Source organism: Pseudomonas sp. FP2294 (assembly GCF_030687625.1).
In the GTDB taxonomy this organism is placed as follows: Bacteria; Pseudomonadota; Gammaproteobacteria; order Pseudomonadales; family Pseudomonadaceae; genus Aquipseudomonas; species Aquipseudomonas shahriarae.
This window is the reverse complement of record NZ_CP117441.1, coordinates 3207059-3263473: the sequence shown is the minus strand read 5'-3', so window position 1 is coordinate 3263473 and position 56415 is coordinate 3207059. Positions and strand designations below refer to the sequence as shown.

At 60.0% G+C, this 56415-nt stretch carries 52 protein-coding genes and 1 pseudogene (2 of these 53 only partly in view); 24 read left to right on the top strand and 29 right to left on the bottom strand.

Features of this window, described 5'->3' with window-relative positions:
- The 3 genes from dctM to PSH73_RS14385 all read right to left on the bottom strand — a co-directional run.
- A protein-coding gene (gene dctM / locus PSH73_RS14395) for a C4-dicarboxylate TRAP transporter large permease protein DctM (RefSeq protein ID WP_057959263.1) crosses the window boundary here: on the bottom strand, nt 1-313 show its 5' portion. Its footprint begins 971 nt before the window's first position; 313 of the gene's 1284 nt are visible here — the first part of the coding sequence; the start codon lies at nt 311-313; its stop codon lies off the left edge, out of view.
- The gene (locus PSH73_RS14390; protein WP_057959264.1) at nt 310-942 is read right to left on the bottom strand and encodes a TRAP transporter small permease; all 633 of its coding nucleotides are present in this window, start codon (nt 940-942) and stop codon (nt 310-312) included. The genes dctM and PSH73_RS14390 overlap by 4 nt, the downstream gene beginning before the upstream one ends.
- Nucleotides 943-1007: 65 nt before the next feature.
- The gene (locus PSH73_RS14385; protein ID WP_057959265.1) at nt 1008-2003 is read right to left on the bottom strand and encodes a TRAP transporter substrate-binding protein; all 996 of its coding nucleotides are present in this window, start codon (nt 2001-2003) and stop codon (nt 1008-1010) included.
- 775 nt (nt 2004-2778) lie between these two features.
- Here PSH73_RS14385 and PSH73_RS14380 point away from each other — a divergent pair.
- Nucleotides 2779-4659: a DUF294 nucleotidyltransferase-like domain-containing protein gene (locus PSH73_RS14380; protein ID WP_057959266.1), complete on the top strand. Its 1881-nt coding sequence runs from the start codon at nt 2779-2781 to the stop codon at nt 4657-4659.
- On the top strand, nt 4656-5378 hold the full coding sequence (locus PSH73_RS14375; RefSeq protein WP_128592946.1) for a 3'-5' exonuclease: 723 nt from the start codon (nt 4656-4658) through the stop codon (nt 5376-5378). Before PSH73_RS14380 ends, PSH73_RS14375 begins: the two co-directional genes overlap by 4 nt.
- 226 nt (nt 5379-5604) lie before the next feature.
- On the opposite strand, the gene PSH73_RS14370 is transcribed toward PSH73_RS14375, so the two are convergent.
- Nucleotides 5605-7272, bottom strand: coding sequence for a BCCT family transporter (locus PSH73_RS14370; RefSeq protein WP_057959268.1), 1668 nt, complete (start codon nt 7270-7272; stop codon nt 5605-5607).
- Between the two features lie 410 nt (nt 7273-7682).
- Nucleotides 7683-8600 (bottom strand): LysR family transcriptional regulator, encoded by a 918-nt coding sequence (locus PSH73_RS14365; protein WP_057440882.1) that lies wholly within the window; start codon nt 8598-8600, stop codon nt 7683-7685.
- A gap of 126 nt (nt 8601-8726) precedes the next feature.
- On the opposite strand from PSH73_RS14365, the gene PSH73_RS14360 reads away from it, so the two are divergent.
- From PSH73_RS14360 to PSH73_RS14335, 6 genes are all read left to right on the top strand, one after another.
- Entirely contained in the window at nt 8727-9485 is a 759-nt protein-coding gene (locus PSH73_RS14360; protein WP_198817471.1) for a 5-oxoprolinase subunit PxpA, read from the top strand.
- 95 nt (nt 9486-9580) lie between these two features.
- Nucleotides 9581-9826, top strand: coding sequence for an acetyl-CoA carboxylase (locus PSH73_RS14355; RefSeq protein WP_120733393.1), 246 nt, complete (start codon nt 9581-9583; stop codon nt 9824-9826).
- A gap of 10 nt (nt 9827-9836) precedes the next feature.
- Complete coding sequence (locus tag PSH73_RS14350; RefSeq protein WP_305460786.1) at nt 9837-11210, top strand: acetyl-CoA carboxylase biotin carboxylase subunit; 1374 nt, start codon at nt 9837-9839, stop codon at nt 11208-11210.
- Entirely contained in the window at nt 11207-12079 is an 873-nt protein-coding gene (locus PSH73_RS14345; RefSeq protein WP_057440888.1) for an allophanate hydrolase subunit 1, read from the top strand. Before PSH73_RS14350 ends, PSH73_RS14345 begins: the two co-directional genes overlap by 4 nt.
- Entirely contained in the window at nt 12076-13050 is a 975-nt protein-coding gene (locus PSH73_RS14340; protein WP_057959271.1) for a biotin-dependent carboxyltransferase family protein, read from the top strand. Before PSH73_RS14345 ends, PSH73_RS14340 begins: the two co-directional genes overlap by 4 nt.
- A gap of 231 nt (nt 13051-13281) precedes the next feature.
- Complete coding sequence (locus tag PSH73_RS14335; RefSeq protein WP_370694586.1) at nt 13282-14484, top strand: cytosine permease; 1203 nt, start codon at nt 13282-13284, stop codon at nt 14482-14484.
- 287 nt (nt 14485-14771) lie between these two features.
- Here PSH73_RS14335 and PSH73_RS14330 read toward each other — a convergent pair whose 3' ends face one another.
- Nucleotides 14772-14999, bottom strand: coding sequence for a helix-turn-helix transcriptional regulator (locus PSH73_RS14330; RefSeq protein ID WP_081044215.1), 228 nt, complete (start codon nt 14997-14999; stop codon nt 14772-14774).
- Nucleotides 15000-15009: 10 nt separating this feature from the next.
- Nucleotides 15010-15570, bottom strand: a complete 561-nt coding sequence (locus PSH73_RS14325) for a DUF2975 domain-containing protein (protein WP_057440893.1) — start codon at nt 15568-15570, stop codon at nt 15010-15012.
- 208 nt (nt 15571-15778) lie between these two features.
- On the opposite strand from PSH73_RS14325, the pseudogene PSH73_RS14320 reads away from it, so the two are divergent.
- Nucleotides 15779-16014: pseudogene (locus tag PSH73_RS14320) on the top strand (IS3 family transposase); the annotation flags it as partial.
- Nucleotides 16015-16356: 342 nt separating this feature from the next.
- On the top strand, nt 16357-17868 hold the full coding sequence (locus tag PSH73_RS14315) for a serine protease (RefSeq protein WP_305460781.1): 1512 nt from the start codon (nt 16357-16359) through the stop codon (nt 17866-17868).
- A gap of 76 nt (nt 17869-17944) precedes the next feature.
- Here the strand turns inward: PSH73_RS14315 and PSH73_RS14310 are convergent, their stop codons facing one another.
- On the bottom strand, nt 17945-18463 hold the full coding sequence (locus tag PSH73_RS14310) for a GNAT family N-acetyltransferase (protein WP_057959275.1): 519 nt from the start codon (nt 18461-18463) through the stop codon (nt 17945-17947).
- Between the two features lie 311 nt (nt 18464-18774).
- Here PSH73_RS14310 and PSH73_RS14305 point away from each other — a divergent pair, with 311 nt between their 5' ends.
- The 6 genes from PSH73_RS14305 (at nt 18775) to PSH73_RS14280 (ending at nt 27938) form a co-directional block, all read left to right on the top strand.
- The gene (locus PSH73_RS14305) at nt 18775-21348 is read left to right on the top strand and encodes a heavy metal translocating P-type ATPase (protein ID WP_305460779.1); all 2574 of its coding nucleotides are present in this window, start codon (nt 18775-18777) and stop codon (nt 21346-21348) included.
- Between the two features lie 165 nt (nt 21349-21513).
- A complete protein-coding gene (cueR, locus tag PSH73_RS14300) occupies nt 21514-22014 on the top strand; it encodes a Cu(I)-responsive transcriptional regulator (RefSeq protein ID WP_120734437.1) in 501 nt (166 codons plus the stop codon).
- Nucleotides 22015-22064: 50 nt separating this feature from the next.
- Nucleotides 22065-22280 (top strand): heavy-metal-associated domain-containing protein, encoded by a 216-nt coding sequence (locus PSH73_RS14295; protein ID WP_057959277.1) that lies wholly within the window; start codon nt 22065-22067, stop codon nt 22278-22280.
- Nucleotides 22281-22641: 361 nt separating this feature from the next.
- Nucleotides 22642-24360: a hydrogenase maturation protein gene (locus PSH73_RS14290; RefSeq protein WP_305460777.1), complete on the top strand. Its 1719-nt coding sequence runs from the start codon at nt 22642-22644 to the stop codon at nt 24358-24360.
- 147 nt (nt 24361-24507) lie between these two features.
- Nucleotides 24508-26880, top strand: coding sequence for a DUF3772 domain-containing protein (locus PSH73_RS14285; protein WP_370694603.1), 2373 nt, complete (start codon nt 24508-24510; stop codon nt 26878-26880).
- Nucleotides 26881-26891: 11 nt separating this feature from the next.
- Complete coding sequence (locus PSH73_RS14280; RefSeq protein ID WP_305460775.1) at nt 26892-27938, top strand: DUF2931 family protein; 1047 nt, start codon at nt 26892-26894, stop codon at nt 27936-27938.
- Nucleotides 27939-27974: 36 nt separating this feature from the next.
- Here PSH73_RS14280 and PSH73_RS14275 read toward each other — a convergent pair whose 3' ends face one another.
- The 3 genes from PSH73_RS14275 to PSH73_RS14265 all read right to left on the bottom strand — a co-directional run bounded on the left by PSH73_RS14275 (nt 27975) and on the right by PSH73_RS14265 (nt 31429).
- The gene (locus tag PSH73_RS14275) at nt 27975-29201 is read right to left on the bottom strand and encodes an MFS transporter (RefSeq protein ID WP_057444027.1); all 1227 of its coding nucleotides are present in this window, start codon (nt 29199-29201) and stop codon (nt 27975-27977) included.
- A 281-nt stretch (nt 29202-29482) separates the two neighbouring features.
- Entirely contained in the window at nt 29483-30406 is a 924-nt protein-coding gene (locus PSH73_RS14270; RefSeq protein WP_057959282.1) for a LysR family transcriptional regulator, read from the bottom strand.
- Between the two features lie 87 nt (nt 30407-30493).
- The gene (locus tag PSH73_RS14265; protein WP_305460773.1) at nt 30494-31429 is read right to left on the bottom strand and encodes a LysR substrate-binding domain-containing protein; all 936 of its coding nucleotides are present in this window, start codon (nt 31427-31429) and stop codon (nt 30494-30496) included.
- Between the two features lie 104 nt (nt 31430-31533).
- Between PSH73_RS14265 and PSH73_RS14260 the strand changes: the two genes are divergently transcribed.
- The 3 genes from PSH73_RS14260 (at nt 31534) to PSH73_RS14250 (ending at nt 34995) form a co-directional block, all read left to right on the top strand.
- A complete protein-coding gene (locus PSH73_RS14260; RefSeq protein ID WP_198831398.1) occupies nt 31534-32763 on the top strand; it encodes a CaiB/BaiF CoA-transferase family protein in 1230 nt (409 codons plus the stop codon).
- A complete protein-coding gene (gene scpB / locus PSH73_RS14255) occupies nt 32760-33554 on the top strand; it encodes a methylmalonyl-CoA decarboxylase (RefSeq protein WP_057959285.1) in 795 nt (264 codons plus the stop codon). The genes PSH73_RS14260 and scpB overlap by 4 nt, the downstream gene beginning before the upstream one ends.
- Before the next feature lie 88 nt (nt 33555-33642).
- On the top strand, nt 33643-34995 hold the full coding sequence (locus PSH73_RS14250; RefSeq protein ID WP_305460770.1) for an SLC13 family permease: 1353 nt from the start codon (nt 33643-33645) through the stop codon (nt 34993-34995).
- Nucleotides 34996-34998: 3 nt separating this feature from the next.
- Here PSH73_RS14250 and PSH73_RS14245 read toward each other — a convergent pair whose 3' ends face one another.
- Entirely contained in the window at nt 34999-35619 is a 621-nt protein-coding gene (locus PSH73_RS14245; RefSeq protein ID WP_198799335.1) for an FMN-dependent NADH-azoreductase, read from the bottom strand.
- Nucleotides 35616-36062 carry a GNAT family N-acetyltransferase gene (locus PSH73_RS14240; RefSeq protein ID WP_057440916.1) on the bottom strand — a complete coding sequence of 149 codons (447 nt, stop codon included), beginning with the start codon at nt 36060-36062 and terminating at the stop codon, nt 35616-35618. The genes PSH73_RS14245 and PSH73_RS14240 overlap by 4 nt, the downstream gene beginning before the upstream one ends.
- Before the next feature lie 87 nt (nt 36063-36149).
- Between PSH73_RS14240 and PSH73_RS14235 the strand changes: the two genes are divergently transcribed.
- Together PSH73_RS14235 and PSH73_RS14230 are read left to right on the top strand one after the other, a co-directional pair.
- On the top strand, nt 36150-37553 hold the full coding sequence (locus PSH73_RS14235; protein ID WP_198799334.1) for a PLP-dependent aminotransferase family protein: 1404 nt from the start codon (nt 36150-36152) through the stop codon (nt 37551-37553).
- A 112-nt stretch (nt 37554-37665) separates the two neighbouring features.
- Nucleotides 37666-38160: a DUF2165 family protein gene (locus PSH73_RS14230; RefSeq protein WP_120733360.1), complete on the top strand. Its 495-nt coding sequence runs from the start codon at nt 37666-37668 to the stop codon at nt 38158-38160.
- Nucleotides 38161-38308: 148 nt separating this feature from the next.
- Here the strand turns inward: PSH73_RS14230 and PSH73_RS14220 are convergent, their stop codons facing one another.
- Nucleotides 38309-38833, bottom strand: coding sequence for a ClbS/DfsB family four-helix bundle protein (locus PSH73_RS14220; RefSeq protein ID WP_198799333.1), 525 nt, complete (start codon nt 38831-38833; stop codon nt 38309-38311).
- Between the two features lie 344 nt (nt 38834-39177).
- Between PSH73_RS14220 and PSH73_RS14215 the strand changes: the two genes are divergently transcribed.
- Nucleotides 39178-40035 (top strand): SDR family oxidoreductase, encoded by an 858-nt coding sequence (locus PSH73_RS14215; protein WP_057959291.1) that lies wholly within the window; start codon nt 39178-39180, stop codon nt 40033-40035.
- Nucleotides 40036-40189: 154 nt separating this feature from the next.
- Here the strand turns inward: PSH73_RS14215 and PSH73_RS14210 are convergent, their stop codons facing one another.
- Together PSH73_RS14210 and PSH73_RS14205 are read right to left on the bottom strand one after the other, a co-directional pair.
- Complete coding sequence (locus PSH73_RS14210; RefSeq protein ID WP_198799332.1) at nt 40190-40444, bottom strand: hypothetical protein; 255 nt, start codon at nt 40442-40444, stop codon at nt 40190-40192.
- Between the two features lie 178 nt (nt 40445-40622).
- Nucleotides 40623-41564 (bottom strand): LysR substrate-binding domain-containing protein, encoded by a 942-nt coding sequence (locus PSH73_RS14205; protein ID WP_057959292.1) that lies wholly within the window; start codon nt 41562-41564, stop codon nt 40623-40625.
- 249 nt (nt 41565-41813) lie between these two features.
- Here PSH73_RS14205 and ycaC point away from each other — a divergent pair, with 249 nt between their 5' ends.
- Nucleotides 41814-42440 carry an isochorismate family cysteine hydrolase YcaC gene (gene ycaC, locus PSH73_RS14200; RefSeq protein ID WP_032861405.1) on the top strand — a complete coding sequence of 209 codons (627 nt, stop codon included), beginning with the start codon at nt 41814-41816 and terminating at the stop codon, nt 42438-42440.
- Between the two features lie 198 nt (nt 42441-42638).
- On the opposite strand, the gene PSH73_RS14195 is transcribed toward ycaC, so the two are convergent.
- From PSH73_RS14195 to tatA, 12 genes are all read right to left on the bottom strand, one after another.
- Nucleotides 42639-43976: a cation:proton antiporter gene (locus PSH73_RS14195; protein WP_057440923.1), complete on the bottom strand. Its 1338-nt coding sequence runs from the start codon at nt 43974-43976 to the stop codon at nt 42639-42641.
- 24 nt (nt 43977-44000) lie between these two features.
- A complete protein-coding gene (locus PSH73_RS14190) occupies nt 44001-45473 on the bottom strand; it encodes an amidase (protein WP_233096734.1) in 1473 nt (490 codons plus the stop codon).
- A gap of 5 nt (nt 45474-45478) precedes the next feature.
- Nucleotides 45479-47149, bottom strand: a complete 1671-nt coding sequence (locus tag PSH73_RS14185; protein ID WP_057959293.1) for an NAD(P)/FAD-dependent oxidoreductase — start codon at nt 47147-47149, stop codon at nt 45479-45481.
- Between the two features lie 63 nt (nt 47150-47212).
- Nucleotides 47213-47854, bottom strand: coding sequence for a peroxiredoxin-like family protein (locus PSH73_RS14180; RefSeq protein ID WP_057959294.1), 642 nt, complete (start codon nt 47852-47854; stop codon nt 47213-47215).
- Between the two features lie 19 nt (nt 47855-47873).
- Entirely contained in the window at nt 47874-48638 is a 765-nt protein-coding gene (locus PSH73_RS14175; protein ID WP_057440929.1) for a hypothetical protein, read from the bottom strand.
- An 11-nt stretch (nt 48639-48649) separates the two neighbouring features.
- Nucleotides 48650-50272: an FAD-binding oxidoreductase gene (locus PSH73_RS14170; RefSeq protein ID WP_198831397.1), complete on the bottom strand. Its 1623-nt coding sequence runs from the start codon at nt 50270-50272 to the stop codon at nt 48650-48652.
- Nucleotides 50262-51128 (bottom strand): class I SAM-dependent methyltransferase, encoded by an 867-nt coding sequence (locus PSH73_RS14165; RefSeq protein WP_057440933.1) that lies wholly within the window; start codon nt 51126-51128, stop codon nt 50262-50264. The genes PSH73_RS14170 and PSH73_RS14165 overlap by 11 nt, the downstream gene beginning before the upstream one ends.
- 34 nt (nt 51129-51162) lie before the next feature.
- Nucleotides 51163-52092, bottom strand: coding sequence for a GNAT family N-acetyltransferase (locus PSH73_RS14160; RefSeq protein WP_057959296.1), 930 nt, complete (start codon nt 52090-52092; stop codon nt 51163-51165).
- A gap of 50 nt (nt 52093-52142) precedes the next feature.
- Nucleotides 52143-52655 carry a MarR family winged helix-turn-helix transcriptional regulator gene (locus PSH73_RS14155; protein ID WP_057440936.1) on the bottom strand — a complete coding sequence of 171 codons (513 nt, stop codon included), beginning with the start codon at nt 52653-52655 and terminating at the stop codon, nt 52143-52145.
- Nucleotides 52656-52747: 92 nt separating this feature from the next.
- The gene (gene tatC, locus PSH73_RS14150) at nt 52748-53512 is read right to left on the bottom strand and encodes a twin-arginine translocase subunit TatC (RefSeq protein WP_057440938.1); all 765 of its coding nucleotides are present in this window, start codon (nt 53510-53512) and stop codon (nt 52748-52750) included.
- Nucleotides 53509-53802 carry a Sec-independent protein translocase protein TatB gene (tatB, locus tag PSH73_RS14145; RefSeq protein WP_057440939.1) on the bottom strand — a complete coding sequence of 98 codons (294 nt, stop codon included), beginning with the start codon at nt 53800-53802 and terminating at the stop codon, nt 53509-53511. Before tatB ends, tatC begins: the two co-directional genes overlap by 4 nt.
- Nucleotides 53802-54017, bottom strand: coding sequence for a twin-arginine translocase TatA/TatE family subunit (tatA, locus tag PSH73_RS14140; RefSeq protein ID WP_115128392.1), 216 nt, complete (start codon nt 54015-54017; stop codon nt 53802-53804). Before tatA ends, tatB begins: the two co-directional genes overlap by 1 nt.
- Nucleotides 54018-54178: 161 nt before the next feature.
- Between tatA and gspK the strand changes: the two genes are divergently transcribed.
- Nucleotides 54179-55144: a type II secretion system minor pseudopilin GspK gene (gspK, locus tag PSH73_RS14135; protein WP_220172281.1), complete on the top strand. Its 966-nt coding sequence runs from the start codon at nt 54179-54181 to the stop codon at nt 55142-55144.
- 459 nt (nt 55145-55603) lie between these two features.
- Here gspK and PSH73_RS14130 read toward each other — a convergent pair whose 3' ends face one another.
- Nucleotides 55604-56415: the 3' end of a PhoX family phosphatase gene (locus PSH73_RS14130; protein ID WP_186625214.1), read on the bottom strand. Its footprint extends 1219 nt past the window's final position; 812 of the gene's 2031 nt are visible here — the last part of the coding sequence; its start codon lies beyond the right edge, outside the window — the gene reads right to left on this strand; its stop codon occupies nt 55604-55606.

Genomic DNA, 56415 nt, shown 5'->3' with positions numbered 1-56415 from the left:
CAAACAGCATGCAGGCCAATACGGCGGCGATGGCCAGCCCCCCACGAATATGGCCGACGCAGGCGTTGGCAAAGTCGATCAGTCGGCGTGCGACGCCGCCGGTGGTCATGAAGGCGCCTGCAAGCAAGAAAAACGGAATCGCCAGCAGGGTGTAGTGCTCCGACGTTTCAAACAACTTTATTGCAAGGGAACGTACTGAGTCTGGGCTGAAAAATACAAGGGTCAGCGAGCCCGCCAAGCCCAAGGAAATGGCAATGGGCACACCAATGAACATCAATGCGAAGAGTGCCGTGAACAGGAAGGCAATGGTCATGGTTTATTGTCCTCGTGCTCGGTCAGTTTCATCACGTCAGCGGCTTCATCGGCCAGGCCGAGACCGGTTTGGCGGTGCAGCAGGATGCGCACGAAAATTTCAGCGAAACGGATGAAAACCAATGCAAAACCCACGGGGACAATCAGCCCTATGTGCCACTGCATGATCCCGAAATGGCCAAGGTCCTCGGCGCCTATTCCCGCCGACATCAAGGTATGAATCCACTCGAAGCTGGCCGTACTGAACAGGCCGGCATAGAGCAGGCAGCAAAGACAGGCCAAGATTCCAATGAGCCGCTGGACGGGTTTACTCGCCAGCTTTACCAGCGCGTCAACGCCAATATGCCCGGCGGTGCGCACGCCATAGGACAGGCCGAAGAAGATCAGCCAGCCGAACAGCGCCTTGGTGAGTGCGGTGCTCCAGGTCATGGCTTGAGCCATGCTCATGACGCCATCACCCATGGCAAACAATACGTTACTGGCGCCTTCCCAGTTGTCGGCAAGACGGTAGAAAAGCGTATAGAGATTGTTGAGAATGACATAGACGAACGTTACCAATGTCATGGCGGCCAGAAGGAAGACAATGAAGCCTTCCTCGAAGTGTTCCCAGATGCGCCGAAAGGCCTGCATGGATGGCATCTCCCGTATCGTAATGACTGGCAGGTGCTACCACGTCGGTAACACCTGCCTCCCGGTCATTGAGCCGTGTTGGCGGCTTGCGCAGCGGTGATCAGCTCAGGGCCAATATCAGCTTCGAATTTTTTCCAGACGGGTTTCATCGCGGCTCGCCATTGCTCGCGTTGCTCAGGAGTCAAGGTAATGATTTCGGTGGTTTTGGCGGCAATGATGCTTTGCTTGGCGTCCTGATTGAGCTGTTCGGCCTCTTTGTTAACTTGCGCGGTAACCTGCACGATGATCTTGTCCAGTTCACTGCGAATATCCGGCGGCAGACCGTCCCAGAACTTGGTGTTAGTGATCAGCATGTAGTCCAGCACACCATGGTTGGATTCGGTGATGTATTTCTGTACCTCATGCATTTTCTGGCTGTAGATGTTCGAGTAAGGGTTTTCTGCACCGTTGACTACACCGGTCTGCAAACCCTGATACACCTCGGCAAAGCTCATTTTGCGCGGGTTGGCGCGCAAGGCCTTGAACTGCTCCTCAAGCACGGCGGAAGCCTGCACCCGAAACTTCAGGCCTCGGGCATCCCCAGGAACACGCAGCGGTTTGTTGGCCGACAACTGCTTCATCCCATTGTGCCAATAGGCCAGGCCGGTGATGTTTTTACTCTCCATGGACTTAAGCAGTCCCTGGCCCTGCGGGCTCATCTGGAAGCGGTCAACTGCAGCGATGTCATCAAACAGAAAGGGCAGGTCGTACAGCTGGAGGGTCTTTGTGTATTGTTCGAACTTGGCCAATGACGGCGCAATTAACTGCACATCCCCCAACAACAGGGCTTCCATCTCTTTGCCATCACCAAACAACGATGAGTTGGAATAAACCTCGACCTTGACCTTACCGGGTAAGCGTTCCTCTACCAGCTTCTTGAACATCAGTGCGCCCTGGCCCTTGGGCGTATGGTCGGCGACGACGTGTGAGAACTTGATGATGACTGGATCAGCTGCCATGACTGCACTCATGCTCCCTAGAGCAAGCGTGCAGGCGAGTGCCTTACAGATGGATTTGAACATTTTGGGGGAATCCTCTTATTTTTGTATTTTTTGGCCAACGCTCTGACGCGCATTCGGTTATACGGCCAAGACTCCAGTCTAGGCAAAAACATCACTTGGTGCAGGAGCGCAAGCGTGGCAATGGAAAGCGCCACTGAGCAGTTTCCGAATCTTCTGCCCCTGTGCGACACCCGCGGTGTCAGATTGGGCCAGGTCCTGGGGGGCGGCCTCCTAGTATTCGCCCAGTTATACCGCCCGATATTGCTTCTAGGTAGTTTCCGAGACTATTCAATAGCCTGCACAGGTCGCTAACTTGGGGGTATGCCGTACTGGAGTAGAGCGCACTTTTAGACAGGCGTTGCCCGGCCGCTAAACTTGCGTGTCTCGCACCGTGTTCAGGGTCCCGAAAAATAAGGTTACTGAATATGTCGGAGACGCCTACCCCCAATAGAACCCTTTATCCGCTCTGAAGGCCTCATCCTGGCAGGTGGCGCAGCGGTCGCGCAATCGCTCATCTCCTGCGCAATCATCGCCGGCAGGATGCCCATAAATATTTGTAACTTATGTGCTTTGGCGACAGCACCTGCGCTATGCATTCAGCGAATGCCGCTCCTGCCGGTATTGCCAATATGACGGCCAGCCGTTGCGCAGCAGTTATTGCAACTCTTGGCGTAGATTAGACGTGGCGCTTGATCCTTGTATCGGGATGTGATGTGGTGGGCCACACAGAAAGACGACTGTCCTTTGTCATTTGGGGCGCTCGCAACTTTAGTTCTTTTGAGCATTTCGAGGTTTCATGCAAATCGAGTTACAGGAGATTAGCGACCACCTCTATCGTTTCGCTCCATTTGATACGCTACCAAAGGAAACGGTAGACGCCATCGCCCGGCGGGTAGAAGTGAGTTATTTCAAGGCCGGCAGTGACATCCTTGAAGCGGGCGCAATCATTCATGACTTGCACTATGTCCGTAGCGGTGCGGTGGAGATTTACCGGCGCAATGGCGAACTCTATAACCGACTTGTCGAAGGCGACCTCTTCGGTCAGGCCGGTTTGTTGCGCAGTAACAAGGTGCGTTTTCCCGCCAGAGCCTTGGAAGATAGCCTGATCTATTACATACCCGCCAATATCTTCGCTGAACTGTGCGCACAGCATGATGCTTTCGCCGACTTCGTTGAAGCTGAGGGGCACTCCAGGCTCAAGACTGCCGTAGAGGCGCAGGGGCGGGCGAGTGAGCTTATTCAGCTCAAATGCCGAGGCCTTATCTCTCGGCCCTTGGTGTGGGTCACGTCGGATACCTGTGTCGGCGACGCGGCAAAAATCATGACAGAGCAAAGTGTTTCTTGCGTTCTGGTGATGTCATCAGCGGGCTTGCAGGCGGCTGAAATCCAAGGGATTGTGACCGATCGGGACCTTCGCACACGCGTTGTCGCTGAAGGCCGAAACGCTGACGAAACGTCTGCCCGAGACATCATGACGGCCGAGCCGGTAGCGATAGGCGCAGACGACTCAGTGTTTGAAGCGATGCTGGTGATGTTGCGCCGTAATATTCACCATCTGCCGGTGGTCCATCTTGGCCATCCGATCGGGCTGATCAACCTGTCGGATATCATCCGCTACGAGTCACACAGCAGTTTGTACCTGGTAAACAGAATCTCTAACCAGACGTCGGTCGACGGTTTGAAATCGCTTTTGCGTGACCTGCGCGGAACCTACATCCGCATGGTGCGTGATGGCGCGACGGCGCACATGATTGGCAGCGCGATTTCTGGTATTGGCCGAGCCTTTACCCAACGTTTGCTGGAGCTCGCAGAGAAAAAGCTGGGGCCGCCTCCGGTGCCTTACTGCTTTATGGTGCTGGGCTCCATGGCACGTGATGAGCAGCTATTGGTGACGGACCAGGACAACGCCCTGGTGCTCGACGACCGCTTCGATCCGATCCAGCACGATGCATACTTCCGCGCGTTGGCGACGTTTGTGAGTGATGGCCTGGCCGCGTGCGGTTACAGCTATTGCAAAGGCGGGATCATGGCGACGAACGATCAGTGGCGTCAGCCGCTGAAGGTATGGCGAAGTTATTTTGATCAGTGGATCGAAAAGCCTAATCCGACGACGTTGCTCAATAGTTGTATTTTTTTCGATCTGGATGGTGTGTTTGGCGAACTCGAGCTTGTTCAGGAACTTAAGGTTCTGTGTGCTCGAAAATCCAGCGCACATCCTGTTTTTCTAAGTGCCATGGCTCGAATTGCCCTTAACCGGACACCGCCATTGGGCTTTTTCCGGACGTTTGTGGTTGAGACAGATGGGCAGCATAAACGGATTATCAACCTCAAGGGGCGAGGCACTGCACCGCTGACTGATCTGATCCGTATCCACGCGCTCGCGTGTGGCAGTACCGCGCAGAATTCATTTGATCGCATGGATGCCATCGCGAACAGCAACGTCATTCCGCCTGAAGCATTAAAGCAACTCCGATACGCGCTGGAGTTCCTGTCGATGGTGCGAATTCGACATCAGGTTGACGCACTGGAGCAGGGAGCTGCGCTTAATAATTACATTGAGCCTGAGCGCTTTTCCAATAGTGAGCGGCATAACCTCAAAGAGGCGTTTCAAGTCTTGAGTAATGGCCAGAATTTCTTGCGCTTCCGTTATCCCTCCAAGGGTCGCCTGTCCTCATGAACCACGTGAAAGCGCAGCCCAATCATAAAATGCTGGAGTGGTCCGCGCGGTTTGAGACGCTGGCAGGCGAGGCCGTTAACAGCCGCTTGCGACAGTTCTATCAAGCCGGCGCGGTCTCGGCACAGGCATCCATTGAAAGCGTGCAATTGCTGGCCTTGGACGTAGAAACCACCGGCCTTGATGCACAGGCTGACAGTATTGTGAGCATCGGCGTCATGCCGTTCACGCTGCAGCGCATTTATTGTGGGAGTTCGCTTTATTGGGTGATAAAGCCAGCGTCCGAGCTGAAGGAAAAGTCAGTGACGTTTCATCACATAACCCATGCTGAAATTTCAGATGCTCCTACCTTTGAGCAGGTGCTGGCGCCATTGCTGGAGGCCATGGCAGGTAAGGTGATGGTCGTCCATTATCGGAATATTGAGCGGGCCTTTCTGGATCAGGCAGTGCGTAGCCATTTAGGGGAGGGGTTTGAGTTTCCGGTCATCGATACGATGCAGTTAGAAGCTCGTCTACACCGGCGAAAACGCGGGTGGTTCGCCCGACTTATGGGGCGCTCACAACCGTCCATAAGGCTGGCGGATAGCCGAGCGCGCCTTGGCCTTCCGGCTTATCACGCTCACCATGCATTAACCGATGCCCTGGCGACGGCAGAACTGTTGCAGGCGCAAGTAGCGACTCATTACTCAACGTCCACGCCTGTTGGCGAGTTATGGAACTGAGTCGCCGCTTGAAAGTGAAACGCTTGCGGCTGTCTGACGGACCTTCCTGAGGCCTCCGCTTGGACCGATGGATCTCGCTTTGAGATGCATTCGGGTGTTGGGCCTGCCGTCATTATCCGCCTTGAGCAAATGGGCATTGACTCGCTAGCGGTACTCAGGGTGACGCCATCTGCGCAGACGATGGCGTCACGGGGGGGGCTGCGCGCTGACAGCGGCAGCCTATTTGCTAGCGAGGCTCAGACATCAGTCCTTTCACGAGGGATATGCACCCCAGCATTAATACGATTGCGAAAGGCAACCCTGTAGACACTGCCATTGCCTGCAATGCCACGAGACCGCCGCCCAGCAGGAGAGCAATAGCAATCACGCCCTCGATCACTGCCCAGAACACACGTTGAGGCACCGGCGCATCCACCTTGCCGCCGGCGGTGATTGTGTCGATTACCAAGGAGCCTGAGTCCGAGGAGGTAATAAAGAACACAATGACCAGAACGATGCCCAGGAATGAGGTGATCTCTTTAAGCGGCAACTCCCCCAGCATGGCAAACAACTTCAGTTCCAGCACAGCGTCCTTGACGCCCATCAGGCCCTGTAAGGTCGTTTGGTCAATGGCCGTTCCACCGAACGTTGTCATCCACAGCACAGACACCACTGAGGGGACGAGCAAGACCGAAATCAGAAACTCTCTGACCGTTCGACCACGACTGACGCGGGCGATAAACATCCCTACAAATGGCGACCAACTGATCCACCACGCCCAGTAGAAGGCCGTCCAGCCTTGGGTGAATTGAGTGTCAGTGCGGCCGAATGGATTTGACAGCGCCGGCAGGTATTCAACATACGTCACCAGGTTACTGAAGAACCCGGTGAAGATGGCCAGGGTCGGCCCCACTACGATGATAAATACCAGTAAGAGAAACGCGAGTCCCATATTGATCTGGGAAAGCATTTTGACGCCCTTGTCCAAACCGGAAAGGACTGACCACAGCGCGATCAAGGTGATGCCAACGATCAGGACAACTTTGCTGAGATTTGTCGATTGTATCCCGAAGAGATATTCAATCCCCGCAGCAGCCTGTTCTGCGCCAATGCCCAGAGAGGTCGCCAACCCAAATAGTGTGGCGAATACCGCGAGAATATCGATGAGATGCCCCGGCCATCCCCAAACGCGCTCACCCAGTAACGGATAGAAAATTGAGCGTATCGACAGCGGTAAGCCCTTGTTGTAAGAAAACAATGCCAGGGACAACGCCACAATTGCATAGATCGCCCAGGGATGAAGTCCCCAGTGAAAGATCGTAGCGGCCATGGCCAAGTCGGCGGATGCTTTCATATCGCCCGCTGCACCGCCCAACGGTGCCCAGTCCGTACGCACTCCGCTCGCATCGACGGTCACGCCTCCCATGGATGCCGCGTAATGCGACATGGGTTCGGCTACGCCATAAAACATCAACCCAATGCCCATGCCCGCGGCAAACAGCATTGAAAACCATCCGACGTAGGAGTGGTCTGGTTTGGCATCTCTGCCGCCCAAACGCACCTTTCCCAGCGGGGAGAAAATCAGCGCAATGCACAGCACCACAAAAACATTCGCAATGCTCATGAAGAGCCAGGCGAGGTGGCTGGTTAACCAGTTCCGGATGGCGCTGAAGAGGGGCTCTACTTCATTTTGCAGTGCCAATGTCAAAATCACGAACAGTAAAATTGTGGCAGCTGAAATGATGAATACTTTGCCGTGGATATCGAGCGAGAATGAAAACTCTCCCTTGATATTGTCTTGACCGATGACGTAGTCAGTGTCGATCAGATTGGCAGCCCCACTAGGCGCAGGAATACCGTCCTCACTGGGGACGTTTGGGGTGTTCGGTCGATCGTCCGTAGGCTTTTCAACCATAAGAATCTCCTTGTTGTTGGCACGTCTTAACGTGTAGTTGTGATTATCCCCGCTGTTCCTATGGTAAAACGAGATGTAAGCGCGTTTATCCTAACAAGCTTTGAGAATAAAACCGGCAAAACTTGCCTATTGCACAGCCCTTCGATCGAATAGTTCACAACCACATGACTTGATTTTGGGCTTCAATCTGTTCGATTGAGTGCAATGAACAGGTTTGCGCGGGCCAGATTAATGCCCCATCAGCTTATGTATCCCGTCCGGTTTGGCGTGAGCGCCAAAGCGTTCCACGATCGTGAAAGTTGCCCGCTTCATACCGATGAGGTTTACGTGAAGTCCTTCGCGACGCCGCTTCAGTACGGGGAGCCCACCGTGCGTGGCTCCCGGTCATCCTTGATTAAAATCGCAAGCTTTCAGCGTCGTGCGAAATGCTGTTGGGGCGTTAGAAATGTGTGGTGGAAATAATTTCGAAATGCGTGCATCGCCGAGCTGAATTCACGTTCGCGATGCCACGCCAGGCCGACGCTCATGGGGGTCACCTGATCGGAGATGGTCAGGGTTTCAATGCGCTTTCCTTCCAGCGACCAAGGGCGGTGTACCAGGTCTGAGAGGATCGCAACGCCGTTACCATTGGCTACCATGCTGCGCACCGCCTCGACGGAACTGGTGCGCACTTTGACGTCCGGCTGAAAGTTTGCGAGTTCCCAGTAACGCATTGCACTTTGTTCGGCTTCGTCGACGGTCAGGAGAATGTAGGGCTCTTGCGCCACATCGGCGAGGCTCACGGCCGAGCGCTCGCAAAGGGCATGGCCGCTGGGCAGCCATAGCCGGCGCTCGGAGTTGAAGAGCGTCTCCGAGACGATGTCCGGGTGGGTCAGGTTCGCGGTGAGCACCACTGCCATGTCGAATCGACCTTCCAACAGACCCTGCTCGATGGCCGTGCGTTCTTGTTCGTGCACTTCGATGGCCACGTCCGGATGCCAATGCTCAAGCCGTTGCAGGTGGTGCGGCAAGAAGTAACCGATCACCGTGTAGCTTGCCGCCAAGCGCAATACACCACTGGCGCGGATGTCCGGCAACGGGCTGTTCAAAGCATCATCGACGCTGCGCAAAATCACGTAGGCCCGATTCAAAAAGTGCCGCCCGGCGTCGGTCAGACTCATGCCCTGGGCCGAGCGCTGGAACAACAGTGTACCGAGGATGCCTTCCAGCTCCTTGATCGCCGTGGTCACGGCCGATTGGGAAATATTTAACTGAATCGCCGCTTGAGAAATTTGCCCGATCTCGGCGGTGGCGACGAAATAGCGAATCTGGCGCAGGGTCAGTGACATAGGCTCTCCTGGTGAGCGCGTATCTGTTTTTCAGAAGACAGCCTATCTGATAATAGATCTTCCCAAGGGGGAGAGGAGGAATCTAACGTGGCCTGCAAGAAGTCACAAGCGTTGGGAGCAAGCGTCATGCAGGCAGTAGATTTCAACTCGGACATGGGCGAAGGGTTTGGCCCTTGGACCATCGGCGATGGCGTCGACAATGAGCTGATGGGCTTTATCAGTTCGGCCAACATCGCCACCGGTTTTCATGCTGGCGACCCCAGTACCATGCGACGTACCGTCGAGCATGCCAAGCGTTTGGGTGTGGCTATCGGCGCGCATCCGGGGTTTCGCGACCTGGTTGGTTTTGGCCGTCGGCACATCAATGCGCCGGCCCAGGAACTGGTCGATGACATGCTCTATCAGTTAGGCGCCTTGCGTGAGCTAGCCAGGGTTCAGGGCGTAGCCTTGCAACACATCAAGCCCCACGGCGCGCTCTACATGCACCTGGCCCGGGACGAAGAGGCTGCGCTTTTGCTGGTGGAGAACCTCCAGCGTCTGGAGCCGGAGTTGCTGCTGTATTGCATGCCCGGTTCCGTGATCTGGCGGATTGCCACGGACCTTGGCCAACCGGTGATTCGCGAGTTCTACGCCGACCGCGAATACGACCTCAGCGGCTCCATCGTCTTCACCCGCAACGTGCGGGCTTACGACCCGATCCAGGTCGCCGAGCGAGTGCTGCGTGCTTGCCAACTGGGCGTGGTGCGCACCGTCGAGGGCGAGGACCTGGTGATTGAATTCGATTCCATCTGTTTGCACAGCGATACGCCGGGCGCCCTGGCGTTGGTCGAAGCAACGCGTCGTGCCCTCGATGACGCGTGTATAGAGGTCCGATCACCGCGCTGAGACCGAATAAAAATACTTGGCACACACACGTCTGGGTTTGCCCACCCAGGTACTTTTTTGCCTGCCTTTCTACAACTATTCCAAGAGGAACAGACATGGCCAAACACAGTGTAATCACCCCGTTGCCGGGGACCTTCTACCGCAAAGCGACTCCGGAATCGGCGAACTACGTCGAAGTGGGCGCTCAGGTCAGCGCCGATACGGTGATTGGCCTGATTGAGGTCATGAAGCAGTTCTCCGAACTGACCGCCGGGACGGCTGGTCGTCTCAGCGCATTCCTGGTAGAAGACGGTGATCCGGTGGAGCCGGGTCAAGTCATCGCAACACTCGACGTCGAGTGAGGGCGCGATCATGACCCAAGGTATTCATAAATTACTGATCGCCAACCGTGGCGAGATCGCGGTGCGGATTATTCGTGCCGCCAAGGCGCTCGGGATTCCCACCGTGGCGGCGTGCAGCGAGGCGGACGTCGACTCCCTGGCGGCGCGCATGGCCGATGAAGTGCACATTCTCGGCCCGGCCCGTGCTGACAAAAGTTACCTGAACGTAGAAGCCTTGCTCGGTGCCTTGAAATCCACGGGCGCCAACGCAGTGCATCCCGGTTATGGCTTTCTGTCAGAGAACGCCGATTTCGCTGAAGCAGTCGTGTCTGCCGGTGCCATTTTCGTCGGCCCGAGCGCGGAGACGATCCGGCGCATGGGCGATAAAGCTGAGGCTCGGCGCACGGCGCAAGCCGCTGGCGTACCGGTGGTGCCGGGTTCGCCGGGTGAACTGTTCGACGTTGAATCGGCGCTCAAGGCTGCCGAATCCGTTGGTTTCCCGCTGCTGATCAAAGCTTCGGCCGGTGGCGGCGGGCGCGGTATTCGGCTGGCGGAAAATGCCGAGCAATTGAGTGAAGAGTTCCCCCGTTCCCAGCGCGAAGCCCAAGCGGCGTTTGGCAATGGAGCGGTGTACCTGGAGCGGTTTATCAGTAGGGCCCGGCATATTGAAGTGCAGGTACTGGGCGACGGTCATCACGCCGTGCATTTGTTCGAGCGCGAATGCTCGTTGCAACGGCGCCGGCAGAAAATCTTTGAGGAGGCGCCGTCGCCAGCCCTCAGCCAGCAGCAACGAGAGACCCTCTGCGAAAGCGCCGTGCGTCTGACCGAATCTTTGGGCTACAAGGGCGCCGGTACTCTGGAGTACCTGTATGACGACGCCACTGGGGAGTTCTTCTTTATCGAGATGAACACGCGGATTCAAGTGGAGCACCCGGTCAGTGAACTGATCACCGGCATCGATTTGGTCCAGGCCATGTTACGCATCGCAGGCGGCGAGCCGCTCGGCTTCAAGCAGAGCGACATCCGACTCAACGGCGCGGCCTTGCAAATGCGCCTGAACGCCGAAGACCCGGCGCGGGATTTCTTCCCGAGTCCAGGCCTGGTCGAGGAGCTGATCTGGCCGAACGGCGAGGGCATTCGCGTCGATACGCATCTGTATCCAGGCTATCGCGTGCCGCCGTACTACGACTCGCTGCTGGCCAAACTGATTGTTCACGGCGCGGATCGCGCTGAAGCCCTAGGCCGAGCGCGAGTCGCGGTGGCAAACACCACGCTTACCGGCATGGCCAACACCTTGGCGTTGCACGGCGAATTGCTGGAACAACCCTGGTTGCACAACGCCGACTTTCACACGGGCACGCTGGAAACCTGGTTGGCCGAGCGCGGCAATGGAGGCGAATCATGAGTACTCCCGTCCGCTACAGCTTTGGCGCTGATGAACATTTGTTTGCCGAAGTCAGTGACAGCATGTCCTTGGACGCCTTCTTCAAAGGACTGGCCATCACCCGCGCCGTGGAACGGTTGGCTCTGGATGGTGTGCTCGATATCTGCCTGGCTAACGCATCATTCCAGATTCGTTTCGACCCGGATCGCATCGCCCCTCACACCTTGCTCGAAGCGGTACAAATCGCCGAGACCGGGGCCGTCGCGGAGCGCACGTTGCAGACGCGGATCATCGAGATCCCCGTGCTCTACAACGATCCCTGGACCCACGAAACCCTGATGCGTTTTCGCGACCGCCATCAAGACCCGAGCGCCACGGACCTGGAATACGCCGCACGCATCAACGGCCTGGCCGACGTCGATGCATTCATCGCGGCCCACAGTGGCGCACCGTGGTTTGTCTCGATGGTGGGCTTCGTTGCCGGGTTGCCGTTCATGTTCCAGATGGTTGAGCGTGAGCGCCAGTTGCAAGTGCCTAAATACCTGCGCCCACGCACCGACACGCCAAAATTGACCCTTGGCCACGGCGGTTGCTTTGGATGCATTTACTCAGTGCGCGGCGCCGGCGGCTATCAGATGTTTGGCGTTACGCCCGCGCCGATCTACGACCCGCAACAGAACCTTGCGTACCTGAAAGAACACATGGTGTTTTTCCGTCCAGGCGACATTGTGCAGTTCAAACCGATGGACCGCGAAGCCTACGACCACGCGGTCGCCGAAGTGGAAGCCGGTTGCTTCGAGCTGCGGATTCGACCAGTCGAGTTTTCGCTGGACGCGTTCCTTGCCGATCCTGTCGGCTATCCCAAGTCGCTGCAGGAGGTATTGGCATGATTAAGGTCCTCAAACCCGGCCTCGCCACTTCTGTGCAGGACCTAGGCCGCGAAGGGTATTACCACTTGGGCATTCCGCCGTCCGGCGCGCTTGATCAATACGCCTTGAGCGTGGCCAATCAATTGGTCGGCAACCCCGCAGGAGCGGCGGCGCTGGAGTGCACCTTGCTGGGCCCTGAGTTGGAGTTTCAGCAGGATGCACTGGTGGCGGTCAGTGGCGCGCACATGACGCCACGGGTCGATGGCGTGGAAATGCACCACGACACCGCGTTCACGGTGAAGGCCGGGCAAGTGCTGCGCTTTGACTTTCCCAAGGCCGGTGCCCGCACTTATGTGGCGGTGGCCGGCGGCATTGATGTACCGGTGGTGCTCGGCAGTCGATCCACCTACGCGCTCGGTGCGCTCGGCGGTTTTCAAGGGCGACGGCTGAATGCGGGGGACGAATTGCCGGTCGGTATCGCCAGTGGCAAGGGGCTCGCCGGGGCCAGTTTGCCCATGGCGTTACGGCAAGCATTGGGGGGCGAAATCACCCTGCGGGTAGTGCCCGGTTTGTACTACCACCGTTTGACCGAATCGGCGGCGCAGAGCTTTTTCGCCGAACCGTGGACGGTCGGTTCGGAAGCGGACCGCATCGGCTATCGCTTCAAGGGTGGCAGCGCGCTGAGCTTTCAGCCCCGCGAGCAGCCATTCGGCGCCGGTTCCGATCCGTCGAACATCGTCGACAGTTGCTACCCGATCGGCTCGATCCAGGTGCCCGCCGGGCTTGAACCCATTGTGTTGCACCGTGATGCGGTGTCCGGTGGCGGCTACGCGATGATTGGCACAGTGATTAGCGCCGACCTCGATTTGATCGGCCAGATGCAACCCAACCAGAAAGCCCGCTTTGTTGCGGTGACCCTCGAAGAGGCGCTGGAGGCACGACGATCCTATAAGAAAAAACTCAGCTGCCTGAACAAGCTGTTCCCTTCCTGATCCTGCCCGCCGCATAGCGCGGGCCATGCCAAACGGTATGCCAACGCCGTACTTCGGTGCGGTGACGGCTGCCCGCGCTTCAACCTTTGACTGGTTTTGGAGTTCACGCATATGGCTGCTTTATCGCAATCGAATCAAACCGGGCAAGACCCGGCCCATCAGCCCGTCCCGACCGAAGCACGCATGGGGCGATTATCCCTGACTATGGCTTGGTGGGCGGTGTGCAGTGCGATGTTTTACATCGTCGTGGGTGCGTCATTGGCGTTGTCGTTCGGTACGCGCAATGCGCTGATCGGCATGGTCCTGTCGGTGATCAGCTATGGACTGATCAACAGCGTGCTCAGCCGCTTTGCGATTCGCAGCGGTCTGTCGGTGGCGTTGTTTTCACGACTACTGTTCGGCAGCACTGGGGCGTGTCTGGCGACGCTGATTTTCTTCTCGACCGCGATCTATTACGCAGTGTTTGAAGGTTCGGTGATCGCCGTGGCGCTCAACCACCTCTATCCGCAATTGGCCTATCCGCTTGCCGCACTGGTAGTGGTGCTCTACAGCGTGCCGCTGATACTGGGTAGCGTGCAGCACTGGCTGGACAAGCTCAACGGCGTGTTGCTCCCGGTGTACCTCGCAGGTTTGCTGGTGGCGGTGGGGCTATCGATCAGCTGGTATGGCTACCAGCCTCAATGGCTGGATTTCGGCCCGGCAACGCCGAGTGCATTCGGCTGGTGGGATTGCTTTGTCGCTTACATGGGCGTCTGGGTGCTGATGCTGTTCACCTTTGACTACGCACGTTTTGGCAAGCCTGAAGACGCCGAATACCACGGTCGCTGGAACTTTGGCATGCCATTCTACGCGGTGACGTTTCTGCTCAACGGCGCGGCGGGGATCTATCTGGTGAGTAGCATTCCCCATGAAGGTGCGCTGAGCGAAGTGTCAGTAGTGATGGCGATTCTGCAGTTGATGGGCCTGTGGGGGTTGCTGTTCGTCTGGGCTACGCAAACCCGGATCAACACCGCCAATTACTACTTGGCGACGCTGAATATGCAGGCGTTCTTCGGGCGTTTTGGCGCGCGCGGTTCATACCTGATGTGGGCAATAGTGGTCGGTGTGATCGTCTATGGGTTGATGCTGGCGGATGTGTTTGCCTACCTCCTCAAAGCGTTGGCGTATCAGGGGATTTTCGTGGTGGCCTGGGTCGGCGTGGCGTTGGCCAAGATCCTCTGCGAGCACAGTGATGTGAAGGCGCTTGAGCGGGTGGCAGCCTTCAATCCGGTGGGTTTGACCGCATGGTTTGGGGCTACAGCACTGGGACTGGCGTTGATGTTTGCAGGCGGTGAGCTGAGCCGCTTTTCCGCCCCCTCTACCGTGATCGTTGCGTTTGCATTGCAGGCAGGCTTGTCCCGCCTAAGCCATTCACGGTGGAGGTACGCAGAATAGGATTTTACGTCGGACTCACCGGCACCCACGGAGCAGGGCGGGCGCCGGTAGGCTGATCCGACTTCATTCCACTTGGGTTTTCCTTGACCCTTTCCCATGCAGCAGCACTCGACGCGGCCTAGGCTGCTGTTTCCAACAATAAACAGTAGCTGTTTTGAGCCGGTCGTATCCAAAATAGTCTGCAAACTCCAAATCACAACTATTCAGAAAGTGAATGCTGGAAGTTGGCGTGTTTTGAGCGCGTACCAGACTCTAACTCGCAGTTGATCTCCCGTGGTGGGCATTTTCTAGACGACAACAGAAACATGTGGCTCCGGTTGGTACACTAGGAGATCTCCAGGCTGACAACTTAAATGGGCACAAATCGCTTCAAGTGTAGCTAAGCGTACTCCTTTGACCTTGCCTTGCTTTAATAGGGATAGATTTTGTTCGGTGATACCAATTGCGGCGGCAAGGTCTTTTGACTTAACTTTGCGTTTTGCTAGCATTACATCTAACTCAATAATGATCGTCATTATGCTGGCCTTACACAAAGGTTTGATTTTCGGAACTTACTTCACTCGCTTGTGCCAAAATTCGCGCGATCACTGCGATACATCCGGCGAGAAAGAGAGCGATAAAGTCCGCTGGTGTAAAGCTGATGGTAAGTAAGCGTTGACCGGGTGGAGCATGTAAGGTGACCAGAATACTCAATATTGGTGTGCATATGAAACTTGAAACCACCCAAAGAATGACCCCCCTTCCAACTTTCCCTAAGTGAACGGCAGCATTATTGGAGAAATACTCGCTCCGGGCATACCCCTGGAACAGGCGGCGGAGGTGATTCAGGCCGCTGGCCAAGGCGATCAAAGGCACGCTGGAGATGACGATCGCGCCGAGTATTTGCCACCAGGCGAGCACTTCGATTTTTACCGCGAGTTGGGTCAACATCACTCCGCTCAGGGAAAATCCAAGCCCTAATCCGTCGTCTGACCCCAATATCGGAAATACCCACAGTGCGGCATTGAGGATGAGCATGCAGGCTATGAGCGTCAGTGTTAGAGCAGCCATACGCTGGCTAAAGGAAGCAAGGCGGTTAATGGGCATTTTTTTAAGCCTTTTTGATGGGTGGAACTCGATTTTTGCACAATAAATTACTGTATTACAATAATTACTTATTAAAATAGTGCCTTTTGTGGTGTGTTACCGCCCCTGGCACCTGCCTGGTTGTAGTGGAGGGATAGGGTCTGAGCGCCCAATGACCCACCGTGTCTACAAACGGGTCAACGCCGTGCTTTCTGACAAAGTCGAGAAACAGGTCAACGAACGGTGGCCGAGTGTGAGCAGTCGAGGAAAATACCAGGGCAATGCAGCGACGGAGGATTTTTTAGAAGCCTGCAGAAAGAACGCATTTGCAAGAGAATCTACAGAGCTCGGGATATGGCCCAGGTCGATGTGCTCGATTAGATTTAAGCGTTTTACAACCGAACGCGTCGTCACCGTCACCTGGGCGGCGTCAGTCCTGATGCCTTCGAAAGTGCCTCAGTTTGAGGCTGAGGAATGTCTACTGTGCCGCGGGTAGCTCAAAGACAGGTCTCAAGCCAGTTTCTGGTGGTGAGCCCGGCGAGTCATTTGCTGAACATCTCGCCCTGAGCCCAACCTTCAGAAGGCTGCAAGCAGGGCGCTTTCAGATGCAGCCGTCCGGTAGGCCAAGATTACACCCTTGCAACATTGACGGCCGGTCTCTGGTGGTGACGGCTTCACGCGGGCGTTGTTGGCACGTGCATGAGTACTTCCTCGGTCGTTCACTGTAGCAACCCGATATGTCACATCAGTGATAAGTGCCGAGTAAATTCAGCGCAAATCACTGTTGCAACACTTCGAGGCTCTATCATGCTGACCCGTTGTTTTATCCCCTTTCTATTTCTTTTGGTTTCTTGTATTGCCGGACAAACCCACGGCAGGGATCTGGCTGAAGGACTGACCGAACAGGACCCGTCTGTGGCGTTGCAGAACCACGACCTGCGCTATGGGCTGTGGTCCGGCATTGGACTTATGAAAAATGCAATCGGGCAAAGCTGCAATGCGGTTCTGCTGGATACTCGCGACCGGCAGAATAAAACCGTTGGCCCCGCCTATGTATTGACGAGTGGGCATTGTGTTTACTTCAGCTACGGCACGGCTTCTATCAACCAAACCGTAGAGGCGAGCATCACCTTCAACTATTTCCACGATACTCCCGCGCAACACCGGAAATTTCGCATCAAAACAGCGCATTGGAGCAGTATGGTCGGCACTGATCTGGCGGTTCTGGAGCTTGATGCGCCATTGGCTGCCCTCATTGCAGAGGGGGTCATGCCACTCAAGCTCGCGGCTCATCAGCACACTGGAGAGCGGGAGGTCATCAATGTCGGATCCCCGACCGGGTTTCGCCAAAAAGGCTTACGCATGAGTGCGTGCAAGGAAACGGCAACAAATAGCTTTGTCGAGCATCCCGGTGTATTTCCTGGCGCCATGAAAAACCGTTGCCAAGACCTTCAGTACGGAAGCTCCGGGAGCCCGATGCTCGATCGGGGTACCAACGAAATTACTGGCATTGTCAGCAAGGTCGCTGCTGTCATCAAAAAGGACATCCTCAGCAACTGTCTGAATACCTCCGCGTGTGAAGCGGCCAAGTTTAACTATAGCTATCCAGCGAACGACCTTCATCATTGTTTTGTCGATGGCCAGTTCTTGAATAACACGCGGGACTGCCAACTGAAATCCGTCGAACTCGTCCTTGAAGAGCCTTGGAAACTCAACCCCTACGTGCATTTGCAGCAGGGTGTGAACGGGCTCAGTATTTGGCCCACGTGGAACATCAGATTCTCGGTCAACGATCCCTACTATCGATTCAAGGCCGTGCGCGAGGTCAGGGAGTGTCGATCTCCCAGCGACTATCACAACGCCGTAGCGTCAACGGATGGTTACATCAACCAGGCGATCGGGCCGGCGCTGGGGGCCCATGTGTTGTGCATCATTGGGATACAAAACCGCAGCGAGCCCCTGACGCCAGCCTTGCTCCACAATGTTTTCACACACTCCGTATTTTTGACCGCCCCAACGCCGACACCGCAGATCAGCCTGAGCTACAACGTCAACTGGGACGACCAAACCACAGACTTCACCCATCACTACTTCTACGTGGATGCTTCAGAACGGGCTTTGTGCCAAGACATCGACGACGTCCGCTATGGATTGGCCAACGGCAGCAACCCTTACCAGGTGTCACAGCTCCCCATCACATTGTGCAGCTATGCCCGCAACCTTGCTGGTCAGCCGTCCGCCGTCCGTACGGATGTAATCGAAATATCAAGGTATCTCCCTCCCCAGCAAACGGTGAAGCCATCACCGTCACTACGCTAAGAGCTCATCGGTGACGATAAAAACGTCCCCGCTTGTTCACAAGGAGTGTCAGTGGGACGTTTACCGCGTAAACGCCTTAAGCCACTGGCCATGCCATGGCACACCGACTGCCCGGCGCGAATCCGTGCTGGTACTCATCGCTCACTACGGCCGCTAGCCTCTGATCCAGGTCTGCGGTGGCTTTGATCTGGAATCCCAGGCGGGCATAAAAGGGGGCGTTCCATGGCACGCTCGTGAATGTCGTGAGCGTTACGAAACTCAGTCTGTTGGCGCGGGCATAGTTCTTTGCGGCCTCAACCAGACGCCGCCCCCAACCTTGTCCCTGCACCGCGTGCATCACGGATAACTCATAGATGTGTAAATCATTGCCGTGGCGCGCAGCGCTGAGAAAGCCTTGTGGCCGGTTTTCGGCGTCCAGGGCGACCCAGCAGGTCGAGAGCGCGATACGTTGGCGATGTTGCTCAACGGACATCGGGGGTGATTCAGCCAGCCAACTCAACCCATCAATCATGCGGAAGGCTTGAGCTGCGGAAATTTCGATGGCAGGCAGGCGTTGCGCATCTTCCGGTACAGCAACGCGAATAATCGCCGGCATGGGTCGCCCTTGGTGAGGTGAGACTGAACTGGAAAAACCAGCGTTCGAGGGGTGAAGATATCATGCACTCAGAGCCTCAGGCTCAGTGGTTTTGATGGCAGTCGAACTCATCAGAGGCCGGTCTAGAGCGGTTGCCGGTATCGCTCAAGGTCCGCGCGCAGGCTCTTACGATCTGCGTGCGGTAACGTCCTCCGCAGTCCAGCTGTCACACCAAACGCCAACCTGGCGAAACAGATGACGCAAAAGCCTTGACCTTTCCATCATGGGAAGCTTCAGGCTTGCTTCATCAGTAACATTCAAGGGGTATTGCAATGGCTACGGTTTCCCATCAGCAGGGGTCCAACCCATCCAGTTCGCGGGAGGTGCGCCTGAGTCTGCCGGTCGAGGGCATGACGTGCGCATCCTGCGTCGGTCGGGTCGAGCGCGCGCTGAAAGCGGTGCCTGGCGTGCACACGGCCGCCGTCAATCTTGCCACCGAGCATGCCAGCATCACCTTCACCGGGGCGCCCGATCCCCAGGCGGCGGTGCGTGCCATCGAGAGCGCAGGCTACAGCGTGCGTGAAGAGACGACTCATCTTGCGATAGAAGGCATGACCTGTGCGTCATGTGTGGGCCGGGTCGAAAAGGCCCTGGCTAAAATCCCCGGCGTGCTCGAAGCCACGGTTAACCTGGCCACCGAGCGTGCCCGGGTGCGCCACTTGGGCGGCGCAGTCTCCACGGCAGACCTTGAAGCAGCAGTGGAGCAGGCCGGCTACAAGGCCCGCCGCTTGTCCGCCGAGTCGCCGAGCGAGGGCGACCAGGATGCCGCGCGGCGCGACAGCGAAGCTCGGGAGTTGCAGCGCTCCATGTTGATTGCAGCGCTCCTCACTTTGCCGGTCTTCATCCTTGAGATGGGTTCGCACCTTATCCCTGCCATGCACCATTGGGTGATGGGGGTCATGGGGCAGCAGACGAACTGGTATGTACAGTTCGCGCTGGCCACCCTCGTGTTGTTCGGCCCAGGGCTGCGGTTTTTCCGCAAAGGCGTACCGGCGTTGCTGCGAGGGGCGCCAGACATGAACTCGCTAGTCTCTGTGGGCACCGCGGCGGCTTACGGTTATTCGCTGGTCGCGACGTTTATTCCCGAGGTTCTGCCGCAGGGCACCGCCAACGTCTATTTCGAAGCCGCAGCGGTGATTGTGACCCTGATCCTGCTGGGCCGCACGTTGGAGGCGCGCGCCAAGGGGCGAACCTCACAGGCGATCAAGCGGCTGGCCGGTCTTCAGGCGAAGACCGCGCGCGTGGAGCGCAATGGCCAAATGTTGGAAGTTGCCCTTGATCAGGTGACGGCCGGCGACATTGTCTTCGTCCGTCCGGGGGAGAAGGTCCCGGTCGACGGCGAGGTGATTGAAGGCACCTCGTACGTTGACGAGAGCATGATCAGCGGCGAACCGGTACCTGTGTCCAAAAGCGTAGGCGCCGAAGTCGTTGGCGGCACGATCAACAAGACCGGTGCGTTCAGTTTCCGGGTGACCAAAGTGGGGGCCAACACCGTCCTCGCGCAGATTATTCGCCTGGTGGAAGAGGCGCAGGGCTCCAAGCTGCCGATCCAGGCACTGGTGGACAAGGTCACGATGTGGTTTGTCCCGGCGGTGATGGCTGCGGCCACGGTGACCTTCCTGGTCTGGCTGATTTTTGGCCCGACGCCGGCGCTGACGTTCGCGTTGGTCAACGCGGTAGCGGTGCTTATTATTGCCTGCCCCTGTGCCATGGGGCTGGCCACGCCGACCTCGATCATGGTCGGCACGGGCCGCGCAGCCGAGCTCGGGGTGCTTTTCCGCAAGGGCGAGGCATTGCAGGCGCTACGCGATGTGTCGATTATCGCCCTCGACAAGACCGGCACGCTGACCAAGGGCCGGCCTGAGTTGACCGACCTGGTTCCCGCCGAGGGCTTTGACTACGACGAAGTATTGGCACTTGTCGCGGCGGTGGAGACACGCTCCGAACATCCGATTGCCGAAGCGATTGTCAGCGCGGCAAAGAGCAAGGGCATCACGCTTGCACCGATTGAGGCCTTCGATGCCGTACCGGGCTTTGGCGTGACGGCGAAGGTCGCCGCGCGCACGGTCTCTGTGGGGGCCGACCGGTTCATGGCGCAACTGGGCCTTGATGTGACGGGCTTCCAGTCGACTGCCCGGCGTCTCGGCGAGCAAGGCAAAAGCCCGCTCTATGCGGCGATTGATGGCCGCCTGGCGGCGGTGATCGCGGTTGCCGATCCGATCAAGGAGACCACGCCCGAAGCGATCAGGGCCCTGCATGCGCTGGGGCTCAGGGTGGCGATGATCACCGGTGACAATGCGGCCACGGCAGCGGCAATCGCCAGGCAACTGGGTATCGATGAGGTGGCGGCCGAGGTGTTGCCCGACGGTAAGGTCGCGGCGCTGAAAAAGTTTCGCAGCAAGGGGGCGCGAGTTGCCTTTGTGGGTGACGGGATCAACGACGCACCGGCACTCGCCGAAGCAGACGTCGGGCTTGCCATCGGCACCGGCACCGATGTGGCCATCGAAGCCGCTGACGTGGTGCTGATGTCGGGCGACTTGCGCGGCGTGCCGAACGCCATCGCCCTCAGCCAGGCGACGATCCGCAACATCAAGCAGAACCTGTTCTGGGCCTTCGCCTACAACGCGTTGTTGATACCGGTTGCGGCGGGCGTTCTGTACCCGCTGAACGGCACGCTGCTGTCGCCGATCTTCGCCGCGGCGGCGATGGCGCTCTCCAGTATCTTCGTGCTTGGCAACGCACTGCGGCTCAAGCGCTTCCGAGCACCGATGACAGTAGAGAGCAGCGCCGAGGCGCCAGTGGGTGGGGCGGCATTGGCCAAGCCACGCCTAGCGAATGAGCACTGATATCAGGCTTGGGTTTGAACACGATTGAGGAGGCTGTAATGGCCAGTGAACCTCATCCGAGCGTGATTGTTTAAGGACACGGCCAAGCGTACTCATGCGCCGTGTGCAGGTGAGTTCCCGAATTTGCGGTGAGTAGTTGATAGGTTCCCTCAGGAGGAGAGAATGATGAATATCGGTCAAGCAGCCAAGTTCTCCGGCGTTTCGGCTAAGTCGATTCGCTACTACGAACAGATTGGTTTGGTGCCCAAGGTCAGCCGGTCTGATGCCGGCTATCGAAACTACGGTACACAGGATGTGCAAAACCTGCGTTTCATTCGCCGCGCGCGTGACCTTGGCTTTTCGGTCAGGCAGATCTCCGAGTTGCTGGTTTTGTGGGGCGACCCTGATCGCGGCTGTATCGACGTCAAGGCCATGGCCCTGTCCCATGTGGCCGGGTTGAAGGCAAAGATTGCTGACCTGCAGGCCATGGCGCAAACCCTAGAGCAGTTGGCCGAGCAATGCCATGGCAACGATCGTCCGGATTGCCCGATCATTGCCGGTTTGGCGCAGCGCACAGCCGCCGTGGCGATGGAACTGCGCCCCAGGGCTCCTCAGAATCCCCCCCGGTTTGGGGGGGATACGGCGGCCTCATCCCAGCATCGCGCCGCGATGCAGATGCATTTGTAAGCGCTGGCAAGGCTCACATTCACTCTTCAGAGCAACTTCAGGAGTTCCACATGCTGCGTTTTTTCATACCAAACATGACCTGTGGCGGCTGCGCCAGGTCCGTTACCCGGGTACTGCTGGGCGTAGACCCGCAGGCCCAGATCAAAACTGATCCGCCCACACGTGTGGTCGTGATTGACAGCACTCTGGATGCGCACACGCTGCTCACGGTGCTGAGTGACGCCGGGTATCCGGGTGAGCATCTGCCGCAAGCGATATCCAGCTGATCGTTGCCGGCGTAGTCCCGCAGGGCTGGCGCGAGATCAGATTTTTATCAATAAAAAGCCGGGAGATTGTCTCCCGGCTTTTGTATTTCCCACGTTTAGAAAGCCGTCACAAGGTGTCAGGAGACTACGCCTGCAGCCCAAGCAACCAGTACATCAGCAAGATCAGGCGGGTAGCTGCTGAGCGGGTCAAGCTGGGTGCATTGGCTAACATGCACGCCACTCAAATCAAGCCGATGTGCTGACACAAGATTGACCTCGATCATCTGCCTCCCCTGTTACTCCCTCTACTCTGGCACTTCCATAAAAGGCCAAGGATGGCTCAAGGAGCCTGCGGCCATGCATTTTCAAGGAAGAGTCAGTCATGCAGTCATTGAAGATCATGTTGTTGTCATCGGCGTTCAACGGTTTGACCCAGCGGGCCTGGCTGGACTTACGCCAGTTGGGGCACACGCCCAGTGTGGTGCTGTTCACCGATGAAGCCTCGGTATGTCGGCAGATCGAGGCATCGGCGGCGGACCTGGTGATTTGTCCGTTTCTCAAGGACCGCGTACCGCAACAACTCTGGAGCAATCCTGAGCGCCCGGTGGTGATCATTCATCCGGGCATCGTCGGCGACCGTGGCGCCAGCGCGCTGGACTGGGCCATCACCCAGCAAGTCAGGCGCTGGGGCGTCACGGCCTTGCAGGCGGTGGAGGAAATGGACGCCGGTCCGATCTGGTCGACCTGCGAGTTCGACATGCCCGCCGACGTGCGCAAATCCGAGTTGTACAACGGCCTGGTGAGTGACGCGGCGATCTCTTGCATCCGCGATGTGGTGGAGAAATTCGCCAGGGGGTTCGTGCCCACGCCCCTCGATTACACGCAGCCCGACGTCGCTGGGCGTTTGCAGCCGAATATGAAGCAGGCTGACCGCACCTTCAGTTGGTACGATTGCGCACGGTTTATCAAGCGCAGTATCGACGCCGCTGACGGCCAGCCCGGGGTGTTGGCCAGCCTCGCCGGCGGGCAGTATTACCTGTATGACGCGCACCTGGATGCGCGCCGCGGCTCGCCGGGCGAGATCCTTGCGGTACGGGACGACGCGGTATTGGTTGCGGCCGGCGATCACAGCCTGTGGCTCGGCTCGCTCAAGCGCAAGGCCTTGCCCGGCGAGGAAACCTTCAAGTTACCGGCCCGTCAGGTGTTAGCCGGGCAACTGGCTGATGTGCCGGTGCTGGACGGCTCGCTCGCCAACCAAGGCTTTGACGAGATGGCCTATCAGCCGATTCGTTACCGAGAAACCGGTCATGTGGGCGAGCTGACCTTCGAGTTCTACAACGGTGCCATGAGCACTGAACAGTGCCAGCGGCTGGTCGCAGCGTTGCGCTGGGCCAAGGCTCGGGACACCCAGGTGCTGCTGGTCAGGGGAGGGCGCGGGAGCTTTTCCAATGGGGTGCACCTCAACGTGATTCAGGCGGCCGAAGTGCCGGGGTTGGAAGCCTGGGCCAATATCCAGGCCATCGACGATGTCTGCCGCGAGCTGCTGACGGCCCGGCAACTGGTGGTCAGTGGCCTGACGGGCAGCGCCGGAGCCGGCGGCGTGATGCTGGCGCTGGCGGCCGACATCGTCTTCGCCCGGGCGGGTGTGGTCCTTAATCCGCATTACAAGACCATGGGCTTGTATGGCTCCGAATACTGGACCTACAGCCTGCCTCGGGCGGTCGGCAGTGAAGTCGCCCACAAGCTTGTCGAAGAATGCCTGCCGATCAGCGCCCTCCAGGCCCGGAACTGGGGAATGGTCCAGGACATCGGCCCACGCTGCCCACGGGCATTTGGCTTATGGCTGCTGCAACAGGCCAGCGACGCGTTGACCGATGAAAGATACGCCCTGCATCGTGCGCGCAAATCAAACATGGACCTTGCGCAGATTGAGCGCTGCCGCGAAAACGAGCTGGCACAGATGCGGTTGGATATGGTGGAAAACCGCCAGCAGTTTGCCGAGAAGTGCCGCAACTTCGTGTTCAAGCGCAAAACCTGCCAGACCCCGCAGCGCTTGCAGGCGCCGTGGGCATTGGCGCCCAGGGCCACACTGGTTGACTGAGAGGAAAACGCCGCATCTACTCTTTTACCGCCAGGGCGGAATTTCCTTTCTGCCGTGGCGGTCCATAATGCCAATGGAAAAAAGACAGAACAGGGTGAATTGATGCGGCGAATTTATAGGGGCGTCATCTGCCAGGCCTTGCTGGCCATGGTTATGGCTATCAGCCTGCCGGGATGGGCAGATGCGGCCGCCACGCCGGCGCCAGTAGAGGTCGTCGACAGCCTGGCGCTGTTGCCCGAAGACGCCAACCTCAAGCAGCTTGGCCAGCAGCTTGAGCTGATTCGCCAGAGTGTCCCCATCAGTACCAGTGACGAAAAGCTGGCGGAATTTCGACAGGGCGCACTGCAGGTGCAACAACTGGCCGGGGCATTGCTCACGGTGCGCGCCACCGAGATGGAGCGCATTGACGATCAACTCAAGGTAGTGGGCGCGGCCCAGCCGGGAGAGGCGCAGAGCCTCACCGAGCAGCGGGATGCCCTGACCCGAAAAAAGAACAGCCTGCTTGAGGATGAGCAGCACGCCAAGCAACTGAGCCAGACGAGCCGCGAACTCGCCGCGCAGATCGTTAACCTGCGGCGCAATCTGTTCAATTCCCAGGTCACCTCCCGTACCGATTCGCCCTTCAGTCCCACATTCTGGTCGACCCTGATCCGCCCCACCGCTGAAGACCTGCAGCGCCTGGACAACCTCAAGGCCGAAGGCATCGTTGCCCTCAAGAGCGCCATCAGCCCTGAGCACCGCTGGGCGTTCTTCAGCACGCTGCTGGTGGCGGTACTGATCTGGAGTTTCGGCCGGCGCCTGCTCGAGCATCTGCTTACCTGGGCGATGATCCGTTGGCTGCCGGAGGGGCGCCTGCGGCGCAGCACGTTGGCGGTGGCGGTAGGCTTATCGTCGATCCTGACGATCATGGGGGCTGTCTCGCTGATGCGCTGGGGGCTGGAAAGCAATGCGGTCCTGAGTGAAAACCTGGGCCGGCTTTCCGATCACTTGGTCACCCTGGCCACCTTCTGTGCGTTTATTGCCGGCCTTGGACGCGCCTTGCTGATGCTGCCACGCCCGTCCTGGCGGTTGCCGGCCATTGCCGATGAAATCGCCAGTGCCCTGGGGCCTTTCCCGGCGATTCTGGCGGTGGCGCTGATGCTGGTGGCGACCGAGGAGCGGATCAACAATGTCACGGGCGCCAGCCTGGCGCTGACCGTGGCGCTCAATGGCCTGACCGCCCTGACCACCGCGCTGATCTTCATCGCCGCGCTACTGCGCGTGCGCCACGTGCGCAAAAAACTGGAGCTGCAGCGCCCGGGCGGGCTCGTCGGCATGTTGCCCTTTGTCGCGTCGATGTGGGTGGCGGTGATTGTCCTCGCGTTGTTCACCGGGTATCTGTCCCTGGCCTACTTCCTTACCGTCAAACTGTTGTGGGTCAGCGTCGTGGCGGCCACGGCCTACCTGTTGATCGCCTTTTTTGGTGACGTCTGTGAAACCCTGCTTTCGCCCAGGCAGCCCAGCGGCCTGGCACTGGCCAACGCCCTGGGGCTGTCGCCACGGCACCAGGCCCAGGCGTGCACGGTGCTGGCGGGCGTCGGCCGTACCTTGCTGCTGCTCACCGCCGTGATGGCGGCCTTCCTTCCTGCGGGCTCCAGCCCCAGTGAGTTGCTCCAGGGCTTCAGCCAACTGGGCGAATCCAGCAAGACCCTGGGCAACCTGCAGATCGTTCCCCAGGACATCCTCATTGCGCTGCTGATGTTTGTCGTCGGCTTGTTCGCCGTGCGCACCTTGAAGCGCTGGCTGAGTGAGCGGTTGCTGCCGGAAACCAACATGGATGCCGGCATGCGCGCGTCCCTGGTGACCCTGGTGGGTTACCTCGGTTTTGTGTTGTTGAGCCTGCTGGTGATGTCCACCCTGCGGATCAATCTGACCAGCCTGACCTGGGTGGTCAGTGCCTTGTCGGTGGGCATCGGCTTCGGTTTGCAGGCGATTGTGCAGAACTTCATCTCCGGGCTGATCCTGCTCACCGAACGGCCGGTGAAGGTCGGCGATTGGGTCAGCCTGGGGGGCGTGGAGGGCGATATTCGCCGGATCAACGTCAGGGCGACCGAGATCCAGATGTCCGACCGCTCGACGGTGATTGTGCCGAACTCGCAGTTCATCTCGCAAAACGTGCGCAACGTCACCATGGGCAACGCGCTCGGTGTGGTGAGCATCACCCTTACCTTGCCGCTGGATACCGATGTGCTGAAGGTTCGCGAACTGCTGATGCAGTCGTTTACCGAGCACGAGGCGATTCTCGACACTCCCGCACCTTCGGTCACGTTCAAGGACCTGGCCAGGGATGGCTTGATCATTGGGGTCAGCGGCTACGTCAACAGCCCGCGCTCGGTGTCCGGCACCCGCAGCGACTTGCTGTTTATCCTGCTAGCGCGCCTGCAGGACATGGGGATTACATTGTCTTCGCCCCAGAGCATGGTGCTGATTCCGGGAGAGGCCGGTGCAGTGGCTGGTGATGTTCCTGTGAGGCAATCATGAGGTGGCAGTGCGTGACACTGAAAAGCCCGATAACCGTGATCGCTGCGGTCGTGTTCTGTTTTTCCATGGCGGCGTGCAAGAGTAAAGACATGCCTGAAACCTATAGCTGGACGGGAACTGTCTCTGCACCACAGGAATACCCCATGGAGGTTTACCGTGGCGCCCTGGTCGCTGAGGGCTTTACCTACGGTTTTGATGCGATCTGGGGCACGCAGAACACCGGTTGGGGGAGTCCTGGCGGAACCATGACCACGGCGCTGGAAAAAAAGGCAGTGCCCTATCAACTGGAATTCACGTGGTACTCGCTGGTGGAGAGAACGTTCTATAGCGGCCAATGGAACTTGGACCCACAGAAGATAAAGAGCCTCCTGGATGAGGGCTTTATTGATCAGGACACCCATAAAAAAGACACCTACAGCACGTTTATCGTGGGGTTGGCGCCACAGGGCAGGGTGGTGCTCTGGATGAGCGGGGCGGGAAACCAGAAGGAAGTGGGGGTCTTTCAGGCGCAGGCCACAAACCTTACCAAGGAGAGCGCCTACAGCAATGCCCAGTACATGTTCAAAGACGGCTATGCAGACCGCATGCTCAATGATCCATCCTATAAGACCTTCAGTGCCGATATCCGGCAAAAAATAGCCACGCAGGGCTATCCCCCGGCAAACATCTACGACACCTACCGGGAGAAATACAGCTGGAGGCCTGTGGTTGTGCTGCAGCAAGGCGAATGGCTTGATTTCGGATTCAGCGCCTACAACGGCGAGCAGGAGAATCTTTTCGGAAAGGCCCTACTCGACAATCACTATGTAAAACGGGCCATTCCAACGTTCTGCGGGTTCTATTGGCGCAATGGCAACAGCCGGTATGGCGTCTGGATTGACGCATTCGATGAAAAAGAAATCTTTGATATTTTCCAGAAACTGAGCAAACAAAAAGACATAGACCTGCTGGTGAAGGTTGACGCGCAAAACACCCGGGTTTCCCTGGCATTAAGGGCGGGCGCGCAAGAGATTCCCATCGGCAAAGCCAAAGTCAGGCTGTCCCGTAAAATCGAGTAGGCTCCCCCGCCTGAGGGGAGAGCCAGGTTTCACTGCTCAGCAGGGCTGGGCCGCAAGGCTGTTGCTGACATTGCGTCCCAGCACCAGCACGGTCACAAAACCCAAGCCCACCAGCACCGTGGCGAGGCTCAGGAGCACCGAGCTGCCCAACTGGTCGACGATCCGCCCACCGAAGAATGAACCCAGGGCAATAATCACCTGGAACAGGGCGACGAAGAGCGGCATGCCGCGTTCGACATCCTTGGGCGCCACGACAAACATCCAGATACTGGCGCAGGCCGGGAAGGCGCCGAAGGCAAAACCCCAGAGCCCAATCAACATGGCTGCGCCGGTCATGCCGGTGGCGAAGTGGGGGAACAGGGCGGTGCTGGTGCCAATCATCAGCGCCACCAGCAACAGGGTGTGACGTACGCTGCGGTTGGCGGCAAAGCCGGCAAAAATATTACCCGCGACCCCAGCCACGCCGAAGAGCAACAGCAACGAGCCAATCGTCGGGCCGTCGAAGCCGGCACTGTGCTTGAAGAACGGCGCCACATAGGTGTACGCGGCAAAGTGCGCCAGGCCGATCAGCAATACTGCGATCAATCCGACCCGCGCTTGGGGGTTGATAAACAAGGCGGGCAGGTCGCGGATGTGGATGGCTTTCTCCGGGTTGAGTCGCGGCAGCAGAAATATCTGCGCCAGGAGGACCGGGACGCCCATCAGCGCGGTGACCAGGAAGGTCATGCGCCAGCCCATCAGGCCGCTAAGCCAGGTGCCTACGGGCACGCCCAGCACGGTGGCGAGGGTCACGCCGACCATGATGATCGAAGTCGCCTGGGCGACGCCCACACCCTTGGGCGCCAGCCGGCCGCTGAGAGCGATGGCGGTCGCCCAGAAGCCGCCGATGCTGATGCCCAGCAGTACGCGGCCCAACAGCAGCAGGCCAAAGTCGCTGGCAAAAGCCACCACCGAGTTGGCGATGATCATGATCAGCGTCAGGCCGATCAATAAATAGCGACGGTCCATGGTGCCAATGCTGACCGACAGCAAAGGCGCGGCGAGGGCGGCCATGATGCCGGGCAGGGTCACCATCAGCCCGGCGTGACCGGCAGTGATACCCAAGTCACTGGCGACATCATTGAGCACACCCACCGGCAGAAACTCACTGGTTACCAGGGCGAAGGCACCTACGGCCACGGAGAGAATCGCCAGCCACTGCTGTTTGACACTCTGTTGATTATGTTCGGGAAGGCTGCGAGGGGCCTGGTGGGCACTTGGCATGGGTGAAGATCCGGGGGAAATGCAGCCTGAAGCCAGGCCGGGGGGAGAATGTGGAGGCGATTATAGGAATCAGTGTGGGTAATTAAACAGGGCGCTCGGTTTGATAGTCATCATCAATGCAATCAATGCCGCCCCGGCGATGGATTGGGGGAGATGCTGGTGCGCCAGGCGCAGCAAGTGCAAGGTCACGCTATCCGGAGCCAGGCAGATGACCACGCTGCCGGCGGCAACCGCGCCATGGGAAATACTATAAAGTCTCTGCCCAATACTTTTGGCCGCGACTAATCGGTGGTCGCTGGCACAGCGGTGGCGCCGAAGTCGAGCAGGGAGATAAAACTGTCGAGCAACGGTGATTGGTTGTCGGTGTTCCAGCTCAGGTACAGGCCGATGGCCGGATTGGGGGCGGCGCCGACCGGGCCGATCCGGAGAAACACGACCTTGTCGCGCATGATCGAGTTGGCAATCGACTCCGGCACCAGGGCAACGCCGAAGCCACAGGCCACCAGGCCGATCAAGGTATGGAGCTGCGCGGCTTCCTGCACCACCCTGGGGTAAAAGCCGGCGGCTTCACACAGGGCGATCAACTGGCTGTGATAGCCGCTGCCCAGGGCCTGGGGGGTGAACACGAAGTCTTCCCCGGCGAAGTCCCGCAAGTCGATCTGGCCAGCGCCAGCCTTGGGGTGGTCGGCGGGCAATGCCATCACGATCTGTTCGTTCAGCAACAGGCGCGACTCGACGTTTTGCGCCGCAATCGGCAACTTGCGCATGAAAGCAATATCCGCTTCCCCCGACACAATGGCCTTGGCCTGGCTGGCGGAGGGCATCTCCTTGATGACCAATTGCACCTTGGGGATGGTCTCGCGAAACCGGCGCAGGCTACTGAGCAGTGACGCGTAGTAGGTGATCGACACCGCAGTCACCGTCAGTTTGCCCGCAATCCCCTCGGTTACCTGGCGCGCGTGCTCGATACCCCGCTCCAATTCGTTGAGGGTGCTGTAAGCGGCATCCAGGAATACGCCACCGGCCGGGGTCAGTTTTACCCCGCGTTTGCTGCGGGTAAACAGACTGAACCCCAGCTTGCCCTCCAGGCGGTTGATGGCCTGGCTCAGCGGCGGTTGGGCCATGTGCAGGCGTATCGCCGCCTTATGAAAGTGCAGCTCTTCAGCCACGGCAATGAACTGGCGCAGCAGGCGGGTTTCGATCATGTCTTCTGTTCCTTCATTTGAACCGATCAGTGGGCCAGGCGCGGCAATGGTACCGTTTATTGGCCCGCGTCGAGCCCCAGCCTCTTGTCACTGCCCGTCCGCCCACCCCGGCTGGCGCCCGAACGCCTCGAACAGCTCAATGATGGTTGCCTTGACCTTCTGTACCGCATTGCTCTCGACCACCGTGTCATGCCAGCACAGTGAAAGATCGCGCTTGAACAGTCGATGATCGATCCTGGCCAGCTTGAGCCGCTGTTGCCCCAGCTCGGCATGGGCCGCCGCCCACGGCAGGACCGTGACACCCAACTGCGCCTTGACGGCTGAGAACAAAAGGTCGGTGGAGTTGGCTTCAAACTCAACCTCGCATTTGAGGCCGGCCTCCTGCAGGGCAAACTCGACCCGATTGCGGATGGTATTCGGCGCACACGGTAGCACCAGCGGCATTTTTGCCAATGCCTCTATCGACACCGGGTCTTCGGCCAATTCAAATTCCGGCCAGGCCACCAAATACAGCGTTTCAGTTAACAGCCGCTGGAACGCCATGCCTCGGGTTTCGACCACATCAACGTTCACCGCCAGTGCCACCCGCCCCACGGTGATCAGGCGCCCCAGTTCGGCGCTGGGGGCGTCAATCAACTCCAGCTTGATGCCGGGATATCGCTGGCCAATCGCGCGCGCCAAGGGAATGGCCAGCATGCGTGCGGTACTCGAGGGCATGCCGACCGAGACTTTGCCCTGGGGGAAGTCGGCGTCCTGGCGCAGCATTTCCCGGGTGCCATCGGCTTGGCGCAGCAGCTCGATGGCGTGCCGGTAAAGGGTCTGCCCGGCCGCCGTGGGCACCACGCCATGCACGCTGCGCTCCAGCAACTGCATGCCCATATCCAGCTCCAGGTTACGCATCTGCTGGCTGATGGCCGGTTGCGCAATATGCAGCGCTTCACTGGCGCGGGTAATGTTGCCGCACTCGATGACTTTGACGAAGTAGCGCAATTGGCGCAGGTCCATGGGTACCTCTTGATTCATATGATTTTCCGATGGTATCAGAGGAATATCATATTTTTAGTTTATGAGATACGGCGCCTAGACTCGGACCACAACCCACTAAGCGTTCTTCACTGGAGAGCCCTATGCAAGCTTTGCAAGGCGTGAAAATCGTCGACCTGAGTCGCGCACTGTCGGGGCCGTTCTGCACCATGGTGCTGGCAGATCTGGGTGCCGATGTGATCAAGATCGAGTCCGGCCCCGATGGCGACATGAGCCGTACCTGGGGGCCCTTTGACCGGGGCGTGAGCACCTACTATCTATCGTGCAACCGCAACAAGCGCGGCATGTGCATTGACCTGCGCAACCCCAAGGGGCTGGCCACCCTCCAGCAACTGATTGATGACGCCGATGTGGTCATCGAGAACTTCAAGCCCGGCACGCTGCACAGCATGGGCCTCGGTTATGAGGTGCTCAGCGCCCGCAATCCACGACTGGTGCTGGGCAGCATCAACGCCTTTGGCGCCGATGGGCCGATGAGCAGTTGGCCGGGCTTCGACCAGATCGCCCAGGGCTACTCGGGGCTGATGAGCCTGACCGGTTTCGGCGATGGCGACCCGACGCGCACCGGCACCGCTATTGGCGACCTGACGTCGGGCATGTGGCTGGTGACAGCTGTGCTGGGCGCGCTGCTGGAGCGCGAGCGCAGCGGGCGTGGTCAGCATGTCAGCACCTCGCTGCTGGCCAGCCTGGTCGGCTTGTTGAGTGTGCATGGCCAACGCTACCTCAGCCTCGGGGACGTGCCGCGCCGCACCGGCAACGCCCATTCGGTGATTGCGCCTTATGGCGTGTTCCAGACCCTGGATGGCCCGCTCAATCTGGCGCCGATTACCTCGGCCATGTGGGGGCGCCTGTGCATACTGCTGGATTTGCCCGGGCTGCCGGACGATCCACGGTTCGCCACCAATGAAGCGCGGGTCGAACGTCGTGATGAATTACGCGATATTCTCGAAGACCGCTTGAAAACCCGCAGCAAACGCGAATGGACCGCTCTGTTTGTCGACGCAGGATTACCCGCAGGCCCGATCAATACCCTCGATGAGGTGTTCGCCGACCCACAGGTGCTGCACAGCCAACTGACTGAAACACTTACCCATCCGACCCTCGGTGCCCTGCGCCAGGTGGTGACTCCAGTGTTTGGCAGCACTGCCAGCGGTGCCAGCCGCCCACCGCCACTGCTGGGCGAACACACCGTCGAAATCCTGCGTGAAGCCGGCTTCGACAGCACATCCATCAACGCACTGCTCGACGCAAAGGTCGTGTTCCAGGACTCCGCCGACAGCCCCTGCACCCAATCAACAGGAACCGCACAATGAATCCCGCTGCTACTGCCACCGTGACCGTCCACCCAGTCGATGAGCGCATCGCGCGACTGGTCTTCAGCAACCCCGCACAACGCAATGCACTCAGCGCACAACTATTGCAGTCACTCGATGAGAGCCTGCAGACCCTGGCGGCACAACGCATCCCGGTGGTGATCCTGGGCAGCGAAGTCGGCCAATCGGTATGGAGCGCCGGCCACGACATCCGTGAGCTGCAACACGACCGCGACCCGATTGCCTACGGCAAGCCGCTGGAACGGGTCATACGTCGCATCCGTGCTTATCCCGGAGTGGTGATCGCCCTGGTGTCCGGCTCGGTGTGGGGTGGTGCGGTGGACCTGGTGATGAGCTGCGACCTGGTCGTCGCGGACCCCAGCGCCAGCTTTGCCATGACCCCGGTAAATATTGGCTTGCCGTACACCACCAGCGGCTTGCTGCGCTTTTTCAACAATTTGCCGATTCATGTGTTGAAGGAAATGTTCTTCACGGCGCAGAAGCTTGATGCGCAGCGTGCGGAACGCTTTGGCCTGGTCAACCGCCTGGTCGACAGCGATGTATTGGAAGCGACTGCGCTGGAGCTGGCGCAAGGTATTGCCAGCAAGGCGCCCCTGGCGGTTGCGGCGGTCAAGGAACAGCTGCGCATCCTTGAAGACCTGCAACCGATGCCGGTGCAGGCGATGGAACAGATTGCCGAACTGCGCCGACAAGCCTGTGAAAGCGCCGACTTTGGCGAAGGCCTGGCAGCCTTTGCCGAGCGCCGGCCGGCGGTGTTCGGCGGTCGCTAGAACACGCGTGCGGTAGCGCCACATCCCGAAAAAATAATAACAAGGGCGGTACCTGCGGGGCCGTCCGACTGCGGGGAGTCAGATTGCAATGAATAATGAGCTTCTGTCGATTCTGGTGTTGGTGGTCATCTTCGGCATCGCCAGCGTGTTGCCCATCAACATGGGCGCGCTGGCCTTTGCGGCGGCCTTTGTCGTCGGTTCGGTGATATTGGAAATGACCCCGGCGACGATCTTTGCCGGGTTTCCCAGTGACCTGTTCCTGACGCTGGTCGGGGTCACCTATCTGTTCGGCATCGCGCAGAACAACGGCACCATCGACTGGCTGATCGAGCGGGCGGTGTTGATGGTGCGTGGACGCGTCGCCTGGATCCCCTGGGTGATGTTCGTGGTGGCGGCATTGCTGACCGGTTTCGGCGCGCTGAGCCCGGCGGTAGCCGCGATCCTGGCGCCGATTGCGCTGAACTTCGCCGTGCAGTACCGCATCAACCCGGTGTTGATGGGGCTGATGGTGATTCATGGTGCCCAGGGCGGCAGCTTTTCGCCGGTGAGCATTTTCGGTGGCATCACCAATCAGATCGTGGCGTCGTCCGGGCTGCCCTATGCGCCGTTCACGTTGTTCATCACCAGCTTGCTGTTCAACCTGGGGATTGCCATGGTGGTCTTCGTCGTGTTCGGCGGTTTGCGCAGCGCGCGCCTGTCGCTGGCACCGGTCTCGTTCGGCCCCACGTTGCATGCGGCGGGTGCATCCCTGGCGATTCTTGGCCATGGCGGTACGCCGGCTTCCCCGGCCTATCACCGCACCGACCTGACCGGCGCCGGTGCGCCGCTACAGGCTGTCAGTGGCCTGGACGGGGCCAAGCTATCGACACTGATCGGCTTGTTGGCCCTGGCGATCTCGGCGCTGGTGTTCAAGTTCAATATCGGCCTGGTGGCGATGACGGTCGCGGTGGTGTTGGCCATGTTCGCACCCACGGCGCAGAAGGCGGCCATCGACAAGGTCAGTTGGTCGACGGTGCTGCTGATCACCGGGATCATCACCTACATCGGCGTGATGCAGACCATCGGCACCATCGACTATGTCGCCCATGGCATCTCCGGGCTGGGTGAGCCGCTGCTGGTGGCGTTGCTGCTGTGTTTTACCGCCGCGATCATCTCGTCCTTTGCGTCGTCCACGGCGTTGCTGGGGGTGATCATTCCCCTGGCCGTGCCCTTCTTGAGCCAGGGCCATATCAGTGCGGTCGGCGTGGTCGCGGCCATCGCCATTTCCACCACCATCGTCGATACCAGCCCGTTCTCCACCAACGGCGCACTGGTGGTTGCCAATACACCGCCGCAGGAGCGCGAAATAGTCTTGCGCAGCCTGCTGATCTACAGCGCAGTGATTGCCCTGGTCGGGCCGTGTGTTGCCTGGCTGACCCTGGTGGTGCCGGGCCTGCTGTGACGATCAGGTACCCATCAGTGGGTTGAACAGTGACTCCAGTGACAGCCGGGCACGGCTCTCCTGGAGCGCTGCTTGGACCGCTTCCTCACCGAATACCAGGCCCTGGAGGTAGGTGAAGTGCGGGTCGAACAGCCCGAGGGTGCCCAGTACCTGGCGCAGGTAAGGTGTCAGGAAGTCCGGTTGCCGTGCCGACGCGCCCTGATGAAAACCACCGGAACCCACCAGCACATACACCGCACGGTTGCTCAGCAGACCGGTCTTGCCCTCGGGCCCTGAGCTGAATGTGCGGTGAATACGCAGGACGTAGTCGATCCACAGCTTGAGTGCAGCGGGCAGCGTGAAATTGTGCATTGGCGTGGCAATCAGCAGGATATCGCAGCCTTCCAACTCGCGGATCAGCGTTTCGGAAACCTCGAAAGCCGGCGCGTCGAACGGCGTGGTCGTCGCCAGGCCCCGGGCGTAATCCATGCCGAGCGGTGGCAGTGGGTGTGTGCCCAGGTCACGTTCGACCAGTTCGAGCGTCGGGTGGCGCTGGCGAAGGGTGTCCACCAGTTCCAGTGCCAACTGGTTCGCATGGGAAACCTGGCCATTGGGGCTGGCGTTGATCAATAGAACACTCTTCATGCCGGACTCTCTGTGTGAAGGCGTTGGGTGAAGTGCATGCCGTGGGCCAGCAGCCCTTGGCGAAAGTAGAAACGTTGGGCCAGCGGCATATGCAGCCCGGTGTCCAGCACAAAATGCGCGCAACCGCGCTGCACGGCTTCTTCGCGCACGGCGTCCAGCAGCCGTGCGCCGAGGCCACCGCGCTGCAGGTCGGGGTGTACCACCAGGTCATCGACGTAAATGAAGCGCCCGTAGAGCAGGTTCTCCAACTCGCGGTAACCGGCCAGGCCCACCACCTGCCCAGCTTCCCATGCAGCCAGTAGGCGGTAGCCTTGCCCGACCTGGCGCAGCAGTTGCGCGACATAGTTGGCCGGGTTGGCGACATGGGGTCGCAGTACGCGCATCAGGTTGAAGCTGGCCGCGAAGGCCTGCTGGTCCTCTAGATGCCCAAGGGTATAAGCCATGTCGGTCTTCCGCTGTAGAGAGGTAGCTGACCTTAAAGCCCCGATGACTTAAGCTACAGGGCCGAAAAATGCATAAATGACTAGGCCATGATTCCTCCCTTTACGCTGGACCGTAGCCAGAGCGCGCCGATGTATCGCCAGCTTTACCAGCGATTTCGCGAATCCATTGCCGATGGCCGCCTGCGCCCGGGGGATCGCGTGCCTGCCGTACGCGCGTTGGCGGCGCAGTTGAACCTGGCGCGTGGCACGGTAGAAGCGGCTTACCAGTTGTTGATAGGGGAGGGTTACCTGATTGCGCGGGGCGCCGCCGGGACGATTGTCACGCCGCAACTGGCTGCCGTTGCCTCGCCCGTACTCCCGGCCCCGGTTGCTGCGCCGCAGTACTCGTCCAATCATTGCGGGGCGCTGCCGTTGGCACTGCAGATGGGGCTGCCCGCACTGGATGCATTTCCCCGCAAGCTCTGGACCCGGCTGGCCGGTCGTCAACTGCGCCAGGCCGGCCTCGAGGGTCTGGTGTACCCGGACCCGCGTGGCCATGCAGCATTGCGCACAGCCATTGCCAGCTACCTGGGGATTGCCCGAGGGATTGCCTGCCGCCCGGAACAGGTGTTCGTCTGCGCGGGCTATCGCGCGTGCCTGGACCTGATCAGCCACACGCTGATGCGCCCCGGCGATCGCTGCTGGCTGGAAGAGCCGGGCTACTTCATGGCGCGCAACACACTCCGGGAGGCCGGCGTGCAGTTGGTGCCGGTTGCCGTGGATGAGCAGGGGCTTGATGTCGCGCAAGGCATCGCCCGCTGTGCGGATGCACGCTTTGCCGTGGTCACGCCGACCCACCAGAGCCCGCTGGGTGTGTCACTGTCCCTGCCGCGCCGGCTAGCACTGCTGGACTGGGCCAGTCGCCAAGGTAGTTGGATCATCGAGGATGATTACGACAGCGAATACCGCTATCAGGGCCGGCCCTTGCCTGCGCTCAAGAGCCTCGATCAGCAGGGGCGGGTGCTCTATACCGGCACCTTTAGCAAGGTGTTATTTCCGGGCCTGCGCCTGGCCTATCTGGTGGTGCCGCAGGCGCAAAGCGACGCCTTCGCCCGCCAGGCTGACCGCCTGCACAACCACTGCCCGCAGCTTCTCCAGGCGACGGTCAGCGCCTTCCTCTACGAGGGGCACTTTGCACGGCATTTGAAAAAAATGCGTACGCTCTACGCGCGCCGCCGCCAGTGGCTGGTCGATGCGCTACAGCAACAGTTCGGCGAACGGCTGTCGATCAACCTCCAGGCCGGAGGCATGCACCTGATAGCGGGCCTGAGTGAAGGGGATGATGTGGAACTCGCCCAGCGCGCCCGGGCCATTGGCCTCGCTGTCGAGCCGCTGTCGCAGTGGTACCTCGAGGCCAGGTCCAGGCACGGCCTGGTACTGGGTTTTACCAACATCGCCAGCGCCGAACAGGCTGCCGCGGTGGCGCTTCGATTGGCTCAAGTCATCACCTAGGTGGCGTGCCGGCAAAAAGGCTTTATCGCTAGGTAAACCCCTACAGTTGTGTGTCTCGAAGGCACTCAAAGGACGTGCTAGCGTAGCCCTTTCATTGCCCTGGGAAGCAAACATGACCACCCGCTACGCAAAAATCGTCCTGACCCTGATGCTGGCGGCCTTCGCCGCGCTGGTGGCGTTCAATAACCTTACCGATTACGGCTCCAACTTTGCCTTCGTCCAGCATGTGTTGAGCATGGACACCACCTTTCCGGGTAATACGGCCATGTACCGGGCAATCACCACACCCTGGCTGTGGCATGGCGCCTATGGGCTGATCATCGCCGGCGAAGCCTTGACTGCCGTATTGCTGGCCCGTGGGGCGCTGGCAATGTGGCGGGCCAGGCTAGGCACTGGCCGGCAGTTCGATGCCGCCAAACAGGTGGCCATTGTCGGTTTTACTGCGGGCCTGCTGGTGTGGTTTTTCGGCTTCATGGTGATTGGCGGTGAGTGGTTCCTGATGTGGCAATCCCATCAGTGGAACGGCCAGGAAGCGGCATTCAAGTTCTATATGGCGCTGCTCGGGGGGCTGATTTTTCTCAACCAGGCGGAGGCTGATCGCGACTGAAGCGCCTCATACGGTCAGCGAGTAAATTTGACGAACAACCGTTCAGGGTCGTGTTCGTCAAGGTGCTCGATGCTCCCGCTGGGGATAAACCCGGCCTTTGCGATCATGGCCTGGGAAGCGGTGTTGGAGGCATGGTGCGAAACCGTCCCTATGCAGGCTGAGGATTGGGGCCTTCTGCCTTAAGCCATTTGCGCAAGCGCCCACGTGCATTGTCATAGGGGGAGGCGGTGTTGAACTGGATCATCCGCCCCATCGTCCAGTGCTCGTACCACGGGCATTCATACAGCTCGGCATTCTCGCGGCTCTGGATGCTGGACACGATCCGCTGCTTTGCGCTGTCGAGCCGCTCGAGCAATTGCTCAAAAGGGATGCCTTGGTAGTCGCGGTAGAACTTCTGTGCAAGCTGGCCCAACTGGTTCCACTTGAAGCCGGTTTCCGGGAAGTCGATGACGGTGCCGGCGGCGTCCGCGTCCAGCCACTTGAGCACCAATTCATTCCAGCCCACCAGGTAGGCGACCAGATTGGCGACGCTCATCTGCGTCCCCTTGGCATGCCCCTCCAGGCTGCATTCGTTGACCCGGGGCATGGGTACCCGCCGGATGACACTGAGTAATTTTTCATAGGTTGCATTAATGGCATCGAGCAACTCTTGTTTGTCTTGAGGGACCGCCATAACTCACCCGCACTGTAAAACTGCATCCTGCCTCAGCGTGGGGGGCGAGATCTACACCCACTGCCCTCGATCCTGCCCCATGACCGTCTGCGTGCCCCGTGTGCCGGTCCGAGGCGCCTGTATCGGCCGGACTTGAGTCGGCCGCAGACGACAGCCTTTCTCAACGGCGTTTCGAGAGACTGCTGGTCGATGACGACCCATTGGTACTGATCAGCAGTGGGGCGATGCCGGATATGACGGGTAGACACCGGCCGCCCTGACGCTAATCCGGATTTCGCAATTTGATCTGAACTAACGCCCCCGGGGTGTCCTCGCAAGAAGAGGAAAACCCAGGAGGAACACTGATGATCAACTATCCAAAACCCCCTTTCGCACCTCAACAGCAACCTGTGCCGGGTGATCAACGCCGAATGGATCCCCAGCCCGATTGCGGTGAACAAACCTATAAAGGCTCAGGCCGGCTTGCCAACAAAATCGCCTTGATCACCGGGGCTGACAGCGGCATCGGGCGCGCCGTGGCCATCGCTTTTGCCCGGGAAGGCGCTGACGTAGCGGTGTCATACCTGGACGAACACGAGGACGCAAAAGAGACTGCACGCTGGGTCGAAGCGGCCGGGCGCCAATGCCTGCTGCTGCCGGGAGATCTGAGGAACCTGGCGCAGTGTGCGGCCATCGTGAATGACACGGTGGAGACGTTCGGGCGCATCGACATTCTGGTCAACAATGCTGCGTTCCAGATGTCCCACGAGACCCTTGAAGAAATCAGCGATGAAGAATGGGTAATGACATTCGATGTCAACGTGACAGCGATGTTTCGCATCTGCAAGGCCGCGTTGCCCCACATGGCCGAGGGCAGTTCCATCATCAACACCAGCTCGGTCAACTCCGACACCCCCAACCCGACGCTGTTACCTTACGCGGCCACCAAAGGCGCCATTGCGAACTTCACCGCCGGGCTGGCGCAGTTGCTGGGTAAGCGCGGTATCCGCGTCAACAGCGTTGCACCGGGGCCAATCTGGACGCCCTTGATCGTATCGACTATGTCGCAGGAGGCGGTGAAGCATTTCGGTGCCAATACGCCCCTCGGTCGGCCCGGCCAACCGGTCGAGGTGGCGCCGATTTACGTACTGCTGGCGTCGGACGAGGGCAGTTACATCTCCGGTGAACGTTATGGCGTGACCGGCGGCAAGCCGATTCTCTGACGCGCCCCTGGTGCTGAACGAAGCGGCGCAGGTCACTGATCCGCCGCGACTTTCAAGGCCTCGGCGCACCCCCAATTCACCGGCGAATTGGGGGTGTGTACCGCCACCTCCGAGCCGGGGATCGGTCACTATCCGGGCATTCTCGCCAAGGCGATTACCCCACCGGCGGCAGGTGGGATGATTGCCGGGATACCACCATTTCCTCGAGGATCTCCCGGACAAGCCTATTGATTCCCGACTCGGCGTGATACTGGGCACGATTGATGCTCGCGATGGTGAATTGATTGGCATCTTGCGCTAAAACAGTCACTGACAGGCTGCCGTCCGGGTTGATCAGGCAGGTGACGACACAGTTGGGTAGGCGACTGGAAAGAGCACTTTCGATCTCTGTTTTGGTGAGCGTTTCCATGAGTTCACTGTGTAAGAAGGAGCGGCAGGGCAAGGCTAGCTCAAAAAGACGCTGCGTAAATACTGGCAGGGTAATGGCAGTGCCTGATGGCACCACGGTGCGGATTTGTGTGGCGCGATAGTGGACGTTTCGTTGTGCCTCGCCCGGGAGAAAAACAGCGGCCAAGCTCTTCGTGGCTCTAGCTGGACTCATCGAAGTTTGACGTTCTCGCGGCCTGGCTTTGCTGGTGTTTTTCAAACGCCTGCGCCAGAAAGTCGATCAAGGTGCGCACCGACGGTAACAGCCCGCGCCTTGAAGGGAAGACAGCGCTGATCACACCTTCGGTGGGTTGCCAGTCGGGGAGCAGGCTGACCAGGCGGCCGTCGTCTATCTCATCCTTGACCACGGCCAGCGGCAGGTTGGCGATGCCCACGCCCAGCAGTACCGCGCTTTTCAGGGTCGGCATGTCGTCACTGACCAGCCGTGGGGTGTGGCAGATCTCAGCCCTCATGCCTTCTGGCCCGGTCAGCCCCCAGGTGTATTGCAACAGCGGGCTGCCCCAGTTGATGGTCGGCAGCCCGGATAAATCCGCAGGGAGTAGGGGCAGTGGATGCGCCTGCAAAAACGCCGGGCTCGCTACCAACACCTGGGGGCTCCTGGCGAGCAGTTTCATCACCAGGTCGCTGCTTTCCAGGGGCGGGAAGCACAGGTTCAGCGCAATGTCATAGCCCTCGCTGATCACATCGACCTTGCGGTTGAAACTCTTCACATTGAGTTCAACGCTGGGGCACTGCGCCATGAACTGGCCCAGCATCGGCGCTACCCAGTAATTGAGCAGCGCGGTGGTGCAACTCAGGCGAATCACTCCGCGCGGCTCGGCTTTGTTGAAGGCGATCAGCTCCTCGGCGGACTCTGCCTCGGCGGTCATTGCCACGCAGTGGCGGTAGTAGGCCTGGCCAATATCAGTGACCTGGAACTGACGGGTGGAGCGTTGTATCAGGCGTGCCCCCAGCCGCGCTTCCAGCTGGCTGACCCGGCGGCTCAAGGTCGACTTGGGCATGTTCAGCGCCCGACCGGCCGCTGCGAAACCACCATGCTCAACCACCTTGGCGTAGAGGAAGAGCTCATTCAGGTCGAACATGGGTATCGTTCCATTTTTGAGATGGTGAAGTTTAATTCAACCACTACCGAGCACCTAGTGTGATGACTAAAGTGGGACCCTGGTTTTTTCCTACAACCATCAGCGGGGCACGCGAGGACGGTCAATAGGCGGGTTTTGTCAGTGAAAGTGGTTCAGTGACGACGAGCTAGACTCCCAGCGCCATAAACACCGTTGACTCTTTCCGGTGCGGCCCATTTCGGGAAACACCTTTTTACCAGGAGCATCATGATGTCTAAACCCTACGTTCGCCTGGACAAAGACAACGCAGCTGTCCTGCTGGTTGACCATCAGGCTGGCTTGCTGTCACTGGTCCGCGATATCGAGCCCGACAAGTTCAAGAACAACGTACTGGCCCTGGCTGACCTGGCCAAGTACTTCAAGCTGCCGACCATCCTCACCACCAGTTTCGAAACCGGCCCCAACGGCCCGCTGGTGCCCGAGCTCAAGGCGCTGTTCCCGGACGCGCCGTACATTGCCCGCCCTGGCCAGATCAACGCCTGGGACAACGAAGACTTCGTCAAGGCCATCAAGGCTACCGGCAAGAAGCAACTGATCATCGCTGGCGTGGTGACCGAGGTGTGCGTGGCGTTCCCGGCGCTGTCGGCCCTGGCCGAAGGCTATGACGTGTTTGTGGTGACCGATGCCTCCGGCACTTTCAACGAACTGACCCAGCAATCGGCCTGGGCCCGCATGACCGCCAACGGCGCGCAACTGATGACCTGGTTTGGCCTGGCCTGCGAGCTGCACCGCGACTGGCGCAACGATATCGAAGGCCTGGGGACCTTGTTCTCCAACCACATCCCGGACTATCGCAACCTGTTCACCAGCTACAACGCGTTGACCGAGGGCAAGTAAGCCCCAGCCCCCACCTCCTGCAGGAGCCGGCTTGCCGGCGAAAATCGTCAACGATAATGCGGGCAACCTGCAGAAACGCAGCCAGTTTGCGTTTTTCGCTGGCAAGCCAGCTCCTACAAAAAGCCGGGGCTCATCTGACCCTGTAGGAGCCGGCTTACCGGCGAAAACCGTCGACGATGACGCCGGGTGTCAGGTCTCTTATTTCACCGCAGGTTGGCCCACCGGTATACGTCGCTCTTCACTCGTCAGCAGGCGGATCAGGGGCGAGGCGATAAAGGTACTGATGATGGCCATGATCACCAGCATGGTGAAGTACTCCTTGGGCAGCACGCCCAGGTCATAGCCCACGTTGAGCACCACCAGTTCCATCAGCGCCCGGGTGTTCATGCACACGCCGATCAGCGCGCTGTTGCGCGGTGTCTCGCCCAGCCAGCGGCTGGCGCCGTAAGCCCCGAAGAATTTGCTGGCGAACGCCACCAGGCACACCAGAAAGCAATTGAGCAGCGCCGTGTCGCCGTTGAGCGAGCCGATGTCGGTGCGCAGGCCGGTGTAGGCAAAGAACACCGGCAGGAAAAACGCATTGACCAGACCACTGACCTTGGCATTCCACTGTGTGACAAAGGGCCGGTGGGTGTGCAGGGCGACGCCGATGATAAAACCGCCAATGATCGAAAATACGCCGATCAGGTTGGTAATCACTGCACTGCCAAACAGCACGATCAGCATCAGGGAAATACCCTGGGCCGACAGCGGCTTGCGCTCCAGGTCGCCGATGATCCAGCGCAGCACCAAGGGCCGCACCACCCACAGCACCAACACGATAAACACCGCCAGCGCGAGGATCCTGCCCAGGGAGGCCCACACACTGAAATTGGACGCGATGATCGACGTTACCCCACCGAGGATCAGCCAGCCGCACACATCATCGATGGCCGCCGCGCCAATCGTCAGGGTGGCCACGCGGGAGCGGGACAGCCCCAGTTCCATGAAGATCCGCCCAAGGATCGGCAAGGCGGTGATCGACAACGCCGTGGCAAAAAACAGTTGGAAGGCCAGCAGTGGCGGCTTGTCGCCGACGATCTGTTGCCAGAAATACTCGGCCACCAGGAAGCCACTGGCAAATGGCACCAGCAGTCCACCCAGGCTGATCGCCATGATCGAGCGTTTACGCCCCTTGAGGTGGGCGCCGAATTCAAATTCCAGGCCCACCTGGAACATCAACAGAATCAGGCCGACCTGGGCCGTGGCGACAAAGGCGGTGGAGGTTTGCGGCACAAAGATACTGCTGAGCAGTTCCGGGAAAAAATACCCCAGCAGGCTCGGGCCCAGGACCAGCCCGGCGAGAATCTCCCCGGCCACCGGGGTTTGCCCCAGGCAGCGGGTGCTGAGCCAGGAGATCAGGCGGCTGGCGCTGAAAATCACGATCAGTTGGATCAGGAACAACAGGGTCAAATGCTCGGCCTGGGAGCCCACGGCCGATTGCCCGCCCGCAGGCGCAGGGGCTTGTAGCGTGATAGCGCTGGTGTTGGTTTGCATGGGGAGGTCCTAGTACTTGAGGTGTCAGAGCGGGGGCTTGCGCCAGCCGCCGAATTCCATTTCCAGAAAGCGCGCGGCTTCCAGTAACAACGCGTCCTGGCCCAGCCCGGCCACCAGTTGCACGGCCACCGGGCAGCCCTGGTCGAGGCGCCCCATAGGCACGCAAAGGGCCGGAAAACCGAGGACATTGAACAGCGCGCAATAGCCGATATCGAACGGGCGCTTCAGGGCACTGCCATGGGCCGGCGCCACGCTCGGGGTGGCCGGCAACACCAGAATGCTCTGGCCGTCGAACAACCCGGCCAGGGCCTGCTGCAAGTGATCGCGCTGCTTCAGGAACCGCGCGAGCCCCGGGTTGCCCAGCTGATCGCCGCAGCTGTCCATCAAGCTGGCAAGCAGTGGCCCCCGGGAGAACTGCGGCCTGCCAGCCAGGGCTGCATACAACGCCCGTGGATAATTCAGTGGCTGCCCATCCCCGAGGTAGTCGGCCAGGTGAATATGGGTCTCGCACTTGAGTACGGCCAGCCAGATAAAAAACGCGTTGGTTAAACAGCTTTCACTCCAGGCTTGCACCTCCACACCTTGGTCCGCATAACGCTGGCCGGTCTCGATCACCGCAGCAGTCACGGCGGGCGAGAGTGGCGTGCCCCATTTGACAGGGGCCGGCAGGCAGATGAATACGCGCTTGAGCGGTGTCGCCTGGGGCGGTTGCTGGTAGCCGGAGTGGATATTGCGGTCGATGCCGTCGCTGCCGGCGATGACCTCCAGCACTACGCCCAGGTCCTCTGCGTACCGGCACAGGGGGCCCGCTGCAAAGTGGCCGGCAACGGCTTGGGACGCCGACAATGACCACCGCTGGTCATCCAGCGGCAGGTGCCCACTCAGCGGCACCAGCCCCCGTGACGGCTTCAAACCAAAGATCCCATTGAACGCCGCCGGGATGCGGATCGAGCCGCCGCCGTCGGTGCCCAGGGCAAAGGGCACGCATCCGCTGGCGACCATCACTGAGTCACCGCCGCTGCTGCCACCGGCGGTGCGTGAGGTGTCGTAGGGGTTGAGTGTGCGGCCATACACCAGGTTGTCCGTTTCGGGCCACAACGCCATCTCTGCCTGATTGCCCAGAGCCAGGGGGATGGCGCCGGCCGCCAGCAGCCGCGTGGCCACCGTGGCGGTGCTGCGGGCGCGGGTATTGCTGCGCAGGCGTGAGCCGCAGGTCTTGGGGGCCCCCGCAAGGCCCAGGCCTTCCTTCATGGAGAAGGGCACGCCGTGCAAGCGTCCCAGTGGCCGCCCCTTGAGCACATCCTCTTCGGCCCGGCGGGCAGCGTCGCGGGCAGCCTCGAACAGGTCGACCGCCATCGCATTGCACAGTGGCTGGACCTGCTCCAGGCGCGCAATGCATTGCTCGATCAGTTCCACCGGCGATATCTGCTTGCCGCGAATCAACCACGCCAGTTGCACGGCACTCAGGTCCAGCAGGTCAGTGCGGACCTGCGCCATGCCGTTCATCCGCGACGTACCAGGTCGAGGAAGCCACCTTCCTTGCCAAACGGCGACTTCAGCAGCTCCGGCGACTCGCCATATTTGTAGAACAGTGAAGGGCGCAGGCGCAGGACCGCAGCCCGTGCCAGGTCCTGCACGGCGCCACCGCCATGGCGCAGCAACAACTTGAAGTGGCGTGCGGACAGCGACCACTTGACCATTTTCATCAGCCGCACCCGCAGCAGCGCCGAGCGCAGGTAATAGTTGGAGGCGTAGATCGGCCGTGCGCGGTTCTCCGCCCTGTACAGGTCGAAGTTGATGGTGCGTGAGTAGAGGTTGGGCATCATCTCCGGGCTCAAGCCCGGGTTCGAGCGACGGATCTCTTGCAGCAGGCAGGCAAACGGCAGGGGCGAGGGTTGCATCTCGCGGGTGTAGCGCGGCAGCAGGTCGGCAAATTGCTGGGCCTGATGACCATCGAGAAAATCCCCGGTCATGTACATCGGCAACACCACGTGGAAGTACGCCATGTTGGCGAACAGCAGGGTCCAGCCCATCATGAACGGGTCGTCCATCACCTCGTACCACTTGCTCCAGGTGTCCTGCAGGGCCAGTTGCGCCTGGATGTGCGACTCCAGGCAATTGACGTAGGCGGGTGTCAGGCTGCCGTGGATATCCTTCTCGATCATCGCAGCGACTTGCGGGATCTGCTGCGCCACATAGGCCAGCCCGGCGCTGTTGGCCGGGTCGAAGGTAAAGGCTGCGTCGCCCAGCAGAAACCAACCTTCGGTCGAGTAGTATTGCCGCGCCTCGTACATGTAGTTGTGCATGGCCTGGGTATCGACCAGTTGGCCCGACTCGATCAACTCGGTAATCACCGGATGGTCGGCCATGACCTTTTCCTTGAAGGCCTCCAGGGTGCCGATTTTCTGCTCGATCATGTCCGGCCGGTAGGTGATGCCGATGCTGATCATCTCGTTGCCGTCGTCGCTGCGCATCGGGATCATCCAGATCCAGTAGCCCTTGCCATAAAAATGATGGGTCACGTAGTACGGGTCGTAGCAGTGATGCTTGTCCTTGTGCGCGGTGATGCTGGACAAGATGCTGCGGTCGAAGTCCTTGAGCCTGAGCCAGAAGGTACTGCGCTGGTACGTCGCTTCTTTGTGCAGCTTGAGCTTTTTCGCCATGAAGCGATTGCGGCCGGTGGCGTCCACCACCCAATCGGCGGTCAGTTGCTGTTGCTCATCGGCGGCACTGCGCAGGGTCAGCAGGTGGGTGGCGTGCTCACCGGCATTGAGGTCGACGGCAGTGACATCGGCCTCAATCATTTGTACCTGCTGATCACCGACAATCTGGCGCAGGTCCTTGTCGAAACTGAAACGGTTGAGATTGTAGGCCGGCATGCGGATCACGCCCGGAGCCTCGTGCACCACGTAGTTGCGGCACTCGGGGTTGTTGCGCAGCTTCAGGTAATAGGTCAGGCCGTACTTGTGGTAGTGCTTTTCTTCCAGCAGGCGCCCCAGCCCCAGGCCCTTGAAGAAGTGGGTAGTCAACTCGACTGTGGACTCGCCGACGATCGGGCGCTTGCGGTCCGGGCGCCCGATCAGGATGACTTCGACACCCGGTAACCTTTTTTTGAAGTACAGCGCGGCCAGGTGACCGGCTACACCGGCCCCCATGATTGCGATTCGTTTCATGTCGTCAGTCCCTGAACAAGTGGGTTCGCCAAAGGCGTGGGTACCTTCGGCGAGGGTTGCCGGTTATACGCGGCTGGCGGCCGTGATCAATGCCTGTGGCTCTACCCGTTGCGAGTAGTCCACGTTGACGAAGGCGGCGCGGATCAGCCCGTCCTGGCCGATCACAAAGGCGCTGGCCAGGGGCAAGGTCAGGGCGTCGGAGCCGTTGAATAGCTTGAGGTCGGCACCCAGGGAGCGGTAGACCTCATCCAGCTCGTCTTCGAGCTTGAACACGATGCCGTACTGGCGCGCCAGCTGGTTATCGGTATCGCTGAGCAACAGGTATTTGATGCCGAGGGCTTCGCGGGTCTTGCGCGTGAACTCCGGCGTTTGTGCCGACACGGCCACCAGGGTGGCGCCCGAGGCGGCAAGGTCCCCGACCATCTGCTGGTAGGCGGTCAATGCCTGGCCGCAGAAGGGGCACCACAGGCCACGGTAGAACACCAGCACCAATGGGCCTTTATCCAGCAACTGGCGTAGGTCCACATCCTGCTCGTCAGCATCCTTGAGCACCGCCAGGGGCGCCTTGTCGTTGACCTTCAGAGCCTTGTCGCCCAAATGGCTGTCGAGCAGCGTTTGTAGCGATGCCTGGAACTTGTGCAGGACCTCGGCAGGCAGCTGGGCCATCTGGTCCTTGACGGTTTGTAGCTTTTCTTTAAGCGACATTTGTGACTCCTGTTCACATCTATTGAGAAAGGCTGCGGGTAGCCCGGGTAAAAATCCTGGTGGCGGCTTTGCCGCTGGGTGGGTAGCGCTCGAACAAATGCTGCACCCAATCCGGCCGGGTCTTGCTGGCGTCGTTGATCCAGTTGGCGACCGAGTCCTGGGCGTATTTGTCGGTTTCATCGAGCATGGCAATCAGCAAGGGTTCGGCCATCTGCGGCTCGGCTTTGAGCGGGGCGATGTGCTCGCACCAGACCCCACGCGGGCGCAGGATTTCAACGCAGAAACGGCGGATCAGCGGGTCATCGCTGCGGGCATGGCGGCGTAGCATCTCCAGTGCGCCCGTCAGGTCCCGGGCCAGCAACGGTCGCAAGGCAATCCAGGCCCATTCGCGCACGCCGAAATGCGGGTCGGTGGCGAATCGGAACTGGCTCAGCAAAGCCTGCTCCGGTTCGCTGTTGCGTTGGCAGTAGGCGTTGGCAAAGGCCGCCCAACTGCGCACGGTGTCCGACGGATGCTCCAGCAGCAGGCCCCAGGTCTGCTCGCGCAGGGGCAGGGCGGCGCTCTCCAGCCACTGCCCCAGCGCAAGGCCCAGGGCGGCGACTTTCTTGGAAATGCCCAGAGCCTGGCCGGCCTGGGCTGCGCTGTAAAGTGTTCGCGCCAGAGACGGCTCCAACTGCGCGCCAAGGGCCGCTGCCAGCGCTACCTGGTCAACGGCCAGACACTCGCCCAGATTGCGGGTGGCCAGGCGGCCCTGGTCAATCAGGTCCTTGCGTTCCTCACTCATCTCGATACCACCTACGCGGTCATGGCCTGGTCAGGCGTTGGGTTTGTGGCGCAGTAACGCCCTGGTGAAAGCAGGTTGCCCGGATCCAATGCGGCCTTGATCCGCGCCCCGAGCTGCCAGGCGGGCCCCTGAGCGTCGGTCAGCAGGTGCATGAAGCTGGCGGGCACGCGATACGGCAATACGCCCTGTGCCTTGCCTTGGGCGAACAGTTGGCGATAGCACTCATGGGCCCGGGTTGACGCCTGGGCGTCCGCACGATCGAACAGCAGCGGTACGGTGCAGTCGATGGCACGACTCGACAGGCTGGTCAGCGTCACCGGGCAAGGCATTTGCTGCTGGCGGCACCGACGCTCCATGGCGCGCACAAAATCGGCGACCTCCTGGATTTTCAGCGGCAGGATCGGTGCGTACCAGATCAGCCCGCAGTTATCCCGCGCCGGGTTCAGGGGCGCATCGGGCAGCGGCTTGGCGCCGGCAGTGTAGGCCAACGGCAGGGCCACTTCGCTGGGCTGGCCTTCCATCAGGTCGATGCCTTGCAGCATCTTGCCCAGGGTCCGCTGCCAGCGCCGGGACCAGCCGCCGGGCAGATGGCCTAGCAAGCGTCGAGCGGTGGTCAACTGACCACGGCTCTTGAACATCGATTTGCTGGCGAAAGCCTCAAGTTCACGGTTGATCATGTGTTTGAGCGGGGCGTACTGGGCTTTCTGGCAATAGATCGAACCGACGCCCATCCACGCCGGCAGGCCCAGGGCATCGGCGGCGGCCCGTTGCTCCTCTTCACTCATGCCCACCACCTGGGTGTCTTCGCTGGCCATGGTCAATAGCCGTGTGCGGTTCATCAGGTTGATACCACCAATCTGCCCGGGGGCCAGGTCCAGCATGCGCTTGATCCCTGCCAACGCGGCTTCCAGCCCTTGCTCTTCATCCACCCAGAAATAAAACGGCTGGATAACCTCGGGCTTGCGCACCAGGGCAATCGACATTTGCGTCACCACGCCCAGCCCGCTCTGGCTGAACAGCCCGTCCAGGTACGGTCCCACACCCCATTTGAAGCAGGGCGCCGTGACCCCCAGGGCCATTGGCGAGCGGTACAGCGTGCCGTCTGCCAGCACCGCTTCGATGCCGAGTACCGCCTGAAAGTGATCGGTATGGGGGGTGATGCCAAAACCGCGCTCCAGTGCATTGCCCAGCACGCTGCAGGTCGGGCCCGCGCCGGTGACGGGTGTCAGCCAGGGCAAGTTGTGCTCCTGTAGATAACGGGCGAGATCGCCCTGGGTCACCCCTGGCTCCAGGGTCACCACCGACAGCTCCTCATCGAACCCCAGAACCCGGTCCATCCCGGACAAATCCATCAGCACACAGCGGGCGTCGCTGGTCGAGGCGCTGCCATAACCCCAGTTGTGCCCGGTGCTGATCGGATGCACGGCAACCCCATGACGCTGTGCGATCACCATACATGCCGAGACTTGCTCGGTTGAGCGTGGCGCAATCACCACCCTGGCATACGCGGGGGAACACATGGTGTCTTGCCCGAAACGCTCGATGCTTGCCGGGTCGACGCGCACACCCGCGTCACCGAGAACCTCGCGCCATTGTTGCTGGGCAAATGTCAGGTGGGCGGATTCAAAAGGCACTGGCCAGGCCTCCCAGGCGCAGGAACAGGCGCAACTGGTTCACATCCGCCTGGCGACTGGCGGGTAGCGCAGTGTAGCGGCGGCGGAACTCGGGTTTCATTACCTTCACGCAGCGTCGCTTGGGCGTGCGAATCACCATCATCAACGGGCTGAACGCGGTGCTATAGACCTTGGCACACGGGCCCAGGTAACTGGCGGCCAGGGTCTGGAACTCTTCCAGCGAGAAAGCCGCGAGCAGCGAGTTTCGATAGTCCAACAGGGTTTCCGCGTCCGCGCCGTCGCTGGCGCGCTGGACAAAGTAGTCGACGGACTCGATGGTTTTCAGGCGCCCGAAGTCATTCAGGTAAATCGCCCGGTCATTGCGCAGTACCCGGGAGATATTGCGAAAAGTACCTTCCAACTGGCCAAGGTTTTCCAGGTGATGCAGGGCCATCGACGAGATCACTACATCCACGCTGCGGTCAGCGATCATGCTGAGCCGAGTCATGTCATCTTCAACCAGTTGCACGTTGTCGATGCCTTGCTGATGACACGCTTCACGCGCCACTTCCAGCATGTTCTGCGACAGGTCCATGCCAATGAATTCGGCCCGTGGGTTGAGCCGTGCGACTTGCAGCAACAGGGCCGCCGGGCCGCAGCCGATGTCCAGCACCACGTCGCCGGGCTTGATCAGCGCGCACATCTGCGCACAGTGATAAAGGTGGGTGCCGGACAAGGCCTGGCCCTGGGCCGCACTGTCGGCATAGGACGCCACACTCTGTTGTGCTTCCATGACCAAGGCCGGTTCGGGTATGCGCTCGAACGGTTGCTTGATCGTTATTTCCCTGAATATCGCGCGCAGCAATCCGCTGTCCATACTGCTTCCTCCATGAAATGACGTTTGAACGTGCTTACGCCAGGGCCAGTGCTCGCTGGACCCGTGGCGACAGGTTTCGGCCATGCACGCCACAGCGCGCCATATGCGTCAGCACTTCTTGCGCGTCCCAGCGGCGTACGCTGCCGGTAGCGGGCAGGCGGATATGGGCGTAGTCACTGCGGCAGAAAAAATCGAAGAAGTGCGTGCGCTGGCCTTCGACGGAAAACCCCAGGGTGGGGCGCTGATAAGCCTGCTGAAAAATCGCCGGCGCGTTGCCCAGATCCAGACACAAGGGCAGCGACAGGGCGTTGTTTAGCTTGGTGTAGGGCTGCACCCGGCCCATGGGGGAGAAGAACAATACATTGCGATAAAACGCCCCCGCCCGCGGATGCACGGCGATCAGCAAGCGCTGTACCCCGCGAAAATGCATGGCCCAGCGAAACATCGCATTGTAGAGCATCAAGGGCACCCCTTTGCCTCGGTAACCTGCAGCCACCGCCAGGGTGCCGACCTCTGCCAGCCGGCCGCCGGCCAGGCGCTGCATGACGACCTCGTTGCCATGGACTTCTTCCAGGGGCAAACCGAGCATGGAATCTTCGATCAACGAGACGGTGCCGACGATCTGTTGATCCTTGATCGCCACAAAGGTGGTGGTGCCCGGCAACAGGTGGAACGCCGAAAAGCGCATTCCGGCCCGGCACACTGTGGAGATACCGCGCCGTGCATAGCTGTCATTGACCAGGCGCAAGGCCTCTTCCAGTTCGAACAGACTTTGCACCGGGCGAAACTCAAAGCCTTCGATGGCCAGGGAATGGCGGGCGATACGCTTGATAAACAAGCGCCGGTAAAGCGTGGGTGGGATGTAGCGTTCCAGGGAAACCATGCTGTGGCGGATGACATCGACGCCACTGTGGATCCGTGGCTTCCTGCCGAAATTGGTCATCACTCGCTGACTGTGCAGCATCAAACACCTCCTTGTGTGACTACCGCGATTGAAGCAATTGAAACCCGGGCCTAATGCTCATCCGGCAGTTGCTGGGACAGTGCGTGGCTGGCCGAGATGCAATAAATCGACTCGGACAATGCCTGGCGCTGCTCAATGCTCAAGCCCTGGATGATGCCGCTGATCCAATCCGTGTGTTCGGCAAACACCTCATCGACCACGCGTTTACCGTCGGTGGTCAGGCTGATGATCAGCTTGCGTCGGTCGGTCGGGTCGGTTTTGCGCTTGATAAACCCGTCGCCCTGCAAGCCATCGAGCAAGCCGGTAACGGTGCCGGTGGTAATTGAAAGGCGGGTCGCCAACTCCAGCGGCGACAGCTTCCCGCCGGCACTCTTGAGGGTGAGCATGATGACGAAGCGGCCCTCCGACAGGTTGTAGCGAGCCAGGCGGATGGCACACACACGATTGATCGCGGCCGCGGCCGACAGCAGCTCGAAGCACAGCTTGACACTGTCCCTGACCTCGGCTGGCACCCCATCAAGCTCGCGCAGCATGATGTGGTGTTTGTTCTCTAAAATATTCATAAGGCGCAGTTTATCTTGGCGCCTTACTAAGTCAACATTTTGTTTATCGTGCGCGGTGCGTCATTGTCTGCGGGCCCTGGGCCACGCCGCAATTAGCCCGCCGTATCCGCCGCCGGTACGTCTGTGCGCGGCTTGCTCACCGACCGACTGGCCAGCAGCCCCAGCTCAAACAGAATCCACATCGGCACCGCCAGCATGGTCTGCGAAAACACATCCGGCGGGGTCAGCAGCATGCCCACCACAAAGCAGCCGACGATCACATACGGCCGGCTCTTTTGCAGGGTCTGCACATCGGTGATACCGGCCCAGATCACCAGGAAGGTGGCCACCGGAATTTCAAACGCCAGGCCGAACGCCAGCAACAGCGCGAGGATGAAATCCAGGTACAGGGCGATATCAGTCATCATCGCCACGCCGTCCGGGGTCACGCTGGTAAAGAAGCCGAACATCATCGGGAACACCAGGAAAAACGCGAACGCCATGCCCAGGTAAAACAGCACCACGCTGGCGGCCAGCAACCAGGCGGCGGTGCGGCGTTCCTGGCGATACACCGCCGGTGCGATCATGCCCCAGGCCTGGTGCAGCAACAGCGGCATGCTGATAAACAGGGCAATCATCATGGTCAGCTTGAGCGGCGCCAGGAACGGTGACGTCACCCCGGTGGCGATCATGGTTGCGCCGCTGGGTAAGAAATCGCGCAACGGTTGCGAGACGAAGCTGTAGAGCTGCTGGGCAAAGGGGAACAGCGCGCAAAACACCAGGAGGATCGCCAGGACGCAGCGCACCAGGCGCGAGCGCAACCGGGTCAGGTGGCCGGTCACCGACAGGCGCGGAGCAGGCAAGGGCAGGTCGCTCATGGGGCAGGTGGTCCTTTGGGCGTGGCGGTTTCTGGCAGCGGGGCGTCCAGGCGGATGCCGTCGCGCAGTTGCTGCTCCAGTTGCCGCAAGGGTTGCTGGTCGATGCTCTGCAGCAGGTGTTCGTGGTCCAGTTCCTGGGTGACCTGGGCCTTGAGCGTATTCATCGCCCGCTTGGCCCGGCCCAGCCACAGCCCGGCATTGCGCGCGGCAATCGGCAGGCGCTCGGGGCCCAGCACCAGCAGCGCCACCAGGCCCACCAGCAGCAGTTCGCTAAAACCGATATCGAACATCAGAGTTTGCTGTCGGCAGGTCGCTGAGGTTCGGCTTGCACCTCAAGGCTGGTCTTTTCTGCCGCCTGGGCGCCGGGTTCGTTGCCCATGGAGGAGCGAAAGCCCTTGATGGCCTCACCCACATCACTGCCCAGGCCCTTGAGGCGCCGGGTGCCGAACAGCATCACCACGATCAGCAGCACGATGACCAGTTGCCAAATCCCTATACCGCCCATAACGCCACTCCAAGCCATTGATTTGAAATATGAAGGCGCAGTTTGCCGAGGCTTTATGACGGCGCGGTGACGGTTTTGCGGGAATTGTGTGAGTCTGCCACTTGGTTGAAACATCCACTGTGTTGACTGTCGCCAGGATCTCCATAAAAGGTGGCGTGGCAATGGACAAGAAACGGCAGCAGGGGGCGGCGTTGTTGATGGTGCTGGTGGCCCTGGCGATGCTGGCGGGGGGCATGGCCTGGATGGTCGAGCAGGGGCGCCAGCAGGTCGACAGCGTGCGTCTGGTGCAACAGCGGGTGCAGGCCCGCGCGATCGAACGGGCGGCGCTGGCCTTTACCGAACAGGCCCTGCAAGACCCGCTGTGGCGCGCCAGCCCGTTGTTCTGGCAGGCCATGCGCGGGCAGCCGTTGGCTTATGACTTCAAGGGGGGCAAGGCGAGCATCCAGATTCGCGACCTGCACACCTGCTTCAACGTCAACGCGCTGATCGGCCCCGAAGCCGAACGTGCCCAGCGCCAGTTGGTGCATCTGCTGGGGGCGGACATGGCCGCCGAACGCTTGGCCCAGACCCTGGCCGACTGGCTCGACGCCGACCAGCAGACCCGCCTGCAAGGTGCCGAAAGCAACGAATACTTGCGCCAGTCGCCACCGCGCCTGGCGGCCAATCAGCGCATGCGCGATATCAGCGAGCTGAACCTGCTGGCGGTGCCCGACGCGCTGCGGGCGTTGCGTTACCCGCAGTTATGCAGCCTGGACGAGACGGCGGGCTGGCGCCTGAATGCCAATGCGTTGAACCTGGAAATGCTGCCGCTGCTGGATGCGTTGTACGAGGGCGAGGTGTCGCGTTCGGTGCTGACCCGCTTGGTCAGCGCGCGGCCGGCGGGGGGCTATCGCGATGCGGGCGAACTGCGCCAGGCCCTGGGGGCGATGGACGACACGATGTTCGAGCGCTTGAGCGAAGGTCTGCAGCTCAACGGTGACCACTTTCTGCTGCTCCTGGACATAGACCTGGATGGCCAGCGCTTTCGCAGCCAGTACCGTGTCGAGGCCCAGGGGGTCGTGAAGTGGCATGCGCGGGTGCCGGCGCAGGGCATGCTGCTGCGCTCGCGGGAGCCTTTGCCGTTATAGAGCGTATGGGAGCGGATTTGTGTGGGAGCGGGCTTGCCCGCGATGACGGTGTATCAGTCGATAAATCTATTGGCTGACCTGCCGCCATCGCAGGCAAGCCAGCTCCCACATTTGATTTGTGGTGGTGCCAACATTCTCTGCCCCGCGCAGATCCCCTGTGGGAGCGGGCTTGCTCGCGAAAGCGGCAGTCCAGTCACTGTTTCTGGCGGCTGATCCACCGCCATCGCAGGCAAGCCCCCACATTTGCTGTGCAGTGTGGCGCAAACCCGAGATCCCACCTGTTGATTTTGAGATCACCACAAAGCAAATGTGGGAGCTGTCGAGCCCCGGCGAGGCTGCGATAGCGGTAGATCAGCCAACATCCATGCTGGCAATGACCTCGTCATCGCAGCCTCGCCGGAGCTCTACAGCCCCCACAAGGATCGTGATGCAGGAGCCGGGCCGGCTCCTGCCGCTGGATCAGATCGCCAATTCACCCCCGTCAGCACGCTGGATCACAACCGTGGAGGCGCGAGGGCGGACTGTGCCGACCGTGACGTCGGTAGCCACACCGGTGGACGGCCAGTTGTCCGGGTGTTGGATGTTGACGAACACCGTCTTGTTATCGGGTGTGAAGGTCACCCCCGTCACTTCAGAACCGTTAGGCCCGACGAAGAAGCGGCGCAAGTCGGCCTGGTTCTGCGCATTGACCGGCACTTGCTTGCCCTGGGCATCGACCATATTGGTCGGGATCACCACCAGCATCTGGTCGTTGGTGTAGTCGGTCAGGGTTTTTTCGCCGTTGTCGGTCTGGATCCACATTACGCCACGGCTGTCGAAGGTCATGCCATCCGGGCTGGCGAACTGGTTCAGTGTGGTCAGGCCTGAGCGGTTGATGTCCGGGGCGCCTGCGGCGTTGGCGCCAAACACAAAGATGTCCCAGGTGAAGGACACCTGGTTGTCCGCGTCATGCCAGCGAATGATGTGCCCGTGCTTGTTTTTGACGCGCGGGTTGGCGGCGTTGGCCACGGTGCGGCTGGTGTTGTTGGTGAGCGTCAGGTAGACGTCGCCATTGAGCGGGTTGACCGAGGTCCACTCCGGGCGGTCCATCGGCGTGGCGCCCACGGCGTCGGCCGCGCCACGGGTGTTGAGGATGATCCCCGGCAGGTCGGTGAACTTCGCGCCCAGGGTGCTGCCATCCACGGTCGGGCTGGCCACGTCGAGCAGCAACCAGTTGCCGCTGCCGTCGGCATTGAAGCGCGCCACGTAGAGCTTGCCGCTGTCCATGTACT

Excerpts from the sequence above, each read along its gene's own strand:
- PSH73_RS14390 (WP_057959264.1), bottom strand. The coding sequence starts at position 942 with ATGCAGGCCTTTCGGCGCATCTGGGAACACTTCGAGGAAGGCTTCATT.
- PSH73_RS14385 (WP_057959265.1), bottom strand. The coding sequence starts at position 2,003 with ATGTTCAAATCCATCTGTAAGGCACTCGCCTGCACGCTTGCTCTAGGG.
- PSH73_RS14380 (WP_057959266.1), top strand. The coding sequence starts at position 2,779 with ATGCAAATCGAGTTACAGGAGATTAGCGACCACCTCTATCGTTTCGCT.
- PSH73_RS14375 (WP_128592946.1), top strand. The coding sequence starts at position 4,656 with ATGAACCACGTGAAAGCGCAGCCCAATCATAAAATGCTGGAGTGGTCC.
- PSH73_RS14370 (WP_057959268.1), bottom strand. The coding sequence starts at position 7,272 with ATGGTTGAAAAGCCTACGGACGATCGACCGAACACCCCAAACGTCCCC.
- PSH73_RS14365 (WP_057440882.1), bottom strand. The coding sequence starts at position 8,600 with ATGTCACTGACCCTGCGCCAGATTCGCTATTTCGTCGCCACCGCCGAG.
- PSH73_RS14360 (WP_198817471.1), top strand. The coding sequence starts at position 8,727 with ATGCAGGCAGTAGATTTCAACTCGGACATGGGCGAAGGGTTTGGCCCT.
- PSH73_RS14355 (WP_120733393.1), top strand. The coding sequence starts at position 9,581 with ATGGCCAAACACAGTGTAATCACCCCGTTGCCGGGGACCTTCTACCGC.
- PSH73_RS14350 (WP_305460786.1), top strand. The coding sequence starts at position 9,837 with ATGACCCAAGGTATTCATAAATTACTGATCGCCAACCGTGGCGAGATC.
- PSH73_RS14345 (WP_057440888.1), top strand. The coding sequence starts at position 11,207 with ATGAGTACTCCCGTCCGCTACAGCTTTGGCGCTGATGAACATTTGTTT.
- PSH73_RS14340 (WP_057959271.1), top strand. The coding sequence starts at position 12,076 with ATGATTAAGGTCCTCAAACCCGGCCTCGCCACTTCTGTGCAGGACCTA.
- PSH73_RS14335 (WP_370694586.1), top strand. The coding sequence starts at position 13,282 with ATGTTTTACATCGTCGTGGGTGCGTCATTGGCGTTGTCGTTCGGTACG.
- PSH73_RS14330 (WP_081044215.1), bottom strand. The coding sequence starts at position 14,999 with ATGACGATCATTATTGAGTTAGATGTAATGCTAGCAAAACGCAAAGTT.
- PSH73_RS14325 (WP_057440893.1), bottom strand. The coding sequence starts at position 15,570 with ATGCCCATTAACCGCCTTGCTTCCTTTAGCCAGCGTATGGCTGCTCTA.
- PSH73_RS14315 (WP_305460781.1), top strand. The coding sequence starts at position 16,357 with ATGCTGACCCGTTGTTTTATCCCCTTTCTATTTCTTTTGGTTTCTTGT.
- PSH73_RS14310 (WP_057959275.1), bottom strand. The coding sequence starts at position 18,463 with ATGCCGGCGATTATTCGCGTTGCTGTACCGGAAGATGCGCAACGCCTG.
- PSH73_RS14305 (WP_305460779.1), top strand. The coding sequence starts at position 18,775 with ATGGCTACGGTTTCCCATCAGCAGGGGTCCAACCCATCCAGTTCGCGG.
- cueR (WP_120734437.1), top strand. The coding sequence starts at position 21,514 with ATGAATATCGGTCAAGCAGCCAAGTTCTCCGGCGTTTCGGCTAAGTCG.
- PSH73_RS14295 (WP_057959277.1), top strand. The coding sequence starts at position 22,065 with ATGCTGCGTTTTTTCATACCAAACATGACCTGTGGCGGCTGCGCCAGG.
- PSH73_RS14290 (WP_305460777.1), top strand. The coding sequence starts at position 22,642 with ATGCAGTCATTGAAGATCATGTTGTTGTCATCGGCGTTCAACGGTTTG.
- PSH73_RS14285 (WP_370694603.1), top strand. The coding sequence starts at position 24,508 with ATGGTTATGGCTATCAGCCTGCCGGGATGGGCAGATGCGGCCGCCACG.
- PSH73_RS14275 (WP_057444027.1), bottom strand. The coding sequence starts at position 29,201 with ATGCCAAGTGCCCACCAGGCCCCTCGCAGCCTTCCCGAACATAATCAA.
- PSH73_RS14270 (WP_057959282.1), bottom strand. The coding sequence starts at position 30,406 with ATGATCGAAACCCGCCTGCTGCGCCAGTTCATTGCCGTGGCTGAAGAG.
- PSH73_RS14265 (WP_305460773.1), bottom strand. The coding sequence starts at position 31,429 with ATGAATCAAGAGGTACCCATGGACCTGCGCCAATTGCGCTACTTCGTC.
- PSH73_RS14260 (WP_198831398.1), top strand. The coding sequence starts at position 31,534 with ATGCAAGCTTTGCAAGGCGTGAAAATCGTCGACCTGAGTCGCGCACTG.
- scpB (WP_057959285.1), top strand. The coding sequence starts at position 32,760 with ATGAATCCCGCTGCTACTGCCACCGTGACCGTCCACCCAGTCGATGAG.
- PSH73_RS14250 (WP_305460770.1), top strand. The coding sequence starts at position 33,643 with ATGAATAATGAGCTTCTGTCGATTCTGGTGTTGGTGGTCATCTTCGGC.
- PSH73_RS14245 (WP_198799335.1), bottom strand. The coding sequence starts at position 35,619 with ATGAAGAGTGTTCTATTGATCAACGCCAGCCCCAATGGCCAGGTTTCC.
- PSH73_RS14240 (WP_057440916.1), bottom strand. The coding sequence starts at position 36,062 with ATGGCTTATACCCTTGGGCATCTAGAGGACCAGCAGGCCTTCGCGGCC.
- PSH73_RS14235 (WP_198799334.1), top strand. The coding sequence starts at position 36,150 with ATGATTCCTCCCTTTACGCTGGACCGTAGCCAGAGCGCGCCGATGTAT.
- PSH73_RS14230 (WP_120733360.1), top strand. The coding sequence starts at position 37,666 with ATGACCACCCGCTACGCAAAAATCGTCCTGACCCTGATGCTGGCGGCC.
- PSH73_RS14220 (WP_198799333.1), bottom strand. The coding sequence starts at position 38,833 with ATGGCGGTCCCTCAAGACAAACAAGAGTTGCTCGATGCCATTAATGCA.
- PSH73_RS14215 (WP_057959291.1), top strand. The coding sequence starts at position 39,178 with ATGATCAACTATCCAAAACCCCCTTTCGCACCTCAACAGCAACCTGTG.
- PSH73_RS14210 (WP_198799332.1), bottom strand. The coding sequence starts at position 40,444 with ATGGAAACGCTCACCAAAACAGAGATCGAAAGTGCTCTTTCCAGTCGC.
- PSH73_RS14205 (WP_057959292.1), bottom strand. The coding sequence starts at position 41,564 with ATGTTCGACCTGAATGAGCTCTTCCTCTACGCCAAGGTGGTTGAGCAT.
- ycaC (WP_032861405.1), top strand. The coding sequence starts at position 41,814 with ATGTCTAAACCCTACGTTCGCCTGGACAAAGACAACGCAGCTGTCCTG.
- PSH73_RS14195 (WP_057440923.1), bottom strand. The coding sequence starts at position 43,976 with ATGCAAACCAACACCAGCGCTATCACGCTACAAGCCCCTGCGCCTGCG.
- PSH73_RS14190 (WP_233096734.1), bottom strand. The coding sequence starts at position 45,473 with ATGGCGCAGGTCCGCACTGACCTGCTGGACCTGAGTGCCGTGCAACTG.
- PSH73_RS14185 (WP_057959293.1), bottom strand. The coding sequence starts at position 47,149 with ATGAAACGAATCGCAATCATGGGGGCCGGTGTAGCCGGTCACCTGGCC.
- PSH73_RS14180 (WP_057959294.1), bottom strand. The coding sequence starts at position 47,854 with ATGTCGCTTAAAGAAAAGCTACAAACCGTCAAGGACCAGATGGCCCAG.
- PSH73_RS14175 (WP_057440929.1), bottom strand. The coding sequence starts at position 48,638 with ATGAGTGAGGAACGCAAGGACCTGATTGACCAGGGCCGCCTGGCCACC.
- PSH73_RS14165 (WP_057440933.1), bottom strand. The coding sequence starts at position 51,128 with ATGGACAGCGGATTGCTGCGCGCGATATTCAGGGAAATAACGATCAAG.
- PSH73_RS14160 (WP_057959296.1), bottom strand. The coding sequence starts at position 52,092 with ATGCTGCACAGTCAGCGAGTGATGACCAATTTCGGCAGGAAGCCACGG.
- PSH73_RS14155 (WP_057440936.1), bottom strand. The coding sequence starts at position 52,655 with ATGAATATTTTAGAGAACAAACACCACATCATGCTGCGCGAGCTTGAT.
- tatC (WP_057440938.1), bottom strand. The coding sequence starts at position 53,512 with ATGAGCGACCTGCCCTTGCCTGCTCCGCGCCTGTCGGTGACCGGCCAC.
- tatB (WP_057440939.1), bottom strand. The coding sequence starts at position 53,802 with ATGTTCGATATCGGTTTTAGCGAACTGCTGCTGGTGGGCCTGGTGGCG.
- tatA (WP_115128392.1), bottom strand. The coding sequence starts at position 54,017 with ATGGGCGGTATAGGGATTTGGCAACTGGTCATCGTGCTGCTGATCGTG.
- gspK (WP_220172281.1), top strand. The coding sequence starts at position 54,179 with ATGGACAAGAAACGGCAGCAGGGGGCGGCGTTGTTGATGGTGCTGGTG.